The sequence below is a fragment of the Thioclava sp. genome (assembly GCF_048263065.1).
In the GTDB taxonomy this organism is placed as follows: Bacteria; Pseudomonadota; Alphaproteobacteria; order Rhodobacterales; family Rhodobacteraceae; genus Thioclava.
Map to the genome: position 1 here is coordinate 1 of NZ_JBLXEM010000005.1, position 55,285 is coordinate 55,285.

Annotated in this window: 55 protein-coding genes and 1 tRNA gene (1 of these 56 cut by a window edge); 19 read left to right on the forward strand and 37 right to left on the reverse strand. The window is 60.7% G+C overall.

The features are described from left to right. Positions 1-177: 177 nt before the first annotated feature. The 15 genes from uxuA to ACN0SD_RS08655 all read right to left on the reverse strand — a co-directional run bounded on the left by uxuA (position 178) and on the right by ACN0SD_RS08655 (position 14,098). Positions 178-1,368: a mannonate dehydratase gene (gene uxuA, locus ACN0SD_RS08585; protein ID WP_417807824.1), complete on the reverse strand. Its 1,191-nt coding sequence runs from the start codon at positions 1,366-1,368 to the stop codon at positions 178-180. A 105-nt stretch (positions 1,369-1,473) separates the two neighbouring features. Continuing rightward, positions 1,474-2,370 (reverse strand): sugar kinase, encoded by an 897-nt coding sequence (locus ACN0SD_RS08590; RefSeq protein WP_417807825.1) that lies wholly within the window; start codon positions 2,368-2,370, stop codon positions 1,474-1,476. A 184-nt stretch (positions 2,371-2,554) separates the two neighbouring features. Beyond that, positions 2,555-3,298 carry an SDR family NAD(P)-dependent oxidoreductase gene (locus tag ACN0SD_RS08595; RefSeq protein WP_417807826.1) on the reverse strand — a complete coding sequence of 248 codons (744 nt, stop codon included), beginning with the start codon at positions 3,296-3,298 and terminating at the stop codon, positions 2,555-2,557. Positions 3,299-3,383: 85 nt separating this feature from the next. Next, positions 3,384-3,716, reverse strand: a complete 333-nt coding sequence (locus tag ACN0SD_RS08600; protein ID WP_417807827.1) for a cupin domain-containing protein — start codon at positions 3,714-3,716, stop codon at positions 3,384-3,386. Between the two features lie 559 nt (positions 3,717-4,275). Next, positions 4,276-4,515, reverse strand: coding sequence for a hypothetical protein (locus ACN0SD_RS08605; RefSeq protein ID WP_417807828.1), 240 nt, complete (start codon positions 4,513-4,515; stop codon positions 4,276-4,278). Beyond that, positions 4,512-5,234: a cobalamin biosynthesis protein CbiX gene (locus ACN0SD_RS08610; RefSeq protein WP_417807829.1), complete on the reverse strand. Its 723-nt coding sequence runs from the start codon at positions 5,232-5,234 to the stop codon at positions 4,512-4,514. The genes ACN0SD_RS08605 and ACN0SD_RS08610 overlap by 4 nt, the downstream gene beginning before the upstream one ends. Continuing rightward, positions 5,218-6,813 (reverse strand): cytochrome D1 domain-containing protein, encoded by a 1,596-nt coding sequence (locus ACN0SD_RS08615; protein ID WP_417807830.1) that lies wholly within the window; start codon positions 6,811-6,813, stop codon positions 5,218-5,220. The genes ACN0SD_RS08610 and ACN0SD_RS08615 overlap by 17 nt, the downstream gene beginning before the upstream one ends. Beyond that, positions 6,788-8,026, reverse strand: coding sequence for a heme d1 biosynthesis radical SAM protein NirJ (gene nirJ / locus ACN0SD_RS08620; RefSeq protein ID WP_417807831.1), 1,239 nt, complete (start codon positions 8,024-8,026; stop codon positions 6,788-6,790). The genes ACN0SD_RS08615 and nirJ overlap by 26 nt, the downstream gene beginning before the upstream one ends. Before the next feature lie 3 nt (positions 8,027-8,029). Next, positions 8,030-8,509, reverse strand: a complete 480-nt coding sequence (locus ACN0SD_RS08625; protein WP_417807832.1) for an AsnC family transcriptional regulator — start codon at positions 8,507-8,509, stop codon at positions 8,030-8,032. After that, positions 8,506-8,979 carry an Lrp/AsnC family transcriptional regulator gene (locus ACN0SD_RS08630; RefSeq protein WP_417807833.1) on the reverse strand — a complete coding sequence of 158 codons (474 nt, stop codon included), beginning with the start codon at positions 8,977-8,979 and terminating at the stop codon, positions 8,506-8,508. The genes ACN0SD_RS08625 and ACN0SD_RS08630 overlap by 4 nt, the downstream gene beginning before the upstream one ends. A 1-nt stretch (position 8,980) precedes the next feature. Then, positions 8,981-9,973, reverse strand: a complete 993-nt coding sequence (locus ACN0SD_RS08635; protein ID WP_417807834.1) for an Lrp/AsnC family transcriptional regulator — start codon at positions 9,971-9,973, stop codon at positions 8,981-8,983. 5 nt (positions 9,974-9,978) lie between these two features. Next, complete coding sequence (locus ACN0SD_RS08640; protein WP_417807835.1) at positions 9,979-11,136, reverse strand: cytochrome D1 domain-containing protein; 1,158 nt, start codon at positions 11,134-11,136, stop codon at positions 9,979-9,981. Continuing rightward, positions 11,133-11,477, reverse strand: a complete 345-nt coding sequence (locus ACN0SD_RS08645; RefSeq protein ID WP_417807836.1) for a c-type cytochrome — start codon at positions 11,475-11,477, stop codon at positions 11,133-11,135. The genes ACN0SD_RS08640 and ACN0SD_RS08645 overlap by 4 nt, the downstream gene beginning before the upstream one ends. Next, positions 11,470-12,240: a uroporphyrinogen-III C-methyltransferase gene (gene cobA, locus ACN0SD_RS08650; protein ID WP_417807837.1), complete on the reverse strand. Its 771-nt coding sequence runs from the start codon at positions 12,238-12,240 to the stop codon at positions 11,470-11,472. The genes ACN0SD_RS08645 and cobA overlap by 8 nt, the downstream gene beginning before the upstream one ends. Before the next feature lie 79 nt (positions 12,241-12,319). Next, on the reverse strand, positions 12,320-14,098 hold the full coding sequence (locus tag ACN0SD_RS08655; protein ID WP_417807838.1) for a cytochrome D1 domain-containing protein: 1,779 nt from the start codon (positions 14,096-14,098) through the stop codon (positions 12,320-12,322). A gap of 131 nt (positions 14,099-14,229) precedes the next feature. Here ACN0SD_RS08655 and ACN0SD_RS08660 point away from each other — a divergent pair, with 131 nt between their 5' ends. From ACN0SD_RS08660 to ACN0SD_RS08700, 9 genes are all read left to right on the forward strand, one after another. Beyond that, entirely contained in the window at positions 14,230-16,287 is a 2,058-nt protein-coding gene (locus tag ACN0SD_RS08660) for a 4Fe-4S binding protein (RefSeq protein WP_417807839.1), read from the forward strand. A 261-nt stretch (positions 16,288-16,548) separates the two neighbouring features. Beyond that, positions 16,549-17,751, forward strand: coding sequence for an NnrS family protein (locus ACN0SD_RS08665; RefSeq protein WP_417807840.1), 1,203 nt, complete (start codon positions 16,549-16,551; stop codon positions 17,749-17,751). After that, complete coding sequence (locus ACN0SD_RS08670; protein ID WP_417807841.1) at positions 17,748-18,638, forward strand: FAD:protein FMN transferase; 891 nt, start codon at positions 17,748-17,750, stop codon at positions 18,636-18,638. The genes ACN0SD_RS08665 and ACN0SD_RS08670 overlap by 4 nt, the downstream gene beginning before the upstream one ends. Before the next feature lie 102 nt (positions 18,639-18,740). Further along, positions 18,741-19,196 (forward strand): c-type cytochrome, encoded by a 456-nt coding sequence (locus ACN0SD_RS08675; protein WP_417807842.1) that lies wholly within the window; start codon positions 18,741-18,743, stop codon positions 19,194-19,196. A 12-nt stretch (positions 19,197-19,208) separates the two neighbouring features. Beyond that, positions 19,209-20,594: a cbb3-type cytochrome c oxidase subunit I gene (locus tag ACN0SD_RS08680; RefSeq protein ID WP_417807843.1), complete on the forward strand. Its 1,386-nt coding sequence runs from the start codon at positions 19,209-19,211 to the stop codon at positions 20,592-20,594. A 5-nt stretch (positions 20,595-20,599) separates the two neighbouring features. Next, complete coding sequence (locus ACN0SD_RS08685; protein ID WP_417807844.1) at positions 20,600-21,409, forward strand: CbbQ/NirQ/NorQ/GpvN family protein; 810 nt, start codon at positions 20,600-20,602, stop codon at positions 21,407-21,409. A gap of 9 nt (positions 21,410-21,418) precedes the next feature. Continuing rightward, positions 21,419-23,380 (forward strand): nitric oxide reductase activation protein NorD, encoded by a 1,962-nt coding sequence (locus tag ACN0SD_RS08690; protein WP_417807845.1) that lies wholly within the window; start codon positions 21,419-21,421, stop codon positions 23,378-23,380. Then, complete coding sequence (locus ACN0SD_RS08695; protein WP_417807846.1) at positions 23,377-23,937, forward strand: cytochrome c oxidase subunit 3; 561 nt, start codon at positions 23,377-23,379, stop codon at positions 23,935-23,937. The genes ACN0SD_RS08690 and ACN0SD_RS08695 overlap by 4 nt, the downstream gene beginning before the upstream one ends. A gap of 4 nt (positions 23,938-23,941) precedes the next feature. Continuing rightward, entirely contained in the window at positions 23,942-24,193 is a 252-nt protein-coding gene (locus ACN0SD_RS08700; protein WP_417807847.1) for a cytochrome C oxidase subunit IV family protein, read from the forward strand. 56 nt (positions 24,194-24,249) lie between these two features. Here ACN0SD_RS08700 and ACN0SD_RS08705 read toward each other — a convergent pair whose 3' ends face one another. From ACN0SD_RS08705 to recJ, 4 genes are all read right to left on the reverse strand, one after another. Continuing rightward, positions 24,250-24,825, reverse strand: coding sequence for a DUF4202 domain-containing protein (locus ACN0SD_RS08705; RefSeq protein WP_417807848.1), 576 nt, complete (start codon positions 24,823-24,825; stop codon positions 24,250-24,252). Further along, the gene (locus tag ACN0SD_RS08710; RefSeq protein ID WP_417807849.1) at positions 24,822-25,544 is read right to left on the reverse strand and encodes a Crp/Fnr family transcriptional regulator; all 723 of its coding nucleotides are present in this window, start codon (positions 25,542-25,544) and stop codon (positions 24,822-24,824) included. Before ACN0SD_RS08710 ends, ACN0SD_RS08705 begins: the two co-directional genes overlap by 4 nt. Positions 25,545-26,444: 900 nt before the next feature. Continuing rightward, positions 26,445-26,519: transfer RNA gene (locus tag ACN0SD_RS08715), tRNA-Glu, on the reverse strand. Between the two features lie 145 nt (positions 26,520-26,664). Further along, complete coding sequence (gene recJ, locus ACN0SD_RS08720) at positions 26,665-28,407, reverse strand: single-stranded-DNA-specific exonuclease RecJ (RefSeq protein WP_417807850.1); 1,743 nt, start codon at positions 28,405-28,407, stop codon at positions 26,665-26,667. 263 nt (positions 28,408-28,670) lie between these two features. Here recJ and ACN0SD_RS08725 point away from each other — a divergent pair, with 263 nt between their 5' ends. From ACN0SD_RS08725 to ACN0SD_RS08735, 3 genes are read left to right on the forward strand one after another with little or no spacing between them, the layout of a single operon-like run. Next, the gene (locus tag ACN0SD_RS08725; protein WP_417807851.1) at positions 28,671-29,369 is read left to right on the forward strand and encodes a TerB family tellurite resistance protein; all 699 of its coding nucleotides are present in this window, start codon (positions 28,671-28,673) and stop codon (positions 29,367-29,369) included. Continuing rightward, complete coding sequence (locus ACN0SD_RS08730; protein ID WP_417807852.1) at positions 29,369-30,397, forward strand: endonuclease/exonuclease/phosphatase family protein; 1,029 nt, start codon at positions 29,369-29,371, stop codon at positions 30,395-30,397. The genes ACN0SD_RS08725 and ACN0SD_RS08730 overlap by 1 nt, the downstream gene beginning before the upstream one ends. 31 nt (positions 30,398-30,428) lie before the next feature. Next, entirely contained in the window at positions 30,429-30,845 is a 417-nt protein-coding gene (locus ACN0SD_RS08735) for an AAA+ family ATPase (RefSeq protein WP_417807853.1), read from the forward strand. Here the strand turns inward: ACN0SD_RS08735 and ACN0SD_RS08740 are convergent. Genes ACN0SD_RS08740 through ACN0SD_RS08755 form a run of 4 tightly spaced genes read right to left on the reverse strand, consistent with a single transcriptional unit; the run spans position 30,842 to position 36,462 of the window. Further along, complete coding sequence (locus tag ACN0SD_RS08740; protein WP_417807854.1) at positions 30,842-32,392, reverse strand: Ppx/GppA family phosphatase; 1,551 nt, start codon at positions 32,390-32,392, stop codon at positions 30,842-30,844. The two genes, ACN0SD_RS08735 and ACN0SD_RS08740, sit on opposite strands and share 4 nt — an antisense overlap. Positions 32,393-32,430: 38 nt before the next feature. After that, on the reverse strand, positions 32,431-34,596 hold the full coding sequence (locus tag ACN0SD_RS08745) for an RNA degradosome polyphosphate kinase (protein WP_417807855.1): 2,166 nt from the start codon (positions 34,594-34,596) through the stop codon (positions 32,431-32,433). A gap of 51 nt (positions 34,597-34,647) precedes the next feature. Continuing rightward, positions 34,648-35,322, reverse strand: a complete 675-nt coding sequence (locus ACN0SD_RS08750; protein ID WP_417807856.1) for a chromosomal replication initiator DnaA — start codon at positions 35,320-35,322, stop codon at positions 34,648-34,650. A 6-nt stretch (positions 35,323-35,328) separates the two neighbouring features. Continuing rightward, positions 35,329-36,462, reverse strand: a complete 1,134-nt coding sequence (locus ACN0SD_RS08755; RefSeq protein WP_417807857.1) for an AI-2E family transporter — start codon at positions 36,460-36,462, stop codon at positions 35,329-35,331. A gap of 185 nt (positions 36,463-36,647) precedes the next feature. Here ACN0SD_RS08755 and proS point away from each other — a divergent pair, with 185 nt between their 5' ends. The 5 genes from proS (at position 36,648) to ACN0SD_RS08780 (ending at position 40,829) form a co-directional block, all read left to right on the forward strand. Next, entirely contained in the window at positions 36,648-37,985 is a 1,338-nt protein-coding gene (gene proS, locus ACN0SD_RS08760) for a proline--tRNA ligase (RefSeq protein ID WP_417807858.1), read from the forward strand. Next, a complete protein-coding gene (locus tag ACN0SD_RS08765; protein ID WP_417807859.1) occupies positions 37,972-38,463 on the forward strand; it encodes a hypothetical protein in 492 nt (163 codons plus the stop codon). The genes proS and ACN0SD_RS08765 overlap by 14 nt, the downstream gene beginning before the upstream one ends. A 67-nt stretch (positions 38,464-38,530) precedes the next feature. Further along, complete coding sequence (locus ACN0SD_RS08770; RefSeq protein ID WP_417807860.1) at positions 38,531-39,823, forward strand: lipoprotein-releasing ABC transporter permease subunit; 1,293 nt, start codon at positions 38,531-38,533, stop codon at positions 39,821-39,823. Next, on the forward strand, positions 39,816-40,496 hold the full coding sequence (locus ACN0SD_RS08775) for an ABC transporter ATP-binding protein (protein WP_417807861.1): 681 nt from the start codon (positions 39,816-39,818) through the stop codon (positions 40,494-40,496). The genes ACN0SD_RS08770 and ACN0SD_RS08775 overlap by 8 nt, the downstream gene beginning before the upstream one ends. After that, positions 40,497-40,829 (forward strand): arsenate reductase family protein, encoded by a 333-nt coding sequence (locus ACN0SD_RS08780; protein WP_417807862.1) that lies wholly within the window; start codon positions 40,497-40,499, stop codon positions 40,827-40,829. A gap of 49 nt (positions 40,830-40,878) precedes the next feature. Here the strand turns inward: ACN0SD_RS08780 and ACN0SD_RS08785 are convergent, their stop codons facing one another. The 5 genes from ACN0SD_RS08785 to phaC all read right to left on the reverse strand — a co-directional run bounded on the left by ACN0SD_RS08785 (position 40,879) and on the right by phaC (position 46,515). Then, positions 40,879-41,085, reverse strand: a complete 207-nt coding sequence (locus ACN0SD_RS08785; protein WP_038129589.1) for a cold-shock protein — start codon at positions 41,083-41,085, stop codon at positions 40,879-40,881. A gap of 227 nt (positions 41,086-41,312) precedes the next feature. Then, positions 41,313-43,262 carry a threonine--tRNA ligase gene (gene thrS, locus ACN0SD_RS08790; protein ID WP_417807863.1) on the reverse strand — a complete coding sequence of 650 codons (1,950 nt, stop codon included), beginning with the start codon at positions 43,260-43,262 and terminating at the stop codon, positions 41,313-41,315. A 165-nt stretch (positions 43,263-43,427) separates the two neighbouring features. Continuing rightward, positions 43,428-43,979, reverse strand: a complete 552-nt coding sequence (gene phaR / locus ACN0SD_RS08795; RefSeq protein WP_417807864.1) for a polyhydroxyalkanoate synthesis repressor PhaR — start codon at positions 43,977-43,979, stop codon at positions 43,428-43,430. Between the two features lie 147 nt (positions 43,980-44,126). Further along, the gene (locus tag ACN0SD_RS08800) at positions 44,127-44,576 is read right to left on the reverse strand and encodes a phasin family protein (protein ID WP_417807865.1); all 450 of its coding nucleotides are present in this window, start codon (positions 44,574-44,576) and stop codon (positions 44,127-44,129) included. A 145-nt stretch (positions 44,577-44,721) separates the two neighbouring features. Next, positions 44,722-46,515 (reverse strand): class I poly(R)-hydroxyalkanoic acid synthase, encoded by a 1,794-nt coding sequence (gene phaC / locus ACN0SD_RS08805; RefSeq protein ID WP_417807866.1) that lies wholly within the window; start codon positions 46,513-46,515, stop codon positions 44,722-44,724. 117 nt (positions 46,516-46,632) lie between these two features. Here phaC and phaZ point away from each other — a divergent pair, with 117 nt between their 5' ends. Then, positions 46,633-47,949, forward strand: a complete 1,317-nt coding sequence (gene phaZ / locus ACN0SD_RS08810) for a polyhydroxyalkanoate depolymerase (protein WP_417807867.1) — start codon at positions 46,633-46,635, stop codon at positions 47,947-47,949. A gap of 19 nt (positions 47,950-47,968) precedes the next feature. Here the strand turns inward: phaZ and ACN0SD_RS08815 are convergent, their stop codons facing one another. The 6 genes from ACN0SD_RS08815 to ACN0SD_RS08840 all read right to left on the reverse strand — a co-directional run bounded on the left by ACN0SD_RS08815 (position 47,969) and on the right by ACN0SD_RS08840 (position 52,847). After that, positions 47,969-48,679: an alpha/beta fold hydrolase gene (locus ACN0SD_RS08815; protein ID WP_417807868.1), complete on the reverse strand. Its 711-nt coding sequence runs from the start codon at positions 48,677-48,679 to the stop codon at positions 47,969-47,971. Positions 48,680-48,775: 96 nt separating this feature from the next. Next, positions 48,776-49,522, reverse strand: a complete 747-nt coding sequence (locus ACN0SD_RS08820; RefSeq protein WP_417807869.1) for an alpha/beta hydrolase — start codon at positions 49,520-49,522, stop codon at positions 48,776-48,778. 70 nt (positions 49,523-49,592) lie between these two features. Continuing rightward, positions 49,593-50,159 (reverse strand): peroxidase-related enzyme, encoded by a 567-nt coding sequence (locus tag ACN0SD_RS08825; protein ID WP_417807870.1) that lies wholly within the window; start codon positions 50,157-50,159, stop codon positions 49,593-49,595. A 57-nt stretch (positions 50,160-50,216) separates the two neighbouring features. Continuing rightward, positions 50,217-51,023, reverse strand: coding sequence for an exodeoxyribonuclease III (xth, locus tag ACN0SD_RS08830; protein WP_417807871.1), 807 nt, complete (start codon positions 51,021-51,023; stop codon positions 50,217-50,219). 122 nt (positions 51,024-51,145) lie between these two features. After that, complete coding sequence (locus ACN0SD_RS08835) at positions 51,146-51,568, reverse strand: OsmC family protein (RefSeq protein ID WP_417807872.1); 423 nt, start codon at positions 51,566-51,568, stop codon at positions 51,146-51,148. 67 nt (positions 51,569-51,635) lie between these two features. Then, positions 51,636-52,847: a deoxyguanosinetriphosphate triphosphohydrolase gene (locus ACN0SD_RS08840; RefSeq protein ID WP_417807873.1), complete on the reverse strand. Its 1,212-nt coding sequence runs from the start codon at positions 52,845-52,847 to the stop codon at positions 51,636-51,638. Between the two features lie 92 nt (positions 52,848-52,939). Here ACN0SD_RS08840 and ACN0SD_RS08845 point away from each other — a divergent pair, with 92 nt between their 5' ends. Further along, entirely contained in the window at positions 52,940-53,269 is a 330-nt protein-coding gene (locus ACN0SD_RS08845) for a HesB/IscA family protein (RefSeq protein ID WP_417807874.1), read from the forward strand. Positions 53,270-53,333: 64 nt separating this feature from the next. Here ACN0SD_RS08845 and ACN0SD_RS08850 read toward each other — a convergent pair whose 3' ends face one another. The 3 genes from ACN0SD_RS08850 to ACN0SD_RS08860 all read right to left on the reverse strand — a co-directional run. After that, positions 53,334-53,831 carry a DUF1003 domain-containing protein gene (locus ACN0SD_RS08850; protein WP_417807875.1) on the reverse strand — a complete coding sequence of 166 codons (498 nt, stop codon included), beginning with the start codon at positions 53,829-53,831 and terminating at the stop codon, positions 53,334-53,336. Between the two features lie 64 nt (positions 53,832-53,895). Further along, entirely contained in the window at positions 53,896-54,636 is a 741-nt protein-coding gene (locus ACN0SD_RS08855; RefSeq protein ID WP_417807876.1) for a lipo-like protein, read from the reverse strand. A 122-nt stretch (positions 54,637-54,758) separates the two neighbouring features. After that, a protein-coding gene (locus ACN0SD_RS08860) for a dihydrolipoyl dehydrogenase (RefSeq protein ID WP_417807877.1) crosses the window boundary here: on the reverse strand, positions 54,759-55,285 show its final stretch. 892 nt of this gene lie beyond the right edge of the window; only the last 527 of its 1,419 coding nucleotides appear in the window; its start codon lies beyond the right edge, outside the window; its stop codon occupies positions 54,759-54,761.

Here is a 55,285-nt window from a genome sequence, read left to right on the forward strand (position 1 = left end):
TGAGCCTTGATGCTCAAACACCATCCTGACCGCTCGTGCGCGGACCTCGGGCGAGTAGCGATTTGCCATTTTGCTTTTCGTCATAACCATCATCCTTACTTAAGTTGATGGTCTCCGACAAACTCGGGGCGATTCAGTGAGAGACCTGCCGAGAGCTTCGCGATAGCGACAAAACGATCATGACGGCCCTGTACTCGCCAGCGCCAACATTGCGCCGCGCAACTCCGCCAGCCCTTTCAACCGCCCGATTGCGGGGTAACCGGGGGCACTCTTGCGTGTGTGATCATCGAGAATGTTCTGGCCGTGATCGGGGCGCATCGGGATCTTCCAGTCGGCGCGCCCCTCGGCGCGACGGCGGGTCTGTTCGGCAAGTGCCGCTCGCATCACCGCGACCATGTCGGTCGAGCCGCCGAAATGATCGGCTTCGTGGAACGAGCCGGGAACGGGGCCGTCCTCGCGTTGCACGTTGCGGAAATGGTAGAAATGGATGTGCTGGCCAAGACGCTTCAGCATCTTGGGGAGATCGTTGTCAGGGCGCGCGCCAAGACTGCCGGTGCAAAAGGTTATGCCGTTGGCGCGCGAGGGCACAGCCTTCACCAACCAGTCGTAATCGGCCTCGCATGACATGATCCGGGGTAGCCCTAGAAGCGGCCAAGGCGGATCGTCGGGATGACAGCACAGCCGCATATCAAGCCGTTCGGCACTGGGCACAACGGCCTCAAGGAAGGCGCGCAGATGGCCACGAAGTTGCTCGGAATCGATTTTGGAATACGCGGCGAGACGCGCGCGCAGGGTGTCGAGCGTCCAGTGTTCCAGCGTGCCGGGCAGACCGGCCAGAATGTTGCGGGTAAGCTGGTCTTTATCGGCTTCGCTGAAGCGCGCGATCCGGGCGCGGGCCTGCTCAATCACCTCTGGCGGATAATCTGCTTCACCATCTTCGCGCGCTAAAACAACAAGATCGAAGCCCGCGAAATCGATCAAATCAAAGCGCAGCGCAGTCGCCCCCGACGGCATCGGTGCGGCCAGATCGGTGCGCGTCCAGTCGAGCACCGGCATAAAGTTGTAGCAAACAACCGAGATGCCTTCCTGTGCGAGATTCTCCAGCGAGGCAATCCAATTGGCGCAATGCTGAACCGCCTCGGGCGCGCCGGTGCGGATCGCCTCGCTGACGGGCAGGCTTTCGACGACATCCCAAGTCAGCCCCGCCGCTTCGATGATCTCGCGGCGCGCGCGGATTTCGGCGCGCGGCCAGACCTCGCCCGGTGGCAGGTGATAAAGTGCTGTCACGATTCCTTCGGCCCCAGCCTGCCGGATTTCGGACAGCGTCACGCTATCATCAGGACCAAACCACCGCCAAGTTTGTCTCATAGCCGATCAGCCTTTCTGCCGATTGCGCCAAATTTCAAAGATGCTGGGTGCGGGTGACGGAGTGCGCATTTACGGTTTCCCCCTTTGGGTTCTCGGCTCATGCTATCAGGGATCGACGGGCACAAGCGCGCCTTTGCCCTGCACGACTTGCCCTGCCAATCGGCACGCCCGCGCGATGCTCTCTGGCAGGGGCATGTTTCCTTCAATGCCCGCGAGGATTGCGGCGTTGAAACTGTCCCCTGCCGCGGTTGTATCGACCACGCAGGACAGGGCTGGCACCACAACGTTTCCGCGCGTATCGCCCTGACGATAGCAGACCGGTGCGCCCCCGTTCTTGACGACGATCGTCGTTGCACCGGCTGCGGCGTAGCGGTCTGCGGTCGCCGTGGGATTGGCATCGTCAAACCAGTCTGCTTCGTCCTCAAAAGAAGGCAGGGCGATGTCACTGACGGCGGCGCCTTGCATGACGGCCTTGGTCATCTCGGAGGGGTCAGACCACAGACGGGGGCGCAGATTGGGATCAAACGCAATCGTCTTGCCAGAGGCACGGGCCTTGCGCAGGGCATTTAATAGCGTTTCGCGTGACGCCGGGCTTAAAACAGCCAGCGTGATTCCCGAGAAATAGATCAAGTCCGCTGCGGTCATCGCATCGGCTAGTGCCTGCGGGTCGTCCGCTAGGTGTCGAGCTGCCGACTGCCCCCGCCAATAGGAAAAGCTTCGTTCGCCGTTGTTGAGCGAGATCAGATATAACCCAACCGTGCGATCAGGAACGGTCTGAACGTGGCTGTCGTCGATTCCGCTTTCCTTGAAGGCATCGCGCATTTGCTGCGAAATCGTGTCGCTGCCCACGGCCGTGAAGAAAGAAACGGCGTTCTCAGGTCGTAAACGGGTCAAATACCACGCCGTATTGAAGGTATCCCCGGCAAACCCCAAGGAATATTCATTTGCTTCGCCCGTCGGGGCGAGTTCGGCCATGCATTCGCCAATCGCAAGAAAGCGCATCTTGTTATCCGGGTTGAGAGTGGAAATTAAAGCGGCGCGCGGGATTGCGACCGCTCAAGGCGCGGAGGGGCGGCAGGCACGGCACCGCTATCAACGGGAGATGCGCGCGCAGCCCCTGCCGGGGCGCATCAGTGCCGAGCTTGTATATGATTTTATCAGCCATATTCACGCCCCGTTCTTGGTATCAGCTAAAGAGCATCCCACCATTGATGTCGAGATTGACGCCGGTGATGAAAGCGGAGTCCTCAGACGCAAGGAAGACCACCAAATTAGCGATATCGTCGGGCGTGCCCTGACGTTTGAGCGGCGCTGCGGCCTCAACGTTGCGACGAACCTCATCCTTGGTGTGGACGTTGTGGAAATCTGTGTCGATCATGCCCGGGCACAGTGCGTTGACGCGGATTTTAGGGCCCAGCTCTTTGGCGAGACCGCGCGTCATCGTCATGACGGCGCCCTTGGATGTCGCGTAGGCGACCGCACCCGGCCCGCCACCGTCACGCCCTGCCTGGCTGGCCAGATTGATGATCGCGCCTGATTTCATATGCGGCAAACAGGCCTTTACCATCAAAAACGTGCTTGTCAGATTAAGATTCATCACGGCCTGCCAATGCTCTAACGACATTTCTGCGATGGTCTTGCGTGCAATCAGGCCGCCGGAATTGTTAACCAGAATATCGACGCCGCCGAATTCTTCTACAGTCTTTGCGACCAGCGTTTCGACGTCGGTTTGCGCGTTCAAATCGCCCTGCAATGCAAAAGCCTTGCCGCCCGCTGCACGTATCTCCTCAACGGTGCGATCTGCGCCAGCGCTGCTGGAGAAGTAGTTGATTGCGACATTGGCGCCTTGGGCCGCCAAATGCATGGCGCAAGCGCTTCCGATATCGCGGCCACCACCTGTTACGATCGCGGTTTTTCCCTGAAGTTTCATGCTGTTTCCTTTTCGTCAAGCGGGTTGGGTAGTGGGCGGCTGGTTTGGGCCCTCTTCTTTGAAATCATGCGCGAACTGCGTGATCTCAAAGAAAATCGGCGCGACACGGGGTGAAGATATCCAGCAAAACGCCGGACTCGAGGCATACGGCACCGTGTTCGATATTGGGCTGCTTGTAGGTGGAATCGCCCGCCGAAAGGATCTTTTTCGCACCGCCGATATTGAACTCAAAACGCCCCGATAGGATGTAGGTGATCTGCTCGTGCGGATGGCTGTGCAGTGCCCCGACAGCGCCTTTCTCAAAATGGACTTCGACGCACATGAGATTGTCGCTATAGGCTGTGACCTTCCTCTTGATCCCGTCGCCGAGGTCGAGAAGCTCCATCTCATTGCCGGGAAAATAGTTGGTTATCTCCATTGTAGCCCTCCAAGATGCATTTTGTGTTCAAGTGCTTGCCGGTGTCGTTCCGCGTTTTGCCTGTCTCTTCATCATGACGCTGAACGTGGTGTCACTGGCGTCCGTACAAGAGAGAGCGGCAGCGTTGCCTTGGGGAACGGGATCTGAGGCAGGACCACCCGAGCGGTCTTCGATGCCAAATACGACGCCACCAGCCCCCTTTGACTGCATATCCGAGGCCATGGCCAACAAAGCCGGTTTCCAGCGTTAGATTTCTTGGCTGATGGTTCATGCGATCCTCCGGCACATTGGGCGACTAGTATGCTACTTTGAGGTTTGACGGATTGCAATCTGGGATTTCGATAACGGTCCAAGATCGGGCCGCGCGGTATGCCCAAAAACGAGAGGTATCGCCGTCTGTGGGCCAATAAAAGCGCTGGCTTAATGCAACGCCGTGGCTCGAACTTGAGTGGCGTCATGATGGCTGAGGTTCAATTCTGTAGGGCAGCATCCTTCCGATGCAGCTGCCGGGCAATTGTCGACGGAATGTGCTAAAGTGCAGATATGCCGATCAGGCATTTTAGGACGGGGTACGCTCGGCCTCGGCGATCAGGTGCTGCACCCAGCGCGCCGCCGCCCATGTCGCGGGCAGGCCCAGCGGGATCGCCGCCAGAACCGCATTCAACGGGGTGATTGCCGCCACGCCAACCGCCTGAAGCATCAAGAACAGCATGAAAAGGTTGATCGCAACGGCGGCCGCGACGAACGGGTAAAGCGCAAGGAGAAGTTTCCACGAGGGCAGAGGTTTGCGCAGCTTCATATGGTCGCCTCCTTTGGCTGTCCGATCTGGCGCAGGGTGCCTTGCGCGATCAACTCTGGCACCTCGTTCCATTCGATGAAGGGGGGCAGGACCGGGCCACTAAAGCCCGCCGCGCGGAACGCTTCGGGCAGGTCGCCTTCGACATGGCCCGAGCGCAGGGCGAAGAAAGCGAGGCACAGCGCCTGACCCAGATCGCGGGCGGCGTCGGTTAAGAAAGGTTCCTGCTCGACGAACCCGGTCGTCACGCTGCGAAACGCAATTGCCTGCGCCAGTTTTTCGGCAAAGGCGCGCGGCGCATCGGCGCTGGTTTTTGAGCGCGCGCTGCCATGGGCGGCAAGCAGAAGGGCGGTGTCGCGGCTGGCCCAGCCCTGCGATTGCAGCGTGGCGGTGAGCCGTGCAGCCGCGCAAGCTGGCAAGGCGGGATCAACGCCAAAGGGGGCGAGCTGTTTAAGGCCCAGCTCTGATGTTTTCCCGGCAAGGAAACGACCCGTGAACCAGCCCTCGGACATGAAGAACGGATAGACCACGGGCTGCCCCAGCCGCGCGGCGGCAGCCTCGAAACAACCCTCGGCCGCCAGCGTCGTGCCCTCGACGCGCCAGCCCGGCAGGTGTTCGGCCACGGCGCGGCCCAACGCGCGCAACGCCTCTTCCTGTGGCTCAGGTTCGGACGGGCTGCCATGCGCGACAATGAGCAGGGAGGGGTCAGTGACTGGTGCCATCGGAGAATGTGATCTTGTTCCAAACATTGTATTTCCCCGAGGGTTTGCGCATCGGCAGGCGGCGCAGTTCTTCGAGCGTTTTGGCATCGTAGACGATCACCGCGCCGTCGTCTTCCCAGATCGAAACCAAGGCATATTTGCCATCGCGGGTGAACTCGATATGCGCCACGGTCTTGCCCGGCGCGGGGTTGAGCGTTTTGACAATCTCCAGCGTGTCCTTGTCGATGATATGCATCTTGTCCTTGTTGGGGCCGAAAAACACATCGGCCCAGACATAGGGCGTATTTTCATGACTGCGCAGGAAAAACCCGGGGCCAAGCGTCTCGATCGTCTTGACCAGCGACCAATCGGCGGTGTCGATCACGCTTAGACGCCCTTCGCGCAGATGCGGCGTGGCCATCACTTGTCGGCCCTGACTTTCCCACGAGATGCCAGACCCAAGATGTGGCATTCCGGGCAGCGGCAATTGCGCGATTTCACGGCCCACGTCGAGATTGACGACAACCCCCTTGTCGCCCGAGCGGCTGGCCCCGATCAGGATTCGGTAATCGGGGGTGAAGAAGAAATCGTCCAGCGGCTCTGCCACCTCGATCCGGCGCCGCGCGAACAGACCCTGTTCGGAGCCAAGCGATTCCTTCATCGCCACCTCGTGGCTGTGAACGAAGCCGTCATGAAACGGGCCTGCATCTTCGGTTGTGCCGATCTCCCAGATCTCGGGCGCGTCCTTGAGCGCAAGGATAAAGCTTTGACGCTGCGGTGCCTGATAAACCGCAGAGACGCGGCTTTCGCGCCCATCACGGGCGACGATGCGGCGCACCTGCGCGGGTTTCAGATCCTCGGTCGACAAGATGCTCAGCGTGTGGGGCAGGTAATTCGCCACCGCCAGCCATTTGCCATCCGCGCTCATCGCGATGTTGCGCGAATTGATGCCCGCGCGGGTGCGGCCCACCTCTTGCAGCGACCAGATATCGTATTTCTGCACCCAGCCATCGCGCGACATCACGAAGACATAGCGCCCGTCGGGTGAAAACTTCGGACCGCCATGCACGGCGAAGGGCGTGGGGAAGCGATCAAGCACCACGAACGTGTCGCCATCCAGAACGCTGATGTGATGATCGCCGGTTTCGACCACTAGCGTGATGTTCATCGGATCAGCATCAAAGACGGGTTTGTCGGCGGCTACGTAATCGGGGTTCATTTCGCGCGCGGCGAGAATATCCTTGGCCGTCCAGTCGGGGATATGGTCGAGCGGCGTCTCGATATAGGCGGCAACGGCGGTGATCTGATCGGGCGTTAACTGATCCGCGAAGGCGGGCATCTGCGTCGCCGCGCGGCCATGCGAAACGACGTCTTCCAGCGAGGCACCACGCAGCCGCGCCAGCGATTCCGGAATCAGCGCCGGACCAATGCCGCCAAGGCGGCTTTCGGCATGACATGAGGCGCAGAGATCGTTGTAAATCGTCTGGCCCTGCTCCTCGGCGCTCAGGTGACCGGCGGCGGCAGGAAGGGACAGCCCCGCCACCGCCAGCACGCGCGCCCCTTGGCGCAGGCGTTCAGAAAAAGCGGTGTTCCGGATCATTTCGTTTGCCTCGGAATGGTGTAACGGTCAGCCGTTCGGCGTCGCTCAGGGAGTCCTGATCAAGCCCGATTTCGGCATTGGAAAGGTAGCAGGCCGGATCCTCGGCCCAAGGGTCGCCGGTGATTTGCAGCGCGCGGATACGGGTATTGCCGCCGCAGACGTCCTTGAAGGCGCAGGCACCGCACCTGCCCTTAAGCGGGCGCGGACGCTGGCGCAGCGTGGCCAGCATCGCGTCATCGCCGTTCCAGAGCTGTGTAAACGGCGTCTGCTTGACGTTGCCGACGGTGTAATCCGACCAATAGGTATCGGGATGCACGGCGCCGGTGGGCGCGATATTGGCCACGCCCAGACCGCTGGAGTTCCCACCCCAAGCGCGCAGGTGATCCTCGACATGGGCCACGCGCTCTGCGTTAAAATGCTTGCGCGCCCATTGCAGGAAGTAGACCGCATCGGCATCATTGTTGCCGGTCACGATTTCCAGCGGCTCGTCCTCGGCGACGGCGACCCATGCGCGTTCGATCAAAGTATCCATGGCGCGGCGGGTGCGCGCGTGCTGGGTGTCCTCGCCCCTGTTCTTGTCGCCCCGCCCGGCATAGACGAGATGCGAAAGATAGAACTTGTCCACCCCCTCGCTGTCGCACAGGTCCAGCATATCTTCGAGCATATGCGCGTTGCTGTCAGTGATGGTGAACCGCAGCCCCACCTTGATGCCGCGCGCCTTACAATCGCGCACCCCTGCCAAAGCCTCGTCAAACGCGCCGTCCTTGCCGCGGAACCAGTCGTTCTGCTTGCCGATCCCGTCGAGTGAAATGCCAACGTAATCGAACCCGATATCGGCCACCCGCGCCGCCGTATCGCCAACAAGTTTGGTGCCATTGGTGGACAGCGCAAGGTAGCGGAACTTCAGCGCCCGCGCGCGTTCCGCGATATCGAAGAAATCAAACCGCGAGAGCGGCTCGCCACCCGACAGGATCAGCGCGGGGATGCCAACGCCCGAAAGATCGTCCAGCACGCCCATCGCTTGTTCATGGCTCAGCTCGAAGGGGAAATCCACATCCGCCGAAACGGTATAGCAATGCCGACACTTGAGGTTGCAGCGCCGCGTCAGGTTCCAGATCACCACCGGCTTTACGCCGCCGATGCCGTTGCCACGGCGCACCCGCACCGGGGTTGGGTTCACCAGTTGCTGCATGTATTGGGTGAGGCGAAACATCGTTCAGCCCTCCTTTTTAAGGCGCATGCCGGTCTTTTTCAGGATGCGGGTGGAATAGAGAATATCGCGCTCGTGGCAGGCATCGCCGAGGATGTCGGCGATCTCGCCCCGATGCGCTTCGACTGCGTCGCGGTTGGGTCCGTGGATCATCGCAAACAGGTTATAGGGCCAGCCCTTGGCGCGGGGGCGCAGGTAGCTATGGCTGACGAAATCAAGCGCGCCAACCTTTTCCCCCAAGGTCTCGGCATGGGCATCATCCACGTCCCAGACGCTCATTCCGTTGGCGATCATACCCAGCGCATAGTGATTGGGGGCGATGGCAATGCGGCGCACGATGCCCTCTTTCATCATCCGCTCAAAGCGCGCGATCACCTCACCCTCTTGCAGGCCCAGCCAGCCAGCCACCTCGGCATAGGGCGCAGGGACAAGCGGCAGGCCGCCCTGCGTTGCCGAAAGGATGCGTCTGTCTGTTGCGTCGATCATGCGTTTACCCGGAACCCTATGTAAAACTCCTTCAGTTTTGGAAAGCGCAGCACGGTCAGACCCGTTTCCGCCTCGATCCGGTCCGCCGTCTTGTCGATATCGTCAGGCCGGTCGCAGGCCAGAACGAACCACATGTTCAGTCGGTGGATACGTTCATAATTATGCGCCACTTCCGGGTGAGCATTGACCAAAGTCATGACCTCTTCGAAACGCGCCTCGGGCACCTCCATCGCACAAAGACAGAACTCGCCCCCCATCGCTTTGGCATCAAGGAACGGACCGAACCGCGTGATCGCGCCCAGTTCGCGCATCAGCGCGACCCGCTCGACGACCTCAGATTCGCTTAAGCCCAGATCGGCAGCGATCGCGGCGAATGGGTGCGAGGTCAGCTCGATGCCATCCTGCAGTCGGTTGATCAGCGCCCTGTCGATGTCATCAAGCGCGTCAGGGGGCAGGGGGGTGCGTCGCATGTCAGGCCTCCCTGTTGCGGGTGTTGGTCAGGGCCGCGCCGGTCTGTTTGAAGCAGCGCGTCGAGAAAAGCACCTGATGCTCGATACCCGCCAACTCGGGCAGGGCCTTGGCGCGTGCGAGCACCTCATACGCCTCATCGCGGGATCGGGCGTGGATCATCGAAAACAGGCCATAGCGCCACAGGTCGGGCACGGTTTGGCGCTGGTAGCAAAGCGTGACGCCAGAGAGACTGGCCAGTGCGGTGCCAGCGGCCTCAATCCCGTTTTCGGGCACGTCCCAGACGACCATGGCATTGGCGTTCCAGCCGATCCGGCGATGGCGAACGATCACGCCAAAGCGCGAGACGATCCCGGCCTTGATCAGCGCGTCGGTGCGCGCGATCACTGCGGTTTCGGGACGGCCCAGTTCCTCGGCCACCGCCTTGAACGGGCGCGGGCAAAGCGGCAGGCCCCGTGACATGAGATGCAGCAGGGGGCGGTCGTCTTCGCACAACGCATCAAGGTCGATCTGTTTGCGGGTCAGCGGCTGCGCGCCCGTGCCCAAAAGCGAGAAGCCAAGGTCGATGTTGAACGGCCGCAGAAGCCGCAGGTCGAGCAGGGTCAGCCCGGTGTCACGGCGGATGGCGTCAAGCGTTTGATCAAGGTGCGCGCTATCGCTGGCGGTGACAACGAACCAAAGGTTCCATGCGTTCTCGCGCAGGTAGGAATGGTTCACCTCGTCATGCGCGCCGACCTGTGCCGCGACCTCCTCCAGCCGCGCCTCGGGCACGGCCAGCGCGGCCAGCGTCGAGGCCCCGGCGGTATTGGGTCGCACTGTCGCCCCGACGCGCGTAATGACCCCCTCGTCGCGCAGGGCAGTTAGATGCGCGATCACCTCGACTTCGGTGCTGCCCAACTGCTCGGCCATCCACGCAAACGGGCGCGGGCAGGCGGGCAGACTGCGCTGGAAATCGTCCAGCAAGCGGCGGTCGAGGGGGGCGAAAGCGTCCAGCATCGCGTTCACAGCCCCGGTTGATGCGCACGCGCGGTGAAGAAGATGCCCGAGGGCGACTGGGCCGCGATCTCGGCCTTCTTCTCGAAGCTGCGGGTGTCATAAACGATGATCTTATTGTCATCGCGCGAACTGATCCAGACTTCGGCGCCGCGCGGGGCGAATTCCATGTGCAGGATGGCCTTTCCCGGGTTCAGCGTTTTGACCACCTCATGCGTGCGGCTGTCCACCACCTGAACCACGCCGTTCAAGGGGGTCGCGAAGTTGACCCAGACATAGGGCGAGGCGGGTTGCGCGATCACGAACACGGGTTGGCCATGGACCTGTGTGCGCCCCACTTCCGCCAGCGTTTCACGGTTTACCCACAACAGCTCGTGACGGCCCACGGCGGGCAGGACGAACTGCCCTTCGGTAAAGGCCCAGCCCTGAAGGTGGGGCATCTTGTAGACCGGCATGTCGTCTTCGATCTTACCGTAATCTTTCAGAAACTTGACGGGCTTGGGGGTGTCTGACCACAGGTCAATCGCGCTGACGCCTTTTTCACCAAACAGCCCGATCAGGTAAGTATGCGCATCATCCGTCACCACCGCATCGAACGGGTTTTTGCCGACCTCGCCCAAATCGGTGATCACCGGCGTCTCGCCCGAGAAATCGCCCATGAACGCATGGCCTGTGTCCCAGACCGTCCAGACGAACCGCCGCCCGGGCAGATCGGCGAGACCGATGGTCTTGCCATCGGCGGGGACGTCAGCGACCAAATCGAGCGTCTTGGCATCAAACACCTTCACGCCGCCGGGCGTGTAGTTCGAGACCGCCACCAGCTTGCCATCATCTGAAATCGCACCGCCAATGGAATTGCCCGCCTGAATCGTGCGCGCGACTACCTTTTGCGTCAGCATATCGACCTTTGAAAGCCCGCCGTCGCGCCCGAAGATATAGGCAAACCGTTCATCGGGCGAATAGGACATTGAGGCGTGGGACAGATCGCCCAGCCCCTCGATCCGGCCAATGGCGTCATGTTCTGAGCGGTCGATCACCAGAACCGAGCCGGTGGCGCGTTCGACCACTAGCCCCAAGCCACCCGTGGCGCGGGACTGATCGGCATCCATCCCAATCGCGGCAAAGGGCAAAAGGGCGAGGGCGGTCGCGGCGAGAATGCGTTTCATTTCTCTGTCTCTCCTTGCAAAAGGTAGTCTGCGATCCAGCGCGCCTCATCCTTGCTCAGAAGTGGGCGCCAAGGCGGCATCGCCGTTCCCGGCACACCATTAAGGATGATCGAGGCCAAAGCGCCCGGATCGGCTCCGTCGAGGGCATCATGCGTAAGCGGCGAGCCGAGCCCGCCCTTCATGGTCAGCCCGTGGCACGAGCCGCAATCTTGAATCACCATGTGCTCCAGCTCGGCGGCGCGGGGGGCAGGAATGCGACCGTCGACCTCGGCCCCGACCGGGGCAGCGGCGGCAAGCCCCAGTGCCAGCAGAAGGGCGGCGATGGCGCGGGCGTCAGGCATAGGCCGCAACCTCGGCGGGCAGGGCCGCAGCTTCGTAAAGCGAGACGACATGGCCCACGACGAACAGCACCGGCGCGGCCAGCGCGGCCCCTTCGACGTCATCCGCGATGGTTTCAAGCGTCGAGAGCAGCCGCTTTTCGCGCGGCGTAGTGACCGAGGCGATGGCCATCACCGGCAGCGCGGCAGGCAGGCCGTTGCGCATCAGCTCGCCGGAGATATCGCCGATATTCATCGCGCCCATATAGATAACCAGCGTGGTGTCTTCGCAGGCGAGGCTCGACCAGTCGAGATCGAGGGTCGCATCTTTCGCACGATGCCCGGTGACATAGCGCACACCGCTGGCCAGCCCGCGATGGGTGAGCGGGACGCCGGTCGAGGCCGCGGCGCCCTGAGCTGAGGTGATGCCGGGCACGTATTCATAGGCCACGCCAGCACGGCGCAATTCCTCGGCCTCTTCGCTGCCGCGCCCGAAAATCAGGGGATCACCGCCCTTGAGACGCACGACCTGCTGGCCCTGAAGCGCCAGTTTGACGAGGATGTCGTTGATCTGTTCCTGCGGCACCTTGTGCCGCTTGGGCATTTTGCCAACGTCGATCCGTTCGACGCGATCGGGCACCAGTGCCATGATCTCGGGCGAGACGAGACGGTCATAGACCACCACATCGGCGGCCTGCATGGCCTTGAGCGCCTTGACCGTCAGAAGGTCGGGGTCGCCGGGGCCGGCGCCGATGAGGAAGACTTTGCCGCGTGTCAGGTCTTTCATGGCTCTATCTTTCGATTGGCTTTCGATTGGCTTTGAAGAAGGGTGCGGAAGGGAGAAGCCCCCTTCCGCGAGAAGACGATCAGTAGACGTCTTCTTGAGTGTTATAGACGTTGAACTTGCCGGTCGGCGTGATCAGGCGCGGGTCCTTGATCACCTTCTTCAGCTCCAGCGTCTTGTCATCCACCACGACGATGGCCGAGGTCTTGTCCTTGGCGTTCCAGACGCTGAACCAAACCTCGGTGCCCTGCTTGTTGAACTCGGGCTGAACCACACGCGGTTGACCATCGGCGATCCCGGCCCACTCGCCAATCGGCAGGGTGGTAAATTCCGGCTCGACGCCTTCTTTCATGTCGCTGATCTTGAACACGGCAACCGAAGCAGACGTCTCGGCATCCGGGTTAAGCGTTGCATCGACATAGAGGTTGTCCGAATTCGGGTGCGTCTTGATGAACAGCGACCCACCGCCAAGCGCATAGAAGCTGTCGGCGATCTTCCAGGCCTGCTCGGGGTGACCTTCAGGATCGGTGCCGATCAGCGCCACCGAGTCGTCGCCAAGGTGCGACGTGGCCCAGACAGGACCGTAGTCGGGGTGCACGAAGTTCGCACCACGGCCCGGGTGGGGCGTTTCGCCACCGGTTTCGGTGATGGCGACCAGCTTGCCCTCTTTGGTGTCGATCACCACCAGCTTACCGCGCGCGTTGGCCGCGGTGATGAAGTAGCGATGGGTGCGGTCGAGACCGCCATCGTGAAGGAAGCGTTCGGCTTCGATCTCGGTGGTTTTCAGGTTTTTCAGGTCGGTGTAATCGACCAGAAGGATCTTGCCGGTTTCCTTGACGTTGATGATGAACTCCGGCCGATAGTGGCTGGCCAAGATCGCGGCCACGCGCGGTTCGGGGTGGTAGGTCTGCTCGTCATAGATGTTGCCACGGGTGGAGACGATTTTCTTCGGCTCAAGCGTGTCGCCATCCATGATCACGTATTGCGGCGGCCAGTATGCCCCAGCGATCGCGTATTTGTCCTCCCAGCCTTTCATTTTTGACGTCTCGACCGAACGGGCTTCGATGCCGATCTTAATCTCGGCAATGGTGGCCGGGTGTTCCATCCACAGATCGATCATGTTGACCCTAGCGTCACGCCCGATCACGTAAAGATACCGGCCCGAGGCCGAGATCCGGCTGATATGCACCGCATAGCCGGTCTTGATCACTTCGCGAATGTCGTAGGTGTCGCCGTCAATCAGCGCGATTTCACCCGAGTCGCGCAGCGTGACCGACATCAGGTTGGAGATGTCGATATCGTTCATCTTCTTGGTCGGGCGATCTTCGGGCGCCACAAGAACCTTCCAGGATTTCATCATTTCGGGCATGCCGAATTCGGGCGGCGTGGGCGGCTCGAGCAGCACGTAGCGCGCCATCAGATCGACCTGCGCCTCGGTCAAATCGCCCGAGGTGCCCCAGTTGGGCATCCCGGCGGGTGAACCGTAGGTGATGAAGGCGTTCAGATGGTCATAGCCAAGTTCGCGGGTGACGTCTGGCGTCAGTGGCTTGCCTGTCGCGCCCTTGCGCAGAACGCCATGGCACCCGGCGCAGCGTTGGAAATAAATCTGCGTGCCCTGCTGGAATTCCTCTTGGGTCATGACCGGGTCGCCTTCTTTGCGACCGGGGATCTCAACCTGGATTTCGGCGAGCGTGGTCATCGACGGAATGTAGCTATCCGCAGGCTTGTCCCCATGCACGACCTTTGGATCATCGGGAATAGGTTTGTCGTCTTGTGCCCACACCGTACCTCCGGCGAGCATTAAGGCCACGGCGGCGCTGCTCAGGAGTAGGCGTCTGGCTGTGGTCGTTGTGATTCTCATGGCTAACTCTCCGTTGCGTGGGTAAGGCAATTCAAATTAGGCACACGAGCAATCACAAAACCTTGACTTTTCTCAAGGACGAGTCACGCGGGATCGGAAATGCTTAACGGATCGGAACTGCGATAGCGGCCATGTTCAGAACCAAACGTTTCCTCATCTTTCTCTTCGTCTCTCTGGTTATGGCCACGGCCGCGACCGCGCAGGTCGTCGGGCCAAACGCCTCGGTTCCCGCGACAGCGCCGGACCGGGCGCTGGCGCAATCGCTTCTCGGTATTTCCCCGCCGATCACCATTGAGCGCGTCGAAGAGGGTGTGCCGGGTTGGACGGTGTATGATGCGCGCGGACTTGCGGGCTATATTGGCTCGACTTGGGAAATTGCGGCGTCTGTGGGCTATTCCGGTCGTCCGCTTGAGGTGCTGATTGCAATCAGCCCCGAGGCGGTGATCACCGGGGCCAAGCTGGTGCGCCATAACGAGCCGGTGCTGACGCTGGGCATTTCCGAAGAGGATATCGCGCACTATGTGTCAGGCTTCGCCGGGCATGACCTGCGCAAGCCGTTCAAGGAGGTCGAAGCCGATCTTCCCGATGTGATCAGCCGCGCGACCGTCTCGACCGGCGTGATCCGTGACGGCATCCTGCGCACCGCGCGCACGCTGTCTGCCGGGCGCGGCCTGATCGACATCGGCGGCGGGGTTGATCGGTTGACGTGGCATCCCGCAGTCTGGAGCGACCTGATCGAGACCGGCGGGCTGGCCGAGGGGCGGCTCAGCATGGAGGATGCGTCAAAGGTTTTTGCCAAGGCCAAGGTGGCGATCAAACCGGGCGATGGCGATTTTCTGCATCTCTGGGCCGGTCTGGCCGATCCGCCCACGGTGGGGCAGAATCTTTTGGGGCAGCAGGAATACACCGCCGCCATCGGCGGGCTGGCCCCGGAAGAAACCGCGCTTTTGGTGATCTCGTCGGGGCTTTATTCCCATCGCGGCACCCGTTGGCGGCGCTCGGGCGTGTTTGATCGGCTGACGCTGGTTCAGGGCGACACCCGGTTGCAGCCATCCGCCGAGAGCTATCACATGGTCAAGCGCCTGCGCATCGAGGGCGCGCCAGAAGTAAAGGAAATCAGCCTCTTTCAACTACCTGCCGAAATCGACCCTCTTTTGCCGTTCACAATCGAGGTGCGCGCCACCCGATCAGGCGAAAACGGCGACGAGATCGCAACCGTCGTCAAGACCGACTACAGCTTGCCCGAGGCCTATCGCACCGCGCCCCCCGCCGAACCCGAGCCGCTTTGGCGGCGCGCGTGGCAAGAGGATCGGCTGTCCATCGCCATCACCGGAGCAATGCTGGTTGCGCTGATGCTGCTGTTTCTTGCGCAGGAATGGGTCACCCACCGCCCGAAGCTCTGGCGCGGTTTGCGGCTGAGCTTTCTCGCGGTCACGCTTGTCGTCTTGGGCTGGGGGCTGGGCGGGCAGCTCAGCATCGTGCAGGTGGTGGCCTTCCTGCATTCGCTGCTTAACGGCTTTCGCTGGGAGACCTTCCTGATCGAGCCGGTAATCTTCATGCTCTGGGGCTTTGTGGCGCTGGGGCTGCTGTTCTGGGGGCGCGGTGTCTATTGCGGTTGGCTCTGCCCGTTCGGCGCGTTGCAGGAGCTGCTTAACGCGGTGGCGGTAAAGCTGCATATCAAGCAGATTGAGGTGCCCCAAGCGCTGCACGAGCGGCTCTGGATTCTGAAATACACCGCTTTCGTGGGGATCGTCGCGCTGTCGTTCTATTCGATGCATGACGCGCTGGTGGTGGCCGAGATCGAACCGTTCAAGACCGCGATGTCAATGCGGATGATGCGCGCTTGGCCCTTTGTCCTGTTCGTCGTGGCGTTGCTCGTCGCGGGGCTGTTCATCGAGCGGTTCTATTGTCGCTATCTCTGCCCGCTGGGCGCGGCGCTGGCGATCCCGTCCAAGTTCAAGATCTTCGACTGGCTGCACCGTCGCCCGCAATGTGGCCGCGAGTGTCGGCTTTGCGAAACCAAATGCACTGTCGGTGCGATTGATCGCGTGGGGCGCATCAACCCCAATGAATGTGTGCTGTGCCTGCGCTGTCAGGTGATCATGAACGACGATGCGCAATGCCCCGTTCTGAAACGCCGGGTGCGCACGCAAACGCCCACCACCCCCGCGCAAACGTCGCGCGATTGACTTTGGTCAAGACGCCCCCTCAAATCCTGACTTAAACTATCAGAAAACTACAAAGGCGCTGTCATGGTCTACTCTCATATCGTCATTGTGCAATTTGTCTGCGCCGCCTTTTTCGGCGCAGCGATTTTATCCGACTTGATCCGAGGTCACGCCAACCGGTCCGCATTGACTTTCGTTAAGGCGAAGGCCGCGGTGGCGCGCCTATAGTCAGGCAATCCCGTTGCGCGTGCGCTGCACGCAGTTTCTTCGCGAGGAAACATCATGACTTCGTTCAAGCTTCTCTTCTCTGCCGGATACCGGGTGTTTTTTCTGTTGGCGGGCCTTTTCGCCATCTTTGCGATGATCGTCTGGGAGGGCTGGCTGGCCATTCATGCAGCGGGCGGGATGGTCGGGGACGAGCCGTTCGCGATGGCGCCGCACCTGTGGCACGCACATGAAATGATCTTTGGCTACGGTTCAGTCGCGATCGCCGGGTTCTTGATGACCGCCGCGCCGAACTGGACCAAGGCGAAAGGCGCAGGCAGCGTTTTCTTTCTTGCTATGACGGCGCTCTGGCTGGCCGGGCGCATGGCGATCTGGTGGTCGGGCGGCCTGTCGCCCGTGCTGGTGGCTGTGGTTGATCTGGCCTTCCTGCCGGTGGTGGCGGGGCGCATTCTGGCGATGCTGCTGGCCCGCCCGAAGCCGCAGCAGATGATCTTGCTGGCGATGATCGCGCTGATCTGGGCGGGGAACTTGATGGTGCATCTGGAATGGATGGGCATCAGCGAGGACACAGCCTATGCCGGACTGCGCGTAGGGTTGTTCGCGCTTTCGTCCCTGATTCTTATCCTTGGCGGTCGCGTGACCCCGGCTTTTACCCGCAACGCTATGCGCCGCGAGGGGCGCGAAGACAGCCTGCCGCGCGATGTGACTGCGCTTGCCATTCCCGCAATCGGTGGAGGGATCGCCGCGACGCTGTCGATGCTGGCGGGTCTGCCCGAAGCTGTGACCGGCGCGCTGGCGCTTGTCGCAGGGGGCGCGGCGTTGGGGCGTCTGATGTTCTGGCGCGGGCTTTGGACGGTGCGCCAGCCGATCCTGTGGACGTTGCATCTGTCTTACGCGGCTGTTGCGCTGGGATTCGTCGCGCTTGGGCTTTCGATGCTGGGGGTTGGCTCTGAGGTGGCCGCGCTGCATATTCTGGGCATCGGCGGGGTTGGCGGCATGACCCTTTCGGTAATGTCACGCGCCGCGATCGGTCATTCGGGGCGAGAGTTGGTAGCGCCGGGCGAACTGGTCCTTGCCTATGCGCTGGTGCCCCTTGCTACGCTGGCGCGGTTTGCCGGATCGACGTTCCCTTCATTCTACTATCCCGGCGTGCTGCTGGCGGGTGCGCTTTGGATCGTGCTGTTCACGTTCTTTGTCGTCACGCTCTGGCCTGTGTTTTGGGGCGAGAAGAAAGCCACTGACAAGGGGGCCACTGCATGACCCTTTCGCGCCGTCGTTTTCTAACCATTTCTGCGTCGGCTGCAGCAGTTTCGCTTGCGTCAGGCACAAGCGCAAGCGAGGTCGCCCAATGGCAAGGCCGCGCGCTTGGGGCGGATGTGAGTCTGCGTGTCGAGGGGGTGCCTGCGGGGGCAGGCGCGCGGCTCTGGCAGCGGGTCGGGCACGTTCTAGAGCAGGTCGAGGCGCGGTTCTCGCTGTTCCGGCACTCCGAGTTGGTGCGGCTCAACGAGACGGGTGTCCTTGTGAACCCCAGCGCCGCGATGCGCGCGCTGATGGGTTTGACGGGGGATCTGAACGCGGCCACTGGTGGGGTGTTCGATCCTTCCGTGCAGGTGATCTGGCAGGCTTTGGCCGAGGGACGAGACCCCGACCCGGCGCGCCATCTTGCCGGCTGGCACCGAGTGCAGATCGGGGACGACCGTATTCGCCTTGCCCCCGGCGCGGCGCTCACGTTCAACGGTATCGCGCAGGGCTTTGCGGCTGACCAAGTCGCGGCGCTGATGCGACGCGAGGGGCTGGGAAATGTCCTCATTGATGCAGGCGAAATCGTGGCGCTGGGGCAGGGTGGAGACCAGACCCCGTGGCGCGTCGGGATCGCGGGGGCGGATGGCACGCTGCTGGCCACGCACCCTCTGAGCAACCGGGCGCTGGCGACGTCTTCGCCGGGGGGCACTCGCGTCGGCCCCGCGCATGCGGCGCATATCCAGCATATCGACGGGCGCGGTGCGCTTTGGCAGACGGTGTCGGTCTCGGCCCCGTCGGCGGCGCTGGCGGATGGCCTGTCGACCGCGTTTTGCTTGATGACGCGTACGCAGATCACCGAAGCGCTGACTGCCTTTCCCGACGCCCGGCTTGAATACCTAGGCTGAGGCGGCGAATTTACGAACAATTGACTTTGGTTAAGGGGGCGAATCGCGCTGCCGGGTAATCGTCCCTTTGCAGACAGCAATCTCGAGGGAAGGAAGAACGCTATGCGTGAAGTCATGACCAAGAGCATGGCCCGCAATATTTTTTATGGCGGTTCCGTGTTCTTTATCCTCATATTTGTAGGCCTGTCGGTGCATTCGCACAGATATATCGTCACCAAGTCGACCGATGTGGCAACGCTGACCGGCAGCGTCGCAGCGGGCAAGCATATCTGGGAAAAACACTCTTGCGTAAATTGCCACACGATCTTGGGGGAAGGTGCCTATTTCGCGCCTGAGCTGGGGAATGTGATGGACCGCTGGGGTGTGGATCGTGGCGATCACGAGGCGGGCTACGAAACTCTCAAGTCCTGGATGGACGCCATGCCCACCGGCATCGAAGGCCGCCGACAGATGCCCAATTTCAACCTGACTGATGAAGAATACCGCGAGCTTGCGGATTTCCTGATGTGGACCAACACGATCCGCACGCAGGATTGGCCGCCCAACGACGCGGGCTGAGGGGATGAAACCATGAAATATTCGACACAGAAGATCGCGCTTATGTACTTTGCGGTCGCTCTGGCCCTGTTCGCCGTGCAGGTGACGATGGGCCTCATCATCGGCTGGATCTATGTCAGCCCGAATTTCCTCTCCGAGGTCCTGCCGTTCAACATCGGACGGATGCTGCATACCAATTCGCTTGTCGTCTGGTTGCTTCTGGGCTTCTTCGGAGGGGCCTACTACCTCATTCCCGAGGAGGCCGAGCGCGAAATTCACTCGCCCTTCCTAGCCTATCTGCAACTGGGAATTCTGGTGCTAGGCACGGCAGGCGTGGTCGTCACCTACCTGTTCAGCCTGTTCAAGGGCAGCCTGATGTTTGGCTATAGCGGACGCGAGTTCATCGAACAGCCGATGTGGGTCAAGATGGGGATTGCGGTTGCGGGGGTGATCTTCCTCTACAATATCTCGATGACGGTGTTGAAAGGGCGCAAGACGGCGATCACCAATATCCTGCTGCTTGGCCTGTGGCTCTTGGTGCTGCTGTTCCTCTTTGCCTTTTACAACCCGGCCAATCTGGCGCTTGATAAGCAATACTGGTGGTTCATCGTGCACCTCTGGGTCGAGGCGACGTGGGAGCTGGTGATGGCATCGATCCTCGCCTTCCTGATGCTCAAGCTCACAGGCGTCGACCGTGAGGTCGTGGAGAAATGGCTTTATGTCATTGCCGCGCTGGCGCTCTTTTCGGGGATCCTCGGCACCGGACACCACTATTACTGGATCGGCATGCCGGGCTACTGGCAGTGGATCGGCAATATCTTCTCAACGCTCGAAGTGGCACCTCTTTTCACGACGATGGCGTTTGCCTTCGTGATGATCTGGAAAGGGCGCCGCGATCACCCCAACAAGGCAGCCTTGTTGTGGAGCCTCGGCTGTGCGGTGATTGCCTTCTTCGGCGCGGGTGTCTGGGGGTTCCTGCACACGCTGAGCGGGATCAACTACTATACCCATGGCACGCAAATCACCGCCGCGCATGGCCACTTGGCCTTCTACGGGGCCTATGTCTGCCTCAACTTGGCGATGTTCTCTTATGCGATGCCGATCGTGCGCAACCGTGACCCCTATAACCAAGTGCTCAACATGGGCGCGTTCTGGCTGATGTCGGCGGGGATGGCCTTCATGACCTTCACGCTGACCTTTGCGGGCACGATTCAAACCCATATGCAGCGGGTTGAGGGCGTTGATTACATGAGCGTTCAAGATCAACTCTGGATCTTCTACGTCATGCGCTTTGGGTCCGGTGTCGCGGTTGTTCTGGGGGCTTATCTGCTGATCTACGCACTGGCCTTCCCGCGTCGCGAGATCGTCACGGCGGGGCCAGCGCAGGCGCGCAAATCCCTTGAAACCCCTGCGGAGTGATGGTGATGAACGCGCATAGCAACAAGATGGAGGGGGCGGCGCACGCCCCCTTCTACCTCCCACAGGGCGACGAGTGCGAGATTTTCGCGACCGCCGCCCGCAATGACCTTCCGCTTTTGCTCAAGGGCCCGACGGGCTGCGGTAAGACGCGGTTCGTGTCCCATATGGCGGCGACGCTGGGCCGACCGCTATATACTGTGGCTTGTCATGATGATCTGTCGGCGGCCGACCTGATTGGGCGCTACCTTCTCAAGGGCGGCGAGACAGTCTGGGTCGATGGCCCGCTGACCCGTGCGGTGCGCGAGGGCGCGATCTGTTACCTCGACGAGGTGGTCGAGGCGCGCAAGGACGTGACCGTCGTGTTGCATCCGCTGACCGACGACCGGCGCATCCTGCCCATCGACCGCACCGGCGAAGAGCTGGAAGCGGCGGAGGGCTTCATGCTGGTGGCCTCCTACAACCCGGGTTACCAGAACATCCTCAAGACGCTGAAGCCCTCAACGCGGCAGCGCTTCCTCGCGGTCGAATTCGATTTTCCGGCGCAGGAACACGAGATCGCCGTGGTCGCGCGTGAGAGCGGGCTTGACCCGGAGCGGGTGAAACCGCTGGTGCGCCTTGCGAACAAACTGCGCGATCTCAAGGGGCAGGACCTTGAGGAAGGGGTTTCGACCCGCCTCGTGATTTATGCCGCTACGCTGATCGGGCAGGGCATGCCGGTCGATCGCGCGATCCTCGCTGCGATGATCGAGCCGCTGACGGACGACGGGGATGTGAAACGCGGGCTCCTCGATCTAGTTACCGCCATCTTCGGGTGAGGCAAAGCGATGACAACGGTCGAAATCGAGCCATGGGAACCCGAAGAAACGGTTGGGAAACTGTGGCACGCTTATGCCAGCCGCCTCGACGCGCCTAGCGTCCACGACGGAGCCCGTGTCGGCCTTAGTGAGGTCGGCGGGCGGTTGGCAGTTCTTTTCCGGGGCTTGGGCGGTGGCCATGCCGTCGAGATCAAGCCGGTGGGCGAGGAGGTCTCGCATCACCGGTTGTCGTGGCGGCGCAAGCTGGGCACATGGGCCGAGACCGCGCCCAGAGCCAGCTTTGACGGTGCCGCGCTGCGCCTGCCGGAATCGCTCGCGGTGTTTCCCGCGCGCGAGGCCAACGCCGCGCTTTATGTCTGGCTTGCCGCTTGTGCTGCGCAAGCCGCGCCGGGGGGCGCGATGCCCGACGATCCGTTGCAGGCCGATCTTTTGGGGCTGCATCACGCGCAGGTGACGGTGCGCGCAGCACTCGATGCCGCGCCCGGCTACGCCCGACTTTACGCCGACCTTTGCGGGGCAGTTCTAGCGCTGCGCCGGGTGCCGCACCTGCCGCCAATCGAGGCCGCTCTGGAACAGGCGTTGCGCGCGCATCTGGGCGATGAGACCGCCGCGGGCGATCTGGCGCAAGACATGCGCGCCGCCATCGAAAGCGGCGATGTCGCGCGCTTCACCGCGCCGCGCCGCTATTGCCCCGCGCGCCCGGTGCCGCTCTGGTCCGATTTGCGCGCGCTTTGCGCATCAAGCACCACTGCCGTTGAAAGCCCCGATGCCACGGGCGCGCCCGAGGTCTCCGAAGATGGACCGTCGCGGCGCGCGCGCCGCCGCAAGGCCGATCAGGCAGAGCGCCAAGACAGTCTTATCCTGCACAAGTTCGAATCGATCCTCAGCTTTGCGCAGTTCATGAACATTAACCGCCGCGTTGATGATGACGACGAAGACAACGCGGGCAAGGCCGCCGACGATCAGGACGAGATCGGACTGGGTCAAATTTCTAAGGCCCCTGCGACTCGCATGAAATTGCACCTCGACCTCGCGCCCGAAGACGTGGATCGCGAGGCGCTTTCAGATGAGACGACCTATCCCGAATGGGACGTGCGCACAGGGGCCTACATGCCCGCTCATGCTCGCGTGTTGGCCACGCGCATCGAGGCGCAAAGCGGGATCAGCGCCTTTGCCGATGATCCTCGCGCCCGCGCGCGCATCAAGGCGGTGAAGCGGCAGTTCGAGGCGCTACGCCCGGGCCGTATCTCGACCCCAGGCCATTCCGAGGGCGATGAGCTGGACATAGAGCGCGCCGTGCGCGCTCAGGTCGATTTTGCCGCGACCGGCGAGGGCTATGATCGCGTCTGGCGCCAGACCCGGGCCGAGAAACGCGATCTGGCGGTGTCGATCCTTCTGGATGTGTCACGCTCGACCGAAGCCGCGATTCCGGGCCATGGCCATGAGGGCCGCACCGTGATCGACGTTGAACGCGAGGCGCTGGCCGCCTTTGCATGGGGGCTTGATGCCTGTGGCGACGATTTTGCGATTCACGCGTTTTCCTCGCTTCGCCGACAACGGGTATATGTCCAGACCGCCAAGGATTTCGGCGCGTCGATGAGCCGCGAAGTCGAGGCGCGGATCGCGAGCCTCAAACCGGGTTTCTACACCCGGCTGGGTGCGGCGATGCGCCATGTCTCGGCCGAGCTTTCGCGCCAACCCCGCAAGCGGCGGTTGCTGCTGGTGATCACCGACGGCAAGCCCAACGATCTTGACCATTACGAGGGCCGCCACGGTATCGAAGACAGCCGCATGGCCGTGCGTGAGGCACGGCGCGCGGGGCATTCGGTTTTTGGCATCACCGTGGATCGCGATGCGAAAGCGTGGTTCCCGCGCATTTTTGGGCAAGGCGGGTTCGCCGTGATCCCCAATCCTGACAAGCTGACCGCAACGCTGCCGCGCATCTATCGCGAGTTGGTGGGGGCGGGATGAGCGACGAAACCCAAGGCGAAAGCGATTTTTACGCGCTGCCGGGCGATCTGATGATGTGGATTCTCATCATCTCGGAACTTGTGGTGTTCGGTGCGGGGCTGATGGCTTTCATGGCGATGCGGTTAACCGATCCGGCGGGGTTTAGCGCCGCGCAGGGCCATCTCAATGCGACGGCGGCGGGGATTAATACCATCGTTCTGGTCACGTCGGGCTGGCTCGCGGCACTCGCGCTTAAGGCGGGCGAGGCGGGGCAGGTGATGCGGGTGCGCCTGCTACTGGCGGGGGCCTCGGCTCTGGGCGTGCTTTTCCTTTGGATCAAGGGGATGGAATACGCGGGCAAGGCGGCGGAGGGGATCAATTTCGAAACCCACACGTTCTTCACCTTCTATTACCTGCTCACCGGGTTTCATGCGCTGCATGTGCTGGCGGGGATCGTTATCCTCGCGCTGGTTGGCTGGAAGGCAAGCCCGCGTAATCTCGAGGTCGGCACCGCGTTTTGGCATATGGTCGATCTGGTTTGGGTGCTTTTGTTTCCCATCATTTATCTGCTGAGGTAAGGCGATGACTGCGACGCAAGGATGGCTGGCGCTGGTGGCGCTCTCGGTGGGCAGCACGCTGATTGCGTTCTCGGGCAGCACGGGGGCGGTGATCGCCGTGGCGATCCTCGCGCTGGCTTGGGTCAAGGCGCAGATCGTGCTGAACGTCTATCTCGGCCTCTCGCAGGTGCCAGCGTGGAGCCGGGGCTTTGCGCTCGTGCTGGGGCTGTTCATGCTGGGGGCGATGGGGCTTGCGGTGGCGACAGGGGCGGTCTGATGCGCCTTCGCGCGGACCACGAAAGGCGCGTTTTTACGGGAACTCGGGCCGTGCGCTTACCCGGCATCCTGATCGCGAAACGCCCCGGCCAGCGCCTCGGGCAGATCGAATTCTTCCAGTACCCGCGCACGCCCCTCAGCCGACATCTTGCGCGCCGTGCGCAGCACGATCTTGTCCAGCGCCTCGGGTGACTGCGTGCCCGAGAAGGGCGCGAAATACCACTTGAGAAAGACGAAACAGATCACGTCTTCCAGCGCTTGCACCTCTGCATCGCGCTTGATCCCCTCTTTGCGCAGCAAAACCCCGGCGCGGTCGCAATCCTCGGGTGGATACCCAGCCTCTGCCATGATCCCAGCCACCCGCGCTCCATGTCGGCGGCCCTGTTCGCGGCGCCAGTCGAGATAGCCGGTGCGGCCCTCGGGGAAGTCCTTGCGTGGCAGCAGCCAGCGCTCGATATGTTGCCCGCGTGCGGCGATGCGCAGCACATCTGACGCGTCCGGGAAAAGCCGATCAAGTTCGGCTGTCATCCGCTCGCCATAAAGCCGCGCGGCGGGGCGGGTTTCGCTTGTATCTGGATCCCCAGCATTGGCCGCGTCAACGGCATCAAGGGCGGTTTGCAGTCGCGTCTTCATAATTTATTCCAAGCGTTGGCGGGGTCTTCGTCGGCGAAATTGCGCAGTGCGTTTAGATCGGCGATTGTGGCGTCCTCGCGAGTGACTGTGACGCCGACGGATTTCAACTTGCCGAACGCCCGGCTCAGGCTTTCGGGCTTCATCCCCAGACGCCCTGCGATCAGCCCCTTGTCGTAAGGCAGGCGCACCGTGCACCCTCCGGCGCAGTCCCCTTTGTCGCAATCACACAGATCAAGCAGGAACTCGGCCACGCGCTGCGACCCTGTGCGGGCTTTCAGCGCTTCGAGCTGCGCAACAAGCGCATGAAGGTGAGTGAACGTCGCCGCGAGAATTGCCAGAGCCACTTCATGGTTCTCACGGATCATCTGCAGTAAGGTGGAGACCTCGATCCGGATCAGGCGGCAATAGGTCACCGCCTCGGCCGATACGGGATAGATGTCGTTGTGGAAGGCCAAGGCTTCACCGAAACTGCGCCCCTTGGTGAAAACGCCGACAACCGCCTCAGTGCCATTGGGCGAAATCCGGTATAGTTTCACCCAGCCTTTGGCCACGATATAGATCGCGCGCGCCTGCTCGCCCTGAAGGAAAACGGTGGTCCCGCGATCAAACTCGATCACGCGCGCGCTTTCCAGCAGCGCATCCTGCAAATCCTGCGGCAATTTGTTAAGGAGAAGGGATGATTGCGCGATCAGGCGATCATTTGGCTGAATTCCAGTCATTTGGTTCGCCTCCGGGGCTTACAGCTTGCGGAGTGTCTCGCACTCTCGAGGCCTTCATTGACCAAGGGCGTGCCAGCCCTCCAGACAGCCTGCCAACGAACGCCCAATTCGCGTCAGACACCCGAGGTAACTCATACAAATATCGATTCAAGTCAACGGCATAAGCCTAAGCTGTTGCGTTGCTTCTAATGCGCGCCCGACGCTATTGCCATGCTGTTTGCTTCTCGAGACAGCACTCCGCCAAAGGTGTGAGAACACTGAACTATTCGCCACGCCGAAAGGGCTTGTGCCGTCTATGATACCCGGTGGCGGATGGCGCGACGGTGCCGATCTAATATGAAGGCCGGATTGCGCGCGTCCCAGTCGCAAAAGATCTACGCGACAGCCTTGATGAAAAATACGAGATTGCTACCGGGGAGCTTGCAGAAGATGATGCAGGCGCGATCGTTAAGAAATGGTCCCAAATCGAGAAACTCGTAGATGCCGGTCCGCGTCGCGACGCTGTCGTTGCCAACATTTCCCAGCATTTAGATGCCCGTTTTGGGGCGATTGATGGCAAGGCGATGATCGTCTGGACGAGCCTGCGGATCGCGACTGAAGCGCGGACGGTCAGGCCGACGCCCGTGCCGACGGCCCGCCCCTCTGTGTTCCAGACATCTCTAACCCTGCAAGGGTGTGGAGTTGGCCGAACGCCTTGGCTTCGATGCCTCATGGCTGCGCGATGTGCGCGTCCATCACCCGAATTTTGGAGATGCGGCCCAAGTTTTCGACCCTTTCACCCATCTCGGATTTTTCGCCGCGCACACAGCCTGTCGAGATCAATGCCGCCGATAGGAATGATGGTGCGAAAAACAAACGAAGGGGAAATCCCTTACGAATCAAATTATTAAATGGATAAAGTGGCAGCCCGTAGGGGAATCGAACCCCTCTTTCCAGGTTGAAAACCTGGCGTCCTAACCGATAGACGAACGGGCCACTCAAGGCGATCAAGCGCTTGGCTTGTCGGCGTGGGCGGTGTTTAGGCCAGAGCTTGGTGACTCGCAAGGGGGTTTTTGATGTTTTTGCGAAACTTTCGCATCAAGATCGGATACCCGCTGAATGCGGTGTGAAAACAGTGGCTTCAGGCGCGCGCGGCATCCTCTAGGCGCAGTTGCACCTTATTGCGCCCGCCCCAGGAATTGATCTCAAGCCGACCGGCCAGATGAAAGCGCTGCGCGCCGCGTTCGCTGAGCGCGGGGCCAAGCGGGCCGTCGAACGCGCCGAAGTTTATCGCCTCTATCCGCGCGCCCATACCGTCGCCGAACATAAAGCGCAGATGGCTTTCTCCGATCGGGCGCGGTGATGCGATCTCCATATTGGCAAAGGCAAACCGCGGGGCAGGGGCACCTTGGCCAAAGGGGCCGGCGCGGTCGATATCCTCGATCAGTTGCGGGGTTGCGGCACCGGGCATCAACAGACCATCAAGTCGCAAATCGCGCGGGCCTTGCGTGCCAGCCCCTTGCTTGGCCAGCAACGCGGACAGGCGCACCATCGCGGCCTCCAGCTTACTTTCCTCGACGGTCAGACCCGCCGCCATCCGGTGTCCACCGCCCTTGAGCAGCAAGCCCTCGGCGGCGACTCGTTGAATGGCCGCGCCGATATCGACGCCATTGATCGAGCGCGCCGAGCCTTTGCCGATACCGCCCTCCAGCCCGATCACCACGGCGGGACGGTTGGTGGCCTCTTTCAGACGTGCGGCGACGATGCCCACGACGCCCGGATGCCAGCCCTCGCCTGCGGCCCAAACAAGTGGGCCGTCCAGCCCACGCTGCTCGGCCTGAACCAGCGCCGATGCGCGCACCGCGTTTTCGACCTCGCGGCGCTCGGAGTTCAGCATATCAAGCCGCTCGGCCAATGCCTGCGCCTCATGGGGATCATCGGTGGCCAAAAGGCGCGCACCCAAATCGGCGGCACCTATCCGACCCCCTGCATTGATCCGCGGACCCAGCACGAAGCCCAGCGAATAGGCGCTTGGCGCGCGGTCAAGGCGGGCCACATCGCTTAAAGCCACCAGACCGGGGCGCTCGCGCTGCGCCATGATTTTTAGCCCCTGACGCACCAGCGCGCGGTTGCAGCCCAATAGGGGCGCAACATCGGCCACCGTCGCCAGCGCAACCAGATCGAGCAGTGCCATCAGCGGCGGACCTTGCACATCCTGCGCGCGCAGCTGGCGATTGGCCTCGACCAGCATCAGGAATACCACAGAAGCGGCGCAAAGATGACCCAGATCTCCGGTTTCATCCAGCCGGTTGGGATTCACACAGGCCAGCGCATCTGGCAGGGTCTCGCCGCCCAGATGGTGATCGAGAATGATGACATCGGCGGGTTTGGCGGCAGCCACTGGACCGTGGCTGAGCGTGCCGCAATCCACGCAAATGATCAGCGAATGATCGCGCGCCAAAGCCTCCATCGCGGGCTCGTTGGGGCCATAGCCCTCGTCGATTCGGTCGGGAATATAGAGCGTCGCTTGACGTCCCATTGCGCGCAGCCAATGGATCAACAGCGCCGCCGAAGCCCCGCCATCCACATCATAATCCGCGAAAACGGCGATGTTTTCGCGCGCATTGAGCGCCGCGAGAAACCGAGTCGCGGCGCGTTCCATATCCTTGAGGCTGCGCGGGTCGGGCAGCAGGTCGCGCAGGGTGGGCTCGAGAAAGCCCTCGGCGTCCTGCGGGCTTACGCCGCGCGCCACAAGGATTCGCGCCAAGGGTAGCGGCAGGCGGGTGGTTTGCGCCATCGCCTCGGCGAGACGGTCGGTCTCGGGCGCGGGGCCAACCCAGCGGCGTCCGCTTAGGGAATGATCGACGGAGAGAAAACTGCTCATAGATTGGTCATAGCGAAACGCAGGCGGGCTTGCCAGAGGGCGCAGCGGTTGGCGGGTTACTGCTTCTCACTAAATATCAGCGGTTTTTCACGCTTCAAAATATGTGATATTCCGATGTTTTTAGGCGTTGAGCACGCAGTTATTGCCCCGAAACCATCCTTTTCCCGACATTACAGGGTTGTAATGCCCCCGCGCATTTCTGCGGGTGCAAATCCGGGAGGCTGGCGCTAAACTTGGATGCGTAAAGCGAATACTAGGATATGATGGATAAGCCGCTTTCACTTTGGTCGCGCATCGCGCAGGCATTGGCCGCCCTTGGTCGGGGCGAGGGGCTGTCGAGTGTCTTTGACAATCTGCGCGAACCACCTGAGCGCTCGGTCGCTTTTACAATTGCGGTGATTGCGCTTGGGGCCAAAATGGCCAAGGCCGACGGGCAGGTCACGCGCGATGAGGTCGCCGCGTTCCGCCGTATTTTCCAGATCCCGGCGGATGAAGAGGCCAATGCCGCGCGCGTCTTTGACATGGCGCGCACCGATGTGGCGGGCTTTGACGCTTATGCGCGCAAGATCGCGCGGATGTTCGGCCCCGGCGCGGATGTGCTGAAAGACGTGCTTGAGGGGTTGTTTTTCATCGCGATGGCCGATGGTGATTATCACGAGGGCGAGGACGCCTTCCTGCTCGAAGTCGCGCGCATCTTCGGGCTCGAAGAGTGCTGTTTTCGCGCGATGAAAGCGGCGTTCGTGCCCGATGCTGCGCCCGATCCGTGGTCGGTTCTGGAAGTGGCGCCCGGAACGCCACTTGCCGAGGTCCGCAAGATTTGGAGCGCCAAGGTGCGCGAGGCCCATCCCGATCGCGCGATAGCACGCGGCTTGCCGCCCGAGGCCGTGCAATTGGCCGAACAGCGGTTAATTGCGCTCAATGCCGCTTGGGAAGAATTGCGCGATTCTGCGGCCAAATCCTGATGCGCTTGGCCACGTGGAATATCGAGTGGTTCACCAATCTTTTCGATCGCAAGGGTCGTCTGCTTGAGGATGGCGAATGGTCGGCACGCTACAATGTGACGCGCGCCGAGCAGATCGGCGCGATCGCGATTGTGCTGAACGCGTTGGACGCCGATGTGCTGCTGGTCGTCGAGGCCCCCGATGACAACCGACGCCATAAAACGGTTGCGATGCTGGAATCGTTTGCCGCAAAGTTTGAGTTGCGCCAACGCAAGGCTTTGATCGGGTTTTCCAACGATACGCAGCAGGAAATTGCGCTGCTCTATGATCCTGATGTTGTGCGCGCCCAGCATGATCCGGTTGAAAGCGAGGCTTGGCCGCGCTTTGACGGAGTGCTGAAAATCGACCTCGATATTGATGCGCAAATGGACACAGTGACCTTTTCCAAGCCGCCATTAGAGGCGGAGCTGGAAACAGCGACCGGGCAGGTGATGCGGTTGATCGGGGTGCATATCAAATCCAAGGCCCCCCATGGCGTGACGAGTCGCGAAGCGGCGATCCGGATCGCGATTGAAAACCGGCGCAAGCAGCTGGCGCAGTCGATTTGGCTGCGGGGCCGGGTTGAGTCGCATCTGGCCGCAGGCGACAGCGTGATCGTGTTGGGCGATTTCAACGATGGTCCGGGCTTGGATGAATATGAAAAGCTGTTCGGGCGCTCGGGGGTTGAGATCGTCGCGGGCGAGGGCGGGCCCGAGGAGTGGCGCTTGCACGACCCGCATGCGCGCCTGAGTGCTGCGCATCAAACCTCGGCCGCCCCCAGTTCGGCGCGGTTCTATCTTATTGATCAGAAGCAGTATTTCTCGGCAATGCTAGACTTCGTGATGCTCTCGCCCGATCTGGCGGCGCGCGCGGCGAATTGGCGTATTTGGCATCCGTTCGATGACCCGAAAATCTACCGCGTGCCGGAATTGCGCGAGGCATTGTTGCAGGCGTCTGACCATTTTCCGGTATCTGTTGATCTAAATGTCGACGCGGCGGAAGGGGCGTGATCTTTGCTCATTGTGGGAGTAAGCTGACCAAATGAAAGCCTTGTTTGTTCCCATTCTGGTTGCCTGCCTCACCGGCCTGCCCACATATGCCCAAACGCCTGAAAGCGATGCTGATCGCGGCTTTTCGCTGCTGGAAGAGGGCGCGCAACTGCTGTTTCGTGGCATCATCGAACAGATGCGCCCGGAACTGGAAGAGATGCAAAAGGGCTTGGGCGATGCGGCAGAGCAGTTGGGTCCAAAGCTGCGCCAATTCATGGCGCTGATTGACGATATAAAAAACTATGAGGCACCCGAGCGCCTACCAAATGGCGATATCCTGTTGCGGCGTCGTGCCGATGCGCCGCCCCCGCCGCCGCTATTGAGCGAGCCACCCGAAGCGCCAGATCGCGACCGCCCCGATCTGCCGCCCGGCCATCCTTCCGTCCCGCAAAACGAGATCGAGCTTTAGGACACTTTCGCCTCGGCCTTGAGCGCATTGGCAAGCGAGCGGAACCGTGCCTCGGCGACCTCGCCAAACAACGCGCGGCCGCGTTTGCTCAGCTTCAGCGCCAGCACGTTTTTCTTGGCAGAATAGGACAGCTCACCCGCATCGGCGGGGCTGTGCGTGGCAAACATCGCGCCAAAACGCATGGCCTTGCCCAGTACCTCGGCCTCTTGCAGCGTCTCGGGCGTTAACAAATCAAACAGTGGTTCCAGCCGCGACCCAGAGCGCGAGTTTTTATAGCGGTGCAACAGCGCCAGACCCAGAAACACCCGCTCAGCATGTGACATCGCGGAATAGTTCGCGCGGGTGACATTTTCAAAGCAGGCCTCGGCGCGGTAATCGGGGTGGGTGCGCCACGTGGTGTCATGCAGCAGGCAGGCCGCGCGCACGAGACGGAATTTTTCCGGCGGCAACGGGCCAAAGATCGGCTCGATAAAGGCGTGAAGTTTCTTGCCAAATCCGGGCATGCGCGACATTAGGCGTTCGGTGTGGCGACACGCCTCGACCAGCGGGTCGCGGCGGCGCAACCGTTCGGGCATCTGTTCATACAGCAGCCCCTCGCGGATACCATAAGCCGACACGTCGATTTCCCGGGGTTGGAACTGCTCGATCAACTCGCCCAACACCTGACTGGCCAGCGGCACAAGCTCCATCCGCGCGGCAGAAGTGCCGGTTTTCGCGCGCAACTTGTCCATGTCGGACTTGGCGATCCAGTCGATGGTGTCGCGCAAATCATCGGGGCTCATGCGATATTCATGAAGCACCAGAAGGGGATAGCTGCGCCGCTCCATGTCAAGACGGGCAATCGCGCGCCACGATCCGCCCACCAGATAAATCCGGTCGTGATCGGTGCCGACTTGTTCGGCCAGTTCGGTGATCGTGTCTTTAATATGGGTCGCGAGTGCCTTTTTGCCGCCCTCAACCATTTGCAGACGAAAGGGCCCGAGCTGCGAGGTGGCGCGCCGCCAAACCTTGCCGTTCTTGATCTCGGCTAGCTCCATCGAGTTGCCGCCGATATCGCAGACCAATCCCTCGGCTTCGGGCCAACCCAGCAGCACGCCTTGCGCCGAGAGCCGCGCCTCTTCGACACCGTCGATCACATGCAGTTTCAGCCCGGTTTCGCGTTCGATCTTGGCACGATATTCGGGGCCGTCCTCGGCGTCGCGCATTGCGGCGGTGGCGACACAGGTCAGCGGGCCGATCTCCATCCCCTCGGCGAGCGCAGCAAAGCGTTTGAGCGCGGCCATGCCCCGCACACGCCCCTCGGCGTTCAGCTTGCCGGTTTCGGCCAGACCTTGGCCTAGACCCGCCATCACTTTTTCATTGAAAAAATAGGCCGGGCTGCGTGCTGCCCCGTCAAATACCACCATCCGGATCGAGTTCGAGCCGATATCGACCACACCAACGCGGCTGAGCGCGCGCGCAGAGGGGTCATCGAAAAGCGGCTGTCCGAAAGGGTCCCAATCATCAGAGTCATCCGTGATCGGCTGCGCGCTGTTTTTGGGAATCATCGGCCCGTCCGGTTAAGTCGTGTTGCCCTACGCTAGGGCTAGTCGAAGCTATGGGCAAGTTTAGGAACGTCGCTTGCCCCCGCGGAACCCCGTCCTGAGAGCGAGGGGAACTCCATGAAGAAGCGATGGCACGAAAACAGGTTGTCGCGATTTTCGGGTAAATGACGGATGAATTTGCCATCGGGCTGCAAGATCCAGCTTTGCGCCTCATCGGCCATATTCGCGGCCATGATCTGGCTGACGATCTGGGCTTTGACGGTGGGGTTTTTCGCCTCGACCAGCGTTTCGACGCGCCGGTTGAGGTTGCGCCCCATCCAGTCGGCTGAAGAAAAGAACACCCGTGCCTGATCCGAAGGCAAGCCGTGACCATTGCCAAAACACACGATGCGCGAATGTTCCAAGAACCGCCCGACGATGGATTTCACCCGGATATTTTCCGACAGGCCCTTGATGCCGGGGCGAATACCGCAAATGCCGCGCACGACGAGGCTGATTTTGACGCCCGCCTGCGAGGCAGCATAGAGCGCGTCAATCACCTCGGAATCAATCACCGAGTTCATCTTGGCCCAGATCGAGGCCGGTTTGCCCGCCTTGGCAAACGCGCTTTCGCGCGCGATCATATCCAGCAGGCGCGGCTTTAGCGAAATCGGCGAAATTGCAAGGTTTTCAAGCCCCTCGGGCTGCACATATCCCGACAGGTAGTTGAACACTTTGGTCGCATCGCGCCCCAGCGCCGCATCGCAGGTGAAAAAGCTGAGATCGGTGTAAATTTTGGCGGTGATCGGGTGGTAATTGCCCGTGCCGTAATGGGTGTAGGTCACAAGCTGATCGCCCTCGCGGCGCACCACGGTGCTGATCTTGGCGTGGGTTTTGTAGTTCATAAACCCGTAAACGACATGCGCGCCCGAGCGTTCCAGCCGCCGCGACTGGCGGATATTGGCGGCCTCGTCAAAGCGCGCTTTCAGCTCGACCAGTGCGGTGACGGATTTGCCCGCCTCGGCGGCCTCGCACAGCGAGGACACGATCGGGCTGTCTTTCGAGGTGCGATACAGCGTCTGTTTGATCGCCAAGACGTTGGGATCATTGGCCGCCTGATCCAGAAAACGCACCACCAGATCAAAGGTCTCATAGGGGTGATGCAGCAAAATATCCTTTTGCTTGATCGCGGCGAACATGTCGCCCTCGTGATCTTGCACACGTTCGGGCACGCGCGGGGTGAAGGTCGGCCAAAGCAGATCGGGGCGCTCGCTGAGCACCAGTTCCTTCACATCGGCGATGCCCACAAGACCTTTTTCGGCGACCACCTCATCTGGGTCGACATGCAACTCGCGCATCACCAAGGCTTGCAGATCCTTTGGCGCACCCGCAGAGACCGACATGCGAATGACCTGACCGCGACGGCGGCGTTTGAGCGCGGTTTCAAATTCGCGCACCAGATCTTCGGCCTCGTCCTCGACCTCAAGATCACTGTCGCGCAGCACGCGGAAACTGCACGAGCCGACATCACGATAGCCCGGAAACAGCGAGCCGAGGTGAATCATCAGCAGCTGTTCGAGCGGCAGGAACCGCGCCTCGCCGGGCAGGCGCACGAAGCGGTCGATCTGCTGGGGGATCGGCAAAAGCGCCTGCAGGCGACGCTTATCCGAGTCGCGTTCCAGCTCTAGCGCAAGGCAAAATCCAGCGTTGGGGATGAACGGAAACGGGTGGGCAGGGTCAATTGCCAGCGGCGAAAGCACCGGAAACACCTTGCTGAGAAAGTGCTCGGACAGATAGGTCAGGTCGGCCTTGCTGAGACGCGAGCGCGACACCACGGTGATGCCCTCGCGTTCCATCTCGCGTTTGAGCGCCGACCAAGTGGTTTGCTGCGTATCCATCAGCTTGCGCGCATCGGCGTTGATTCTCTCTAACTGCTCGGCAGGCGTGAGGCCATCGTCGGACACGGTCGCATTGGCCTCGCGCACTAGCTCCATCAGGCCCGCCACGCGCACCGAATAGAACTCGTCAAGGTTGGTGGCCGAGATCGACAAAAACCGCACCCGTTCCAGCAGCGGCACACGGGTGTTGCGCGCCTCATCCAGCACGCGCCAGTTAAAGGCCAGCCAGCTTAGCTCGCGGTTAAAGAATCGTCCCGGCCCCGAGATTTCCTCGGCGGGCAGGGTGACGGGCGTAGGGAACGGGGTTTTGAGAAAATCTGCCTGGGTCATATCCGCGCTTATCGTTAAGGTTTGTAAAGGCGCTGTGACAGTGTGCGCAGCTTAGTCCAGACTGTCCAGCACCTGCGCCGCCAAGGGGCGTGTAATTGCGCGTTTTTCGGCCAAAGCGCGGGCATCCAGGGCAATCACCAAGCGCCGCGCAGTAGAAAGCGAACGATCCATCCGTGTCACCAGCCAGTCAATCAGCGCGGGCGCAACGGCCAGTTGGTGATCGGCAAACAACTTGACCAGCACGGCCGCCAGCAGCGCATCATCGGGGGGCGTGATGCGCACGCTTGCGCTGGCCTGCATCCGGCTGATCAGATCGGGCAAGCGCAGCCCCCAGTCGCGCGGTGGCATGCGCGCGGTGATCAGCAGCTTGCCGCCCTCGGCTTGCATCAGATTGTGCAGATGAAACAGCGCTTCTTCACGCGCGGGATCAGCGTTTAGCCGATCCGCGCCCTCAACCACCGCAGCCCCTTGGGCGACAAGACGGGGGGCGTCGGCATCGGTCAGATCGGCGGCGAGAATGGTTTCAGCGCCCTGTTCCTGCGCCCAGATCGCAGCAAGATGCGATTTGCCCGCCCCCGCAGGGCCGATCAAAATCATCCGCCCGCTAGGCCAGCTTTGCACTGCGTCCAGCGTGGTCAGCGCCAGCGCATTGGCAGGGGCTACAAAAAAATCCTCGCGCCCCTGCGCAGACCGGATCGGCAGGGGGAAGATGAGCTGCTCGGCCATGACGTCTTAGCTTTCGTTTTCTTTCTTGGCGGTGCCTGTAATATGGCCGGTCTCTTCATTGATGAAGCCCGGAATTTCAGCACGTTCGTTCTCGACCACGCCGCGATACAGCGCCCCATGCAGGTATTGTTCGATCAGGAACCTTGCAACCACTCCGATCACAGCCGCCACCGGAACCGCGACTAACATTCCCAGAAAGCCAAACAGCGTGCCAAAAGCCGACAGTGCAAATAGTAGCCATAGTGGGTGCAGCCCGACCGAGTCGCCCACCAGTTTTGGCGTGATGATATTGCCTTCCAAGAATTGCCCGGCGGCGAAGATCGCGGCCACGATACCGATCTGCATCCAGTCACCCCAAAACTGGAACAGCGCCAAGCCAATCGCCAGCGCGCCGCCGATGATCGCGCCGACATAGGGGATGAAGGTCAGCGCACCCGCGACCGAGCCGACAAGCAGCCCGAAATCAAGCCCTGCCAGCATCAACGCGACCGCATAAAACGTTCCCAAAATCAGGCAAACCGTGACCTGACCACGCACAAAGCCCGATAGAACGCGGTCGATATCATGCGCAATCCGGCGGATCGTAGGGGCGTGGTCGCGGGGCAACCAGCCGTCGATCTTGGCCACCATCCGGTCCCAGTCCATCAGCATGTAAAACGCGACGACTGGCACCACGACGATGATAATTACCAAGTTCACGACAGTCATCGCCGAACTCAGCAGGGTGCCCGCAAGTTCACCACCGCGCGATTTGATCGCATCGCCGATAGAGGAAAGCGTGTCGTTCACCACCGAATTTTGCACCAGATCGGGGAAGCGCGCGGTCAAGAAGGTCTGGAATGAGGTCAAAAGATCGGGCGCCAGCGCAATCAACTGCCCCAACTGGCGCGCCAGCATTGGCACAATGGCCAGCGAAAGCACCACAAAGATCAAGATCGCGAGTAGCGCGATCACGATTGTCGACATGACCCGGCTTAGCCCCAGCTTTTCCAGCCGGTCCGCAAACGGATCAAGAAAATACGCAATCGCGCCCCCCATGATGAAGGGCAAAATCACATCCCCGAGCCACCACAGCGCAGCGATCAACACGATCGCAGCAAGGGTCCAATAGGTCATTTGGTGTCGAACGGGCAGGGCCATTATGGCTCCTTTCAGGGAAGGTTGCCTTAACGTGGCGGATAATCGGGGGAAATCAAGCGCGCATGATCCGATATCGCGGCGCGCACGCGAAAACTTGGCCGTTCCGTGTCCAAGCGCCATCTTGCCCACGGTCCCTATTTCCTCTAGGCCATCTGGCAACCGCTCAACCGCCTGAAGGAGCGCAAATGCGCCTGTCCCGCTATTTTCTGCCCGTTCTCAAGGAAACCCCCGCCGACGCGCAAATTGCCAGCCATAGGCTGATGCTGCGCGCGGGCATGATCAAGCAACAACAAGCCGGGATCTATTCCTGGCTGCCGATGGGGTTCAAGGTGCTTAAGCGCATCGAGCAGATCGTGCATGAGGAACAAGTGCGCGCCGGTCACATCCCGCTGTTGATGCCCACGCTACAACCTGCTGATCTGTGGAAAGAATCGGGGCGTTATGACGCTTACGGCCCGGAAATGCTGCGCATCAAGGACCGTCATGGGCGCGACATGCTATATGGTCCGACGAACGAGGAAATGATCACCGATATTTTCCGCTCGCATGTGGAAAGCTATAAATCGCTGCCCCTCACGCTTTATCATATCCAGTGGAAATTCCGCGACGAGGTGCGGCCCCGCTTTGGCGTGATGCGCGGGCGCGAATTCCTGATGAAGGACGGGTATAATTTCGACCTGACCAAAGAGGACGCGCTGCACGCCTATAACCGCCACATGGTCAGCTATCTGCGCACTTACGAGCGCATGGGCCTGACCGCGATTCCGATGCGCGCGGATAGTGGCCCGATTGGCGGCGATGATACGCATGAGTTTTTGGTGCTGGCCGATACCGGCGAATCCGAGGTGTTTTACGACGCTAAAGTGCCCGATCTGAAGCTGGGCGATCGCCGCGTCGATTACGACAATCGTGATGAAGTCGCTGGCATCTGCAATGAGTTCACAACCCTTTACGCGCACACCGATGAGACGCATGACGAGGCGCTGTTCAACGCCATTCCCGAAGATCGCCGCTGCGTCGGTCGCGGCATCGAAGTGGGCCAGATTTTTTACTTTGGCACGAAATACTCCGAGGCAATGGGTGCGACCGTGAATACCCCCGATCAGGGCAAGGTTCCGGTGCATATGGGCAGCCACGGCATCGGCGTCAGCCGCCTTGTGGGCGCCTTGATCGAGGCCAATCACGACGACAAAGGCATCATCTGGCCCGAAGGCGTGACGCCGTTCCATGTGGGTATCGTGAACCTCAAACAGGGGGATACATCCTGCGACAGCGCCTGCGAGGCGCTATATACCGCCTTCACCGAGGCCGGTCTTGAGCCGCTCTATGATGACCGCGAGGAACGCGCTGGCGCGAAGTTCGCAACGATGGATCTGATCGGTCTGCCGTGGCGCATCACCGTTGGCCCGCGCGGCGTGGCGGCGGGCAAGGTCGAACTGACCTCGCGACGCACCGGCGAAAGCGAGGAAATGTCGTCGCAGGAGGCGATTGAAAAAGTCGCAGCAATCTATGCGGCGCTTTGATCTGATCTTGGCGGCGGCCTTGGCACTGGCCGCCCCGATGGCGCAGGCCGAAGGGCTGGTGGCGTGGTCCAATGACAGCCTTGGGATTGCCGCGCAGGTGCCCCAAGACTGGCCCTCGGCGCAGATGTATGGCGGCGGGGTCCTATTTACGGCGCCCGGTTTTGACGCTCATGTCGCGCCCCATGTCGCGCTGCGCGCCCATCCCGATAGCGGTTCGGATCTGGGCGCGATGCATGACCAGATGCTGCGCTCGTTGTTGATGGATGGTGATCAGGTTACCACCGATCAGCAGGACAAGACCGGCTTCGAGATCGCCTCAACGACGGGTCTGGGCAAGCACGAGTTGCGCAAGACCATGCGGCTCAATTGCAAAGGCGGGCCTGTTCTGGCCGAGTTGCGCATTGATTATATGCAAGCTCAGGCGGATGAAATGGCATCGCTTCTGGCGGATGTGCCGGCGAGTTTGGGCTGCAAGTGAGCCCGCACCACTCTTGACCTTTGCCCCCTCGCAAGCCAGCTTGCGCCCGATTTAGTGGATGGAGCCTATGGCCGCACGCACCGCCCCGTTTTCCCGTTTCGAGTTTATGATCGCGTGGCGCTATCTGCGCGCACGCCGCGCCGAGGGTGGCGTGTCGGTGATGACATGGATCTCCCTGATCGGCATCATGCTCGGGGTCGCGGCGCTGATCGCCACGCTGGCCGTGCGTGCCGGGTTTCGCGCCGAATTCGTTAGCACGATTGTCGGGTCAAACCCACAGATCACCGTTTATTCGGCGCCCACGGAAGTCGTTGAGGGGTCAGGAGTTTATTCCAAGCTGATCCGCGATTACGATGCGCGCACGAAACGCATCAAGGCGATCCCCGGAGTGGTGAGCGCCGCGCCCGCCGTGCGCGGTCAGGCGATGGTGAGTTTTGCAGATCGCTCGAACGTGGCCGATGTTTACGGGCTGGCGTTGTCAGATCTGAAAAACATCCCCCGCATTGCCCATTCCGACGAAGCGCAGGGCAATATCGACGATTTCGATCAGGGCATCGCGATGGGCATCGGCATGGCGCGCGACCTGGGCGTGACAGTCGGGGATACGGTCAAGCTGATCTCGCCCAACGGGGCAAAAACCCCTTTCGGCACCAGCCCGCGGGTGAATGCCTACAAGATCGAATATATCTTTTCCGCCGGACGCTATGATATTGATCAGACACGGCTTTATATGCCGTTTGTCGAGGCGCAGAGCTTTTTCAACCGTGAAGGCGGGGCCGATGAGATCGACGTCGATGTCACCGATCCCGAGCGCGTCGATGAATGGGCCACGGCGATCAGCGATGCCAGCGGTCGGGGCACGCTGCTGTGGACGTGGAAAGACGCTTCGGGCAGTTTCCTGCGCGCGCTGGGCATTGAGGACAACGTGATGTTCATCATCCTGTCGATCCTCGTGCTGATCGCTTCGATGAACATCACCTCGGGCCTGATCATGCTGGTCAAGAACAAGGGGCGTGACATCGGGATTTTGCGCACAATGGGGCTGAGCCAAGGCTCGATCCTGCGCGTGTTCTTCATCTGCGGTGCGTTTATCGGGGTGATTGGCACGGCTGCGGGGCTGACGATCGGGGTGCTATTTGCGGCCAATATCGACCATGTGATGAGCTTCGTGAACTGGCTCAATGGCGGCGATGCTTGGGATCCCTCGATCCGCGGAATCTATCATCTTCCCGCTAAGTTGCAGCCTTGGGATGTGGTCAAGGCGGTGTCGCTGTCGCTGACACTGTCTTTCGTCGTGACGATTTTCCCCGCGCGCAGGGCGGCGCGCATGAACCCGGTGGAGGCGCTGCGCTATGAGTGATGTGCTGGTTCTGGAAAAGTTGGAAAAGTGCTACAATCGAGGCAAGCCGAACGAGATTACGGTGCTCAAAGATGTCAACTTGACAATTCCCAAGGGGCAAGTGACGGCACTGGTCGCGCCCTCGGGGGCGGGGAAGTCGACGCTTTTGCACATTGCGGGTTTGCTTGACACGCCCGATAGCGGGCGCGTGGTGCTTGAGGGCGACGATCTAAGTCGCGCGCGCGATGCCAAGCGCACGGCGGCGCGGCGTGAGAAGCTGGGCTTTGTGTATCAGTTCCACCATTTGCTGCCGGAATTTTCGGCAACCGAAAACATCGTTCTGCCGCAGCTTGCCAACGGCGTTCGCAAGGCGGATGCAGAGGCACGCGCCGCCGATCTGTTGGGCCGCGTCGGGCTAACCTCGCGCGCCGATCATCGCCCCTCTGAGCTATCGGGGGGAGAGCAGCAACGGGTTGCGTTTTGTCGCGCGCTCGCCAATGGGCCAAGCCTGTTGCTGGCCGATGAGCCGACCGGAAACCTCGACCCGGCGACCTCGGACACGGTGTTTGACGTGTTAATGGACCTCGTTCGCGAAACCGGGCTTTCTGCGCTGATCGCGACGCATAACATGGCGCTGACGGCCAAGATGGACAGGGTGTTGCGGCTGGATGGCGGCGCGCTGACGGAGGAATAGATGATCATTTACGGAATTTCGAGCTGCGACACGGTGCGCAAGGCCCGCAAGGCGCTGGACGGCGCAGGTCATTCGCCCGCGTTTCGCGATGTGCGCGCCGAGCCGCTTACGGCTGCCGAGACCGCCGAGTTCGAAACGGCATTCGGCGACAAAATCGTCAATCGCGCCTCGACCACTTGGCGCGGGCTGTCCGAGGGCGAACGCGCCGCCCCGGTGGCCGATCTGCTGGGCGCGCATCCCGCGCTAATGAAGCGGCCCGTGATCCGCGAGGGGGACAAGCTGACGCTTGGCTGGACGCCCGCCGTGCAGGCACAATGGCTGTCGCCCGAATGAAAACGGCCCGCACATAACGCACGGGCCGTTGATTGGACCTCTTTGAAAATCAGAGCAGTTTCAGATCGGAGGCCGAATCGCGGCCATCACGACCCGACTGCAGTTCGAACTCAACTTTTTGGTTGTCGTCGAGGCCCTGAAGCCCCGCACGCTCGACCGCCGAGATGTGCACGAATACATCTTTGCCGCCGTTATCGGGCGCGATGAAGCCGTAGCCTTTGGTGGAATTGAACCATTTCACGGTGCCAGTGGCCATTCCCGTACTCTCCTTCAATCTTTCCCGAATGCGGAATTGCATCGGGGCCGTGCAGCCAGTGTCTTTCGGGTCTCTAGCTGCCTTATCGAGAAGAGAGCGGTAGAAAGTCTGCGAAACACGCAGGACTAATTTTGGATCAGATACGTAAAAATGCAATGACATTTCGTGAGGGGGCTAACCCCCTCACAGGTCTGTGAAAATCTCGTTAGCGTCTGATATTGTGGCAATTATCCGCGCAAGTCAGGCGGCGTAGATTCGGCTTTCAGTTCGGCTACGATGTCATCGAGCGCGGCCATCCGGGTGCGCGTGTCGCCAAGCTGACGCACCGAAACGGAACGCTCTTCGACCTCTTTCATGCCGATCGCAAAGATATAGGGTACCTTGCCAAGGCTGTGCTCGCGCACCTTGTAATTGATCTTTTCGTTGCGCGTATCGGATTCAGCGCGAATGCCCGCCGCGATCAGTTTCTCGGTTACTTCACGCACATACTCGTCCGCATCCGAGACGATCGCGGCCACCACAACCTGACGCGGCGCAAGCCAGAGCGGTAGCTTGCCGGCGTGGGATTCGATCAAGATACCGATGAAGCGCTCGAACGAGCCCAGAACCGCGCGGTGCAGCATGATCGGTCGGTGGCGTTCGCCGTCCGAGCCGACATAATCGGCATCCAGCCGCTCGGGCAGGTTAGGGTCCACCTGAAGCGTGCCGCATTGCCAGTCGCGCCCGATGGCATCGGTCAGCACGAATTCCAGCTTCGGCCCGTAAAACGCGCCTTCGCCTTCCTGAACCTCGAACTCATAGCCCGCCTTGCGGCAAGCATTCCCAAGGCTCTCCTCGGCGTAGTCCCAGCTTTCTTCCGACCCAATCCGCTTGTCAGGGCGGGTCGAGAGTTTGACCTTCCAGTTCTCAAATCCCAGATCGGCATAGATCCCGGCGAGAAACTCGATGAACTTCTTGGTTTCGGGCTCGATCTGTTCTTCGGTGCAGAAGATATGCGCATCATCTTGCGTAAAGCCGCGCACCCGCATGATGCCATGCAGCGCGCCCGAGGGTTCATAGCGGTTGCACGAGCCGAACTCGGCCATGCGCAGCGGCAGATCGCGGTAGCTCTTGGTGCCGACGTTAAAAATCTGCACATGGCCGGGGCAGTTCATCGGTTTCAGCGCGTTGACGGTTTTTTCGCGCGCGTGATCCTCGTCCACTTCGACGATGAACATATTTTCCTGATAGTTTTCCCAATGCCCCGAGGCTTCCCAAAGCTTGCGGTTCACGACCTGCGGCGTGTTCACCTCGACATAGCCATCCGCGCGCTGTTTGCGGCGCATGTAATCTTGCAGGCTGGTGTAGATCGACCAGCCGTTAGGGTGCCAGAAAATCTGACCGGGCGCCTCTTCCTGCATGTGAAACAGGTTCATCTCACGACCCAGCTTGCGGTGGTCGCGCTTGGCGGCCTCTTCCAGCATGGTCATATGGGCGGCGAGGTCTTTTTTGGTCTTGAACGCCACGCCATAGATGCGCTGCAGCATCGGGCGGGTGTTGTCGCCGAGCCAGTACGCGCCCGCCACATGGGTCAGCTTGAACGCATCCGCAGGGACTTGACCCGTGTGTTGCAGATGCGGGCCACGGCACAGATCCTGCCAATTGCCATGCCAATACATCCGAATATCTTCGCCCGCAGGGATGCGGTTGATCAGCTCGACCTTATAGGGTTCGTCGGTTGCGAGGTAATGATCAATCGCATGCTTGCGGCTCCAGGTCTCGGTTTTGACCGGATCGCGTGCATTGATGATTTCGCGCATCTTTTTCTCGATCGCGCCAAGGTCTTCGGGGGTGAAGGGCTCTTCGCGGTCGAAGTCGTAAAACCAGCCGTAATCGCGCACCGGGCCAATCGTGACCTTTACGCCGGGGTATAGCTCTTGCACGGCGCGCGCCATGATATGGGCCAGATCGTGGCGGATCAGTTCCAGCGCGGGGCCGTCATCGGCCATCGTGTTGATCGCAATTTTCGCGTCTGCCTCGATCGGCCATTGCAGGTCCCAATGCGCGCCATTCACTTGCGCCGAGATTGCCTTTTTGGCCAGCGAAGGCGCAATGGACGCCGCGACAGCGGCAGGTGTGACGCCGCTGTCATAGGAACGTTGCGAGCCATCGGGAAAGGTGAGGGAGATCTGGGACATGTCTGTCCTCCTCGTCGGTTTGGCGCCCACGGAGCGCCCGGTTGCGGGACTGAATTTCGCGGTTGTTTTGCGCGTCTGGGGCAGGGGTGTCAAGCGCTGCACATGCAAAACGCGCCCGAAACGGGCGCGCTGCGTCAATTCGACCGGCTGGGCAATTGGCGCGTGCTACATCTTGCTGAGTTTGCTCTGAAGCTCAGCAAGTTGCTTTTTGATCGCGTCCAACTCGGCGCGCTCATCGCCGGTTTCTTCGGGCTCGGGGCCAGAAGACCCCGCCGTGCCCCAGCCAGCCATCATGTTTTTCAAGAAGGCTTTTTGCTGCGCTTGCAACGCCTCAATGCCAGGCATTGAAGCCATCGGGCCGGGAATTTTCGTCATGTTTTCAAGCAGGTGCGAATGGCCCTCGCGCAGCATCTCAAAGCTGGCGGCAAGGAATTGCGGCACCACCGATTGCGCCGCCCCGGTATAAGAGCGCACAAGATCGGTCAGCACATCGACCGGAAGCACGCTTTCGCCACGGCTCTCATGTTCGGCCACGATTTGCAGCAGATATTGGCGCGTCAAATCATCGCCCGATTTCAGGTCGATGATTTGCACCTCGCGCCCCTCGCGGATGAATTTTGCGATGTCTTCAAGCGTCACGTAATCGCTGGTCTCGGTGTTGTAGAGTCGGCGGCTTGCATAGCGCTTGATCAGCAGGGGCTTGGCATCGTCGGCCATGAAATCCTCCGGAAGAAATATTATTGCGTTGCAGCGATAGTGAGACGCTGCAGGCGCAAAAGCAACCAAAGAAAAAAGGCGAGCCCGAAGGCTCGCCTTTAGTTCCGTTCCCGGCAGGGAGGAGGACGCTGGGAGACGGAAGTAGTTTTACTTCGCAGCGCTGGTCGCTTTTTTGGCAGCAGCGCCCATGTCGGCGGTTGCTTTTTTGACCGAAGCCGAAGCTTCTTCGGACATGTCTTTGCCAGCAGCCATCATCAGCTCGACAGTTTCCATCTGCACTTTTTTCGCGATTTCAGCGAAAGCAGCCATGTTTTCCGACGCCATTTCAGCAGCAGCCGAAGCAAAGTCGCTGGCAGCTTTGGCGTAGTCAGCCGGCTCTTCTTTGGTCGTGGTCAGATCGCCGACTTTTGCGATGGTGTCTTTGGTCCATTTGGTCGACAGCTCGGCCGATTTCTCAGCAGCGTCCAATGCCACTTTCGACATTTTCTCGCCCAGAGCGGCTTGCGACTTGAACGCGCCTTGGAATTTCGAGGTGTCCATCGGGAAGGACGCCATCATGTCTTGCATAACTTTGGTGAAATCTTGGGTCTTGGCCATTTGTAGTGCTCCATCAGAGGGGGGTCCGCAGGATTACATCATCGCTAGACCCGTTTTCGTTATGTGATGAACATACATGCTGCGGCGCAGCATTTCAAGAGGAATGATGCCGCGCCGCAGAAATTTACAATCTGAGAGGGAAACGTTAGATCTTCGCGACCTCTTTGACGTAAGTGCCCGGAGCGGCGCAGAGAATTTTGTGATCAGGGCCGCCGGGTTCGCGCGCGGGAACCATCTTGCCCGATTTTTTCGCCAGCCATTCCCCCCAATGGGGCCACCAAGATCCGTCATGGAACTCGGCCTCGGCCTTCCATTGATTCGGGTCGGCTACAGGGGCGGTTGAGGTGTAATGCCCGTATTTCATTTTACTCGGCGGGTTCACGATGCCCGCGATGTGGCCTGATTCGGACAAGATGAACTGCTTGTCCTTCGATCCCATCTTCGCGACCCCGTTAAAGGATGCAATCCAAGGCGCGATATGGTCGCTTTCACAGGCGATCGCTATCAGCGGCACGTTCACATCGCGCACGCTGACGGTTTCGCCCAGCACCTCAAAGCCTTCGCCAGCAAACTTGTCTTGTTGGCACAGCCCGCGCAGATATTGCACCGCCATCTTGCCCGGAAGGTTGGTGGAATCGCCATTCCAGAAAAGCAGATCAAAGGCAGGCGGGGCCTCGCCCATCATGTAGCTGCGAATCGCAGGCTGATAGATCAGATCGCGCGAGCGCAGGAAGGAAAACGTGCGCGACATGAAATACGAAGACAGCACGCCATCGGCTTCACATTGCTTTTCGATGCCGTCCACAAAATCGTCTTGCAAGAAGACGGTGAACTCGCCCTGATCCGAGAAATCGGTGAGCGTGGTAAAGAAGGTGGCCGAGTTGATCGAGCGGTCCTTGCGCTTGTTGAGCAGTCCCAGCGTGAGGCTTAGCGTAGTGCCCGCGATGCAATAACCGACGGCGTTGACCTTGGGCTCACCGGTCAGCGCTTTGACCTGATCAATCGCCTCAAGATAGCCCTCTTGCACATAGTCTTCGAGCCCGACATCGGCATAGGTTTGGTCGGGGTTTTTCCAGCTTACGATGAACAGCGTAAAGCCCTGATCGACGATCCAGCGGATCAGTGAATTCTGTGGCTTCAGGTCCATGATATAAAAGCGGTTGATCCAGGGCGGGAAGATGATCAGCGGCGTTTTATGAACCTTTTCAGTGGTCGGCTTGTATTGGATCAGTTCAAACAGGCGGTTGCGATACACGACCGAGCCCTCAGCCGTGCCGATATTCTCGCCCACCACGAAGGCGTCTTTATCGGCCAACGTCACCAGCAGGTCGCCTTGGTTCGCCTCGAGATCGCGCACAAGGTTCTCAAGGCCTTTCACAAGGCTCTCGCCCTCGGTCTGCACAGCCTTTTCTAGCGCGTCCGGATTGGTCGCGAGGAAATTGGTCGGCGACATCAGATCGATGATTTGGCGCGAAAAGTAATTCAGGCGTTTGCGGTCAGTCTCGTCGATCTCGTCAAGTTGATCGACGGCATCCTGCACCCCCTTGGAAGCGATCAGATATTGCTGCTTGATGAAGTTGAAATAGGGGTGGCTGTCCCAAAGCGGGTTCTTGAAGCGCGGATCGGTCGGGCCGGGGTCTTCGGGTGGGCGGAACGTGCCTTGGGCCAGCGATTCCGTCGCCTCAACGTAATGTTTTAACGCCTGCGACCAGTAGTTGGTTTGCGCCTCAAAGATCTTGGAGGGCTTCGCCATCCACTCTTTCATCAACGCTGTCGTCGCCGAGAGCTGCAAATCTGGGCCGGGGCCCTCTAGGGCGGTATTGGGGGGGCGTTTATGCGACAAAGCGCCGACCATTCGCTCGGTCAGCGCCTCGATCCGTGCGATATTTTCCTGCATTTTCTGCGATGCAGCATTTTTGTGCTCGTCCTCAGTTGTCATAGCGCTAAATCCTCCCTATCCTCTAGGACAGCATAATCTTGCCGTAGTCTTGGGGTAAAGCGGCGTTTGACTATCATCGTGTAGGTTTTACCTCCACGCCCCGGCCAAGGAGCCAAAATGAAGAACATCATGAGCTATGACCTGATGGAGACAGTCAGGAATACCAATGAGTGGATGGGGGCTTCGGCGCGCGCCATGGCGTCCTATCCTATCTGGGGGTTGACACCGCACCCGATGTTCAAAGTCATGTCGGCTTGGGGGCGGGTAACGGAACGATCGTTTGCGCGCATGGTGATCAAGCCCGATTGGGGAATCGTTTCGATTGCCGCTGACGATGGGCGCGATCACCTTGTTGAGGTCGAGACCGTGATGGACAAGCCTTTTGGCTCACTGATCCATTTCAACGTGCATGGCCGCGAGCCGATGGCACGCCGCGTGCTGTTGGTTGCCCCGATGTCGGGCCATTACGCGACACTGCTGCGCTCGACTGTGACCTCGCTGCTGCCTGATGCCGATGTCTGGATTACCGATTGGCACAATGCGCGCGATATTCCCGTCAGCGCAGGCAAGTTCGATATCGAGGATTATACGCTCTATCTTGTCGATTTCATGAAGGAACTCGGCCCCGATACCAACGTGATCGCTGTCTGTCAGCCCGCACCGCTGGCGCTGGCCGCGACCGCTTATCTGGCCGAGGAAGATCCCGCAGCACAGCCGCGCACCCTGACGCTGATTGGTGGCCCGATTGATCCTGATGCCGCCGCCACCGAAGTCACCGATTTCGGCCGTCGAGTCACGATGGGTCAGCTTGAGCAGATGGTGATCCAGCGCGTAGGGTTTAAATACAAGGGCGCAGGGCGTCTGGTGTATCCCGGCCTGATGCAGCTGGCCTCGTTCATTTCGATGAACATGGACAAGCACACACAGGCGTTTAAGGAAAAAATCTGGAACGAGGCCTCGGGCGAGGCCACGGTGTTGGATAAACACTACCGCTTTTATGACGAATACCTTGCCGTCATGGACATGACCGCAGAGTTCTACCTTTCGACTGTTGATCGCATTTTCAAAGGGCTTGAGATTGCGGAGAACCGCTTTGAAATCAACGGTAAGCTGGTGGATATCGGCAAGATCACCTCGGTTGCGATCAAGACGGTCGAGGGTGAGAAAGACGACATCTCGGCACCCGGTCAATGCGTGGCCGCGCTGGATCTGTGCACCGGTGTGCCGGACGCGATGAAAAATAACCACCTCGAACCAGAAGCTGGCCACTACGGCATCTTTGCTGGTTCGCATTGGCGCAGTAACATTCGCCCGCTGGTGCTGGATTTCATCGACGAATACGCCGATGGCGCCGAGCAAACGAGCCCCAAGGCCAAGGCAGCAACCGTCACGCCGATCCGCAAAAAGCCGAGCGCGAAAAAGGCCAGTGCCTAAGTCGAACCGGTCCGCGAGATCAAGCCAATAGCAGGGGCGCGTCGAGCCAATCGCGCAGCCCCTGCGTTATTTTTTCAGGCTGCTCCAACGGGCTTAGATGGCCCGCACCCAAGATCAGACGATATTCGGCATGGGGCATCAACTCGGCCAGAAATTCGTGGCGGCGGGGCGGACAGATTTGGTCATATTCGCCACACATCAGCAGTGCCCGAGTCCGGGTTGATCGTAACGTGCGCTGAAAATCGGGCCGCCGCATCAAGGCGCGCGATTGCTCGATAAACGTGTCTGGGCCAAGGGCTGCGGCCATTTCCAGCATCAAAGCTTGCACATGCGGGCGATTTTCCCCCGGTGCCAGCGTGGCGGGCGGGATTTCTTCCAGCATCGCCTCGTCCAGCCGTCCGGTGCGGGCGCGCACCATGCGCGGCTCGCGCCTGCCGGCCATCTGCGGCGTCTCGGGCAGCGGCGAGATGTCGATCAGGGCGATCTGGCTGACCCGTTCGGGCGCGCGGCGCATCACGTCCATCGCCACGACTCCGCCCAGCCAATGCCCGACCAGCGCAAAGCGCGGCGGGGCTTCGGCCAAGACCCGTGCGGACATCTCTTCAATTGAGGCACCGCGCAGTCGCGCTACGCTGACACTGCGATCTGCTGACAGTTCTTGCAGCGGATGCCAGAACAGCCGCGCGTCACACATCAATCCGGGCAGGAAGATCACGGGATCGTCTTGCATTGCTCTCACCTCGTTTGTCGGCGCTTGATCGCGCTCTTTCGCGGCGAGTGTGCCGCAAGGCGGGGGCGGAGGCAAACCCAAATGGCGTGATCACACCTATTGCCGCGCGTCGATCACCTCTGTCAGTGCGGTCTCGACCAAGGCCAGACATTCGGGTGTCGAAAAGCGGTGATCGGCCCCTTTCACCAGCGTCAGGCGCATGTCTTCGCTGTCCGCATGGTCCAGCAGGCGCAGCGCCGTTTCGGTTGAGACAGCATCATCGGCCGTGCCTTGCAGGAACCGCGTGGGGAACGGTAGCGCAAGCGGGCTGCGCAGCACCAGCCGGGTACGCCCCTCGTTGATCAGGCGGCGCGTGATGACATAGGGGTCGCCATAATCCGAAGGCACCTCGACCGAGCCTTGCGATTCCAGCTTGTGGCGCGTTTCCTGATCAAAGCTCGCCCAATAGCCGTCTTCGGTGAAATCTGGCGCGGCGGCGATGGTCACCAGTCCCGCTAGCTTTTCAGGATGCTCACGCGCCATCAAAAGCGAAATCCAGCCGCCCATCGACGAGCCGACCAGAATTTGCGGCCCCTCGGTCAGCGCCATGATCACATCACGCGCGTCCTCATACCAGTCGCCAATCGCGCCCTCGTCAAATGCGCCGGCAGAAACCCCATGGCCGGAATAGTCAAAACGTAGGAACGCCCGACCCTGCGCGCGCGCCCAATCCTCGAGTGCAAGCGCCTTGGTGCCCTCCATGTCCGATTTGAACCCGCCCAGAAACACCACGCCGGGGCCGGTTCCGGGCGTAAGGTTATAGGCAATGCGGCGGGCTTCGGGCGTGTCGAAATACTCGGTCATGGGGCGTCCTTTCAGCTTCGCACCCAGCGTAACCGCGGCGCGCGCAAGGCTCAACGGGGCAGGGGCACCCTTAGCGCGCCATTGCGTAGAATTCCCGGTTGGGTGGGATTGAGGCCATGTTCACCAGCCGGTTGGATAGCCCGAAGAAGCTGGAGATTGCGCCAATATCCCAGATGTCGTCATCGCTGAACCCGTGCTCGTGCAGCACCGCGTAATCTTCCGCCTCGACCTCTTGCGCCCGTTGCGACACTTTCATCGCGAAATCGAGCATCGCGCGCTGGCGTGGCGTGATCGACGCCTTGCGATAATTCACCGCGACCTGATCGGCAATCAGCGGGTCTTTCGCCCGAATCCGCAAGATCGCGCCATGGGCAATCACGCAATACTGGCACTCGTTCGCCGCCGAAGTCGTCACCACGATCATCTCGCGCTCGGCAATGGTCAGGTTGCCGGGGCGCTCCATCAGCGCATCGTGATAGGCGAAAAACGCGCGAAACTCGTCGGGGCGATGGGCGAGCGCGAGGAAAATGTTGGGAATGAAGCCCGCCTTTTCTTGCACGGCCTCAAGGCGGGTGCGAATATCCTCGGGCATCTCCGATAGCTTTGGCACCGGATGGCGGCTGATTTGATCTTGCATATGTTATCCTCCTTGGGTGCCAATGGTGGAACGAGGCGGACGGGGACGCAAGAGGGGTCAGGCGGCCAATTCGATCCAGACGGGAACGTGATCCGAGGGCTTCTCACGGCCGCGAATTTCCTTGTCGATTCCGGTGTCGCGCAACAGATCGGCGGCTTGCGGGCTCAGCAGCAGGTGATCAATGCGGATGCCGTTATTGCGCGACCAAGCGCCCGCCTGATAATCCCAGAACGAATAGTCCCCCGGCACTGGATTGCGGGTGCGGAACGCCTCGGTGAAGCCCATGTTCAGGATTGTGCGATAAGCGGCGCGGCTTTGCGGCAGGGCCAACGCATCCTTGCGCCATGCCTCAGGCTTGGCCGCATCCTCATCCTGGGGAATGATGTTGTAATCGCCCGCCATCAGGAACGGTTCTTCAAGCGCAAGCAACTCTGCGGCGCGCGCGCGCATCCGCTCCATCCAGCTCAGCTTGTAGCCGTATTTTCCCTCACGGATCGGCGCGCCAGTGTCGTCAAACTCCACCGGATTGCCATTTGGCAAATAGAGCCCACATAGCCGCACCGCACGATCGCCCACCACCGTCGCCTCAATCCAGCGGGCCTGCTCGTCCGAGCCATCGCCGGGCAATCCGCGCGTCACATCCTCAAGCGGTAGTTTCGACAAGATCGCAACGCCGTTGAAACTTTTCTGTCCGTGGGTTTCGACGGCGTAGCCCAAATCTTCGAACAGCTCGCGCGGGAAAGCCTCATCCACCGATTTAATCTCTTGCAGCAAGACTACATCGGGTTGCGCCTCGCGCAGCCAGTCGATCAGCGCCGGATGGCGGGCCTTGATGCCGTTGATGTTGAAGGTCGCGATTTTCATGGGCGTCTCCGGGGCTGCTGCGACCTCAGATGTAGCGCCTTGCGGGGGGGCAGGACAAGCGCGGGGACGCCGATGCAAAAGACGCCCCGGTGGGGGCGTCTTGGTCGCGCATTTGGCGGCGATCAGGCGATTGTCAGATCCAGCGTGATCTCGCAATTGAGAACCTTAGAGACTGGGCAACCCGCCTTGGCACCTTCTGCTGCCTTGCGGATGGCCGCTTCATCGCCCTTGCCCTGCACTGTGCTGGTGAGCGCGGATTTCTTGATCGCAAAGCCGTCGCCCTCTTTATCCAGCGACACGACGGCCTTGGTGTCGATCACCACGTCGCTGACGCCTGCTTTCTCAAGTTCCAACGACAGCGCCATCGAGAAACAGGCCGCATGGGCCGCGCCGATTAGCTCTTCGGGGTTAGAGCCGGGTTCGCCCTCAAAGCGGGTGTTGAAACCATAGGGCTGGCCGTCAAGCGCGCCGCTTTGCGTCGAGATCGTGCCTTTGCCCTCTTTGATCGGGCCTTCCCAATGCGCGGTTGCATGTTTGTTAATCATGGCGTCTCTCCTGTTCGTGGCGTTTCTGTTGCTGGGGTAACGGGCCGCGCGACTTCAGGTTCCCGATTTAGGGCGCGCGCCCTACCAAACGTTCATATTCCTGAATCGCGAAACGGTCGGTCATGCCTGCTACATAGTCCAGAACGACCCGTGCCAGCGCCTGCTTTGACTCGGGGCGGGTGCGATCGCCGCCCTCTTGGCGCGCCAAAGCGACCTCTTCCAGCCACTCCTCGGGCAGCAATTCGGGGCGCTCCATGAATAGTGGAAACAGCGCATCAATCATCGCGGTGACACGCTTGCGTTCTACTATAACGGTGGGGGCACGATACATGCGCTCGAACAAGAAGCCCTTGATTGCCTTGAGGTTTTGATAAAGCGGCTTGGAAAAGCGGATGATCGGCCCGTCCATATGGCGAATGTCATCGGCACTTTCCGGACCCAGCGAGGTGAGCCGGTTTTGCGCCACCGCAATCACGTCTTCAACCATGACGCCAAAAACCCGGCGCAGGGCCTCGTGCTGGCGGCGCGTGCGATCCAGATCGGGATACAGCGCGTCGACCTGCGCGAAGCATTCACCAATCACCGGCAGGCCGCACAGATCGTCTTCGTCAAACAACTCCGCGCGCAGCCCGTCATGCAGATCGTGGTGATTATAGGCGACGTCATCAGCGACAGCGGCAACCTGCGCCTCGGCGCTCGCATTGGTTTCCAGTTCCAGATCCCACTGCGCATCCACCTCAGCCAGCGCATAGGGCAGATCGGCGCGCGAGGGGTAGGAATGCGAGCCGCCCGTGTGCGAAATCGCCGGCCCGTTATGCTTGGCAATCCCTTCCAGCGTTTCCCATGTCAGGTTCAGCCCGTCGAAATCGGCGTAGTGTTTTTCCAGCTTGGTCACAATGCGCAAGGCCTGCGCATTATGATCAAACCCGCCGTAAGGGGCCATCAGCTCGGCCAAAGCATCTTCGCCCGTATGCCCGAACGGCGGATGGCCCAGATCATGCGCCAGCGCCACCGCCTCGGCGAGATCGGTGTTCAGCCCTAGCACCCCCGCAATCGTGCGCGCGACCTGCGCAACCTCGATCGTGTGGGTCAAACGGGTGCGATAATAATCGCCCTCATGTTCGACAAACACCTGCGTTTTGTGCTTGAGACGGCGAAACGCCGAGGAATGGATGATCCGGTCGCGATCGCGCTGAAACGGCGAGCGAAACGTGGAAATCTTTTCCGGGTGAAGACGCCCGCGGGAATCCTCGGGCTGGCAAGCATAGGGTTTAAGCACAGCGATCCTCGTCTTGTCGCGTGGCGGTTGTCCCCCTATATCTCGGATAGCACCAAAATACAGGCCCCAGCGGCCAAGCCGGAGGTCACCCGATGCAACTGCCCCCCAAAGTCACCCAGCGCGCCTTTGACCGGCTGGCTGAAATCAACGCTGATCGCAGCGCGCCGCAAGCCCTGCGTATAGCGGTCGAGGGCGGGGGCTGCTCGGGATTTCAATATGACATCAAGCTGGAAGAAACCCCGGCAAGCGATGACATTGTACTGGAAGGGGGGGGGCAAAAAGTGCTGATCGACCCGGTCTCTCTGCCCTTTCTCGAAAACGCCGTGATCGATTTCACTGATGAACTGATCGGGGCGCGTTTCGTGGTGGAAAACCCTAACGCGACCAGTTCGTGCGGTTGCGGAATTTCTTTCTCGATGTAAGCGGCGCGCCCTTTCATCTAGCAAAAAATACTCCCGCCGGAGGTGCCTGACCTATCTTGTCCGCTCAGCGGGGATTGGCGGGGTGGCTCAACATCTCGGTCAGGCGATCCACTTTCTGGTGTAATTCCAGAATCTCGATCTCGGCCTTGAGATTGACCTGATAATCACTGATCGCGGCGATGCGGTCTTTTTCGGATTGGCGGTTTTGCGACATCATGATGATCGGGGCTTGGATCGCGGCTAGCATCGACAAGATGAGATTGAGAAATACGAACGGGTAGGGATCAAACCGCTCTGGCCGCATCAACAGGAACCCGTTGAGCAGGACCCAAACCCCCAAAACACCGCCAAAGATCATGATAAAGGTCCAGGACCCGCCAAACTGCGCGACCCGATCCGCCAGCCTTTGCCCGAATGTAGCGTCGCCTGCACCTTGCCCGGCGGGCATCGTCATCCGCGTCAACGAAATCTGCTCGATGACCCGCTTTTCGTCGGCCTGCAACTCGGAGTATTTGCGACCCAGCAGCGCGCGCGACAGTAGATTGCTGTGCTTCTTCGTCATTTTTCACCCTTCAGTCACGCGCGGGTGCGCCGATGCGATAAAAAGCCTTGTGCAGTCTTTGCGGTCAAGCCTGTTCTGCGCGCGCAGTTTCATCCCAATTCAGCGTTTTATAGTCAAATTCCCGCTCTAGCGTTGGTTTAACCACCTTGAAGTAAGGCGAAAGATCGAATTCGCGCGGGGTGAACAGCGAATAGTGCCGGATATGCAGGATTTCGCGCGCGGCTTCTTGACTGCCCACCATCTCGATATCGGGTAGGATCGGATAGTGGATCGAATGAAATGCCTCGGCAATCAGCGTCGAGCAGATCGCGCGAGTCGGATCTCCAGACCCGAGCGCAAGCAAGCGGCGGCGAAACCGATGCGGCACGGGCGGGTGCGGCATCAGATAGCGCGCCAGATCAGCCACATTTTTCAGGTCATAGCGCCGCCCAACTGCGCGCTGCATGTAATCAATGAGCGCCTCAATCTGATCGTGGGGCAGCCCGATGGGGCGGCAGATGCGGGTGTTGAGATGGGCGTATACGTCTAGTCCAGTGATCTGCACACCATGTTCCAGATCGGCCTCGATCAACTCTCCCCCCGCGGGTCCGCCGGTGTAAAAGGCGGCATGCGACCACGTCGAATGGGTGAGATATTTGATCGCCGCCGAGATCCGTCGGTCCCCCTCGACCAGCAGCACATCGCCGGGGCGCAGGCTTTCGCGCAGCGTGGGCGTCGGGACGGCCGCGAAGGTTTGGTAAAATCGGGTGCGCCCTTGCAGGAACCGCGCAATCTTGCGCCCCATAAATTCGTTGAGACGGTTCATTCTGGCGTCCTCCTGCGCCAAGCCTGACTTACAGGTAGGGTGCAGGCGGGAGGGCACCAGTGCGCCAAGCGCCCGCGCCGCATAAATTGAACCGATGTGTTGTGCGCGCGAAGGGGCGCGCCTTAATCAAGCGCCTCATGCCCGCAAGCGGGACAATCGGCCAAATCGGACTCTCCCGACTGCGGCAATTCCTGCATGATTTGGCGCAAGGCGCTGCGCAGCCCTTCCTCAAACACCGGGTGATAGAACGGCATGCCCAGCAGATCATGCACATCCATGTCCTTGTGCAGCGCCAATGCCAGAAGATGCGCCAGATGTTCACCCTCGGGCAGCGCCAGTTCGGCCCCCAGCAGTTTGCCGCTCTCCTTGGCGGCATAGATGCGGATCATCCCGTGGGCTTTCTCGGCCATCCGCGCGCGCGATTGACGGGCGAAATCCTGCGCGCCGATCAGGATAGCTTCGCCTTGCAACTCTTTGAAACCTTTTCCGATCCGCGCCGCATTGGGCGAGGAGAACGTGATCGCCAGCGGCACCCGGCGGTGATAGGCATGCGCGGATTTCGCCAGCGCATTGCGCCCCGCGATATGGCCCTCATCGGCTGCTTCGTGCAGCAGCGCGCGGTCGCCATTCGCATCGCCCGCCAGAAAGA

What these genes read in the sequence shown, in the direction of transcription:
- ACN0SD_RS08820 (WP_417807869.1), bottom strand. Translation starts at nt 49,522, where the DNA reads ATGACCGAGTATTTCGACACGCCCGAAGCCCGCCGCATTGCCTATAAC.
- ACN0SD_RS08695 (WP_417807846.1), top strand. Translation starts at nt 23,377, where the DNA reads ATGAGCGACGAAACCCAAGGCGAAAGCGATTTTTACGCGCTGCCGGGC.
- ACN0SD_RS08685 (WP_417807844.1), top strand. Translation starts at nt 20,600, where the DNA reads ATGAACGCGCATAGCAACAAGATGGAGGGGGCGGCGCACGCCCCCTTC.
- ACN0SD_RS08765 (WP_417807859.1), top strand. Translation starts at nt 37,972, where the DNA reads ATGCGGCGCTTTGATCTGATCTTGGCGGCGGCCTTGGCACTGGCCGCC.
- ACN0SD_RS08780 (WP_417807862.1), top strand. Translation starts at nt 40,497, where the DNA reads ATGATCATTTACGGAATTTCGAGCTGCGACACGGTGCGCAAGGCCCGC.
- ACN0SD_RS08845 (WP_417807874.1), top strand. Translation starts at nt 52,940, where the DNA reads ATGCAACTGCCCCCCAAAGTCACCCAGCGCGCCTTTGACCGGCTGGCT.
- ACN0SD_RS08815 (WP_417807868.1), bottom strand. Translation starts at nt 48,679, where the DNA reads ATGCAAGACGATCCCGTGATCTTCCTGCCCGGATTGATGTGTGACGCG.
- ACN0SD_RS08750 (WP_417807856.1), bottom strand. Translation starts at nt 35,322, where the DNA reads ATGGCCGAGCAGCTCATCTTCCCCCTGCCGATCCGGTCTGCGCAGGGG.
- ACN0SD_RS08800 (WP_417807865.1), bottom strand. Translation starts at nt 44,576, where the DNA reads ATGGCCAAGACCCAAGATTTCACCAAAGTTATGCAAGACATGATGGCG.
- ACN0SD_RS08735 (WP_417807853.1), top strand. Translation starts at nt 30,429, where the DNA reads ATGAAAGCCTTGTTTGTTCCCATTCTGGTTGCCTGCCTCACCGGCCTG.
- ACN0SD_RS08710 (WP_417807849.1), bottom strand. Translation starts at nt 25,544, where the DNA reads ATGACTGGAATTCAGCCAAATGATCGCCTGATCGCGCAATCATCCCTT.
- ACN0SD_RS08590 (WP_417807825.1), bottom strand. Translation starts at nt 2,370, where the DNA reads ATGCGCTTTCTTGCGATTGGCGAATGCATGGCCGAACTCGCCCCGACG.
- ACN0SD_RS08655 (WP_417807838.1), bottom strand. Translation starts at nt 14,098, where the DNA reads ATGAGAATCACAACGACCACAGCCAGACGCCTACTCCTGAGCAGCGCC.
- ACN0SD_RS08610 (WP_417807829.1), bottom strand. Translation starts at nt 5,234, where the DNA reads ATGGCACCAGTCACTGACCCCTCCCTGCTCATTGTCGCGCATGGCAGC.
- ACN0SD_RS08675 (WP_417807842.1), top strand. Translation starts at nt 18,741, where the DNA reads ATGCGTGAAGTCATGACCAAGAGCATGGCCCGCAATATTTTTTATGGC.
- ACN0SD_RS08855 (WP_417807876.1), bottom strand. Translation starts at nt 54,636, where the DNA reads ATGAACCGTCTCAACGAATTTATGGGGCGCAAGATTGCGCGGTTCCTG.
- ACN0SD_RS08615 (WP_417807830.1), bottom strand. Translation starts at nt 6,813, where the DNA reads ATGATCCGGAACACCGCTTTTTCTGAACGCCTGCGCCAAGGGGCGCGC.
- ACN0SD_RS08690 (WP_417807845.1), top strand. Translation starts at nt 21,419, where the DNA reads ATGACAACGGTCGAAATCGAGCCATGGGAACCCGAAGAAACGGTTGGG.
- ACN0SD_RS08630 (WP_417807833.1), bottom strand. Translation starts at nt 8,979, where the DNA reads ATGCGACGCACCCCCCTGCCCCCTGACGCGCTTGATGACATCGACAGG.
- ACN0SD_RS08595 (WP_417807826.1), bottom strand. Translation starts at nt 3,298, where the DNA reads ATGAAACTTCAGGGAAAAACCGCGATCGTAACAGGTGGTGGCCGCGAT.
- ACN0SD_RS08850 (WP_417807875.1), bottom strand. Translation starts at nt 53,831, where the DNA reads ATGACGAAGAAGCACAGCAATCTACTGTCGCGCGCGCTGCTGGGTCGC.
- proS (WP_417807858.1), top strand. Translation starts at nt 36,648, where the DNA reads ATGCGCCTGTCCCGCTATTTTCTGCCCGTTCTCAAGGAAACCCCCGCC.
- ACN0SD_RS08640 (WP_417807835.1), bottom strand. Translation starts at nt 11,136, where the DNA reads ATGAAACGCATTCTCGCCGCGACCGCCCTCGCCCTTTTGCCCTTTGCC.
- ACN0SD_RS08755 (WP_417807857.1), bottom strand. Translation starts at nt 36,462, where the DNA reads ATGGCCCTGCCCGTTCGACACCAAATGACCTATTGGACCCTTGCTGCG.
- ACN0SD_RS08745 (WP_417807855.1), bottom strand. Translation starts at nt 34,596, where the DNA reads ATGACCCAGGCAGATTTTCTCAAAACCCCGTTCCCTACGCCCGTCACC.
- ACN0SD_RS08725 (WP_417807851.1), top strand. Translation starts at nt 28,671, where the DNA reads ATGGATAAGCCGCTTTCACTTTGGTCGCGCATCGCGCAGGCATTGGCC.
- ACN0SD_RS08625 (WP_417807832.1), bottom strand. Translation starts at nt 8,509, where the DNA reads ATGATCGACGCAACAGACAGACGCATCCTTTCGGCAACGCAGGGCGGC.
- ACN0SD_RS08770 (WP_417807860.1), top strand. Translation starts at nt 38,531, where the DNA reads ATGGCCGCACGCACCGCCCCGTTTTCCCGTTTCGAGTTTATGATCGCG.
- ACN0SD_RS08740 (WP_417807854.1), bottom strand. Translation starts at nt 32,392, where the DNA reads ATGATTCCCAAAAACAGCGCGCAGCCGATCACGGATGACTCTGATGAT.
- cobA (WP_417807837.1), bottom strand. Translation starts at nt 12,240, where the DNA reads ATGAAAGACCTGACACGCGGCAAAGTCTTCCTCATCGGCGCCGGCCCC.
- ACN0SD_RS08670 (WP_417807841.1), top strand. Translation starts at nt 17,748, where the DNA reads ATGACCCTTTCGCGCCGTCGTTTTCTAACCATTTCTGCGTCGGCTGCA.
- recJ (WP_417807850.1), bottom strand. Translation starts at nt 28,407, where the DNA reads ATGAGCAGTTTTCTCTCCGTCGATCATTCCCTAAGCGGACGCCGCTGG.
- ACN0SD_RS08705 (WP_417807848.1), bottom strand. Translation starts at nt 24,825, where the DNA reads ATGAAGACGCGACTGCAAACCGCCCTTGATGCCGTTGACGCGGCCAAT.
- xth (WP_417807871.1), bottom strand. Translation starts at nt 51,023, where the DNA reads ATGAAAATCGCGACCTTCAACATCAACGGCATCAAGGCCCGCCATCCG.
- uxuA (WP_417807824.1), bottom strand. Translation starts at nt 1,368, where the DNA reads ATGAGACAAACTTGGCGGTGGTTTGGTCCTGATGATAGCGTGACGCTG.
- ACN0SD_RS08605 (WP_417807828.1), bottom strand. Translation starts at nt 4,515, where the DNA reads ATGAAGCTGCGCAAACCTCTGCCCTCGTGGAAACTTCTCCTTGCGCTT.
- ACN0SD_RS08785 (WP_038129589.1), bottom strand. Translation starts at nt 41,085, where the DNA reads ATGGCCACTGGCACCGTGAAATGGTTCAATTCCACCAAAGGCTACGGC.
- ACN0SD_RS08700 (WP_417807847.1), top strand. Translation starts at nt 23,942, where the DNA reads ATGACTGCGACGCAAGGATGGCTGGCGCTGGTGGCGCTCTCGGTGGGC.
- ACN0SD_RS08665 (WP_417807840.1), top strand. Translation starts at nt 16,549, where the DNA reads ATGACTTCGTTCAAGCTTCTCTTCTCTGCCGGATACCGGGTGTTTTTT.
- phaZ (WP_417807867.1), top strand. Translation starts at nt 46,633, where the DNA reads ATGAAGAACATCATGAGCTATGACCTGATGGAGACAGTCAGGAATACC.
- ACN0SD_RS08730 (WP_417807852.1), top strand. Translation starts at nt 29,369, where the DNA reads ATGCGCTTGGCCACGTGGAATATCGAGTGGTTCACCAATCTTTTCGAT.
- ACN0SD_RS08660 (WP_417807839.1), top strand. Translation starts at nt 14,230, where the DNA reads ATGTTCAGAACCAAACGTTTCCTCATCTTTCTCTTCGTCTCTCTGGTT.
- thrS (WP_417807863.1), bottom strand. Translation starts at nt 43,262, where the DNA reads ATGTCCCAGATCTCCCTCACCTTTCCCGATGGCTCGCAACGTTCCTAT.
- ACN0SD_RS08680 (WP_417807843.1), top strand. Translation starts at nt 19,209, where the DNA reads ATGAAATATTCGACACAGAAGATCGCGCTTATGTACTTTGCGGTCGCT.
- ACN0SD_RS08645 (WP_417807836.1), bottom strand. Translation starts at nt 11,477, where the DNA reads ATGCCTGACGCCCGCGCCATCGCCGCCCTTCTGCTGGCACTGGGGCTT.
- nirJ (WP_417807831.1), bottom strand. Translation starts at nt 8,026, where the DNA reads ATGTTTCGCCTCACCCAATACATGCAGCAACTGGTGAACCCAACCCCG.
- ACN0SD_RS08775 (WP_417807861.1), top strand. Translation starts at nt 39,816, where the DNA reads ATGAGTGATGTGCTGGTTCTGGAAAAGTTGGAAAAGTGCTACAATCGA.
- ACN0SD_RS08600 (WP_417807827.1), bottom strand. Translation starts at nt 3,716, where the DNA reads ATGGAGATAACCAACTATTTTCCCGGCAATGAGATGGAGCTTCTCGAC.
- ACN0SD_RS08635 (WP_417807834.1), bottom strand. Translation starts at nt 9,973, where the DNA reads ATGCTGGACGCTTTCGCCCCCCTCGACCGCCGCTTGCTGGACGATTTC.
- phaC (WP_417807866.1), bottom strand. Translation starts at nt 46,515, where the DNA reads ATGACAACTGAGGACGAGCACAAAAATGCTGCATCGCAGAAAATGCAG.
- ACN0SD_RS08825 (WP_417807870.1), bottom strand. Translation starts at nt 50,159, where the DNA reads ATGCAAGATCAAATCAGCCGCCATCCGGTGCCAAAGCTATCGGAGATG.
- phaR (WP_417807864.1), bottom strand. Translation starts at nt 43,979, where the DNA reads ATGGCCGACGATGCCAAGCCCCTGCTGATCAAGCGCTATGCAAGCCGC.
- ACN0SD_RS08835 (WP_417807872.1), bottom strand. Translation starts at nt 51,568, where the DNA reads ATGATTAACAAACATGCAACCGCGCATTGGGAAGGCCCGATCAAAGAG.